This is a genomic window from Corynebacterium kozikiae (assembly GCF_024580965.1).
GTDB lineage: Bacteria > Actinomycetota > Actinomycetes > Mycobacteriales > Mycobacteriaceae > Corynebacterium > Corynebacterium kozikiae.
On record NZ_JANIKJ010000004.1, the window covers coordinates 57,672 to 115,342 of the forward strand.

Here is a 57,671-nt window from a genome sequence, read left to right on the forward strand (position 1 = left end):
GTTGCCGAGCATGTCCCCGACCCCTGGCTCATGGCGCAGGAAATGCTCCGGGTGTGCAAGCCCGGCGGCTTGGTGATCCTGAGTTACACGGTGTGGCTGGGCCCCTTTGGTGGGCACGAGACCGGCCTGTGGCAGCACTACCTTGGCGGCGAATTTGCCCGGAGGCGCTACGTTGCCCGCCACGGGCATGAGCCCAAAAACGTGTGGGGCACCTCCCTGTTTGCGGTGAGCTGCAAGGAAGGCCTGCGGTGGGCTCGGCAACACGATGCGGTTTTGTGCATCCCGCGCTACCACCCCAGGTGGGCTTGGTGGGTGGTGCGGGTGCCGCTGCTGCGTGAGTTCCTGGTGTCTAATCTGCTGATCGTGGTGCGGGCCCCAGGAAGATAGGGTGCACAAAGCGCCGAAAGCACACAAAACTGACGCCCCCAATTACCTTGAGGGCGCCAGTGAATCTTTGCTGGGCTACTTCGCTGGGCTACTTCGCGGCCGCGACGCGCTCCTTGAACGCCTCAAGCTCGCGGTGCACCTCTGCAGGGACGCGGGGGCCGAGGAACTCCAGGTATGCCTCGCCGTCTTCCAGGTCCTTTGCCCACTGCTCGGCGGGGGCGGTAAGGGCCTCGCGGACGTCCTCGATTGGCTCGGTGATGCCCTCCAGGTTGAGGTCCTCAGCGCGGGCGGTGTGGCCGATCACAGTTTCTTCCGCGCCAACCTTGCCTTCCACGCGGTTGATAATCCACTCCAGCACGCGGGAGTTCTCGCCGAAGCCTGGCCAGAGGAAACGGCCGTCATCGCCGCGGCGGAACCAGTTCACCAGGAAGATCTTTGGCATGCGCTCGCCGCCAGCCTTGCCCATTTCCACCCAGTGGTTGAGGTAGTCACCGGCGTTGTAACCGATGAACGGCAGCATAGCCATTGGGTCGTGGCGCAGGGCACCCACCTGGCCCTCAGCGGCGGCGGTCTGGCCGGAGGCGAGCAGCGCACCGATCAGGGTGCCGTGGTCCCAGCTCAGGGTTTCCGTGACCAGTGGCACCGTGTCTGGGCGGCGGCCACCGAACAGGATTGCGTCGATCTTGATGCCCTTTGGATCGTTGAACTCAGGCGCAGCGATTGGGCACTGGTCGATTGCCACGGTGTAGCGGGAGTTCGGGTGAGCGGCGTCGGTGCCGGACTCTGGGGTCCAGTCATTGCCAAGCCAGTCGATGAGGTGCTCTGGGGCGTCGCCGTCCATACCCTCCCACCAGACGTCGCCGTCATCGGTGAGTGCCACGTTAGTGAACAGGGTGTTGCCTGGTTCCATGGTGCGCATTGCCATTGGGTTGGAGGCGTAGCTGGTGCCAGGTGCAACGCCGAAGAAACCGTTTTCTGGGTTGAAGGCGTACAGGCCGTCCTCGTGGAGGCGCAGCCACGCGATGTCATCGCCCACAACCTCAGCCTTCCAGCCAGGGATGGTTGGCTCAATGAGCGCCAGGTTGGTCTTGCCACACGCAGATGGGAACGCAGCCGCAACGCCGTAAACCTTGCCCTCTGGGGAGGTGAGCTTCAGGATGAGCATGTGCTCCGCCATCCAGCCCTCCTCCCGGGCCATCACGGAAGCGATGCGCAGCGCAAAGCACTTCTTTGCCAGGATTGCGTTACCACCGTAACCGGAGCCGTAGGACCAGATCTCCTTGGTCTCTGGGAAGTGCACAATGTACTTTTCATCGTTGCAAGGCCACGCAACGTCCTGCTCACCCGGAGCAAGGGGGGCACCAACGGAGTGCAGGCAGGGCACAAATTCGCCGTTGCCAAGCTTGTCCAGCGCAGCCTGGCCCATGCGGGTCATGATGCGCATGGAAAGTACAACGTAGGGGGAGTCAGTAAGTTGCACACCAATCTTTGGATCCTCAGAATCCAGTGGGCCCATGGCGAACGGCACAACGTACATAGTGCGCCCGCGCATCGCGCCGGAGAAGTGCGCGCCGAGCTCCTCTTTCATCTTCTTTGGATCAGCCCAGTTGTTGGTTGGGCCGGCATCTTCTTCCTTCTCGGAGCAGATGAAGGTGCGCGACTCCACGCGGGCAACATCGGATGGGTTGGAACGCGCCAAGAAGCTATTCGGGCGCTTTTCCTCATTGAGGCGAATCAGGGTGCCTTGCTCCACCAATTCAGCGGTGAGGCGGTCCCACTCCTCCTGGGAACCGTCAACGAACACTACGCTTTCGGGCTGGAATAGCTCTACGTTCTCCGCAATCCAATTGAGCAGCCTTTCATTCTCAGTTGGGGCGGTACCTTCGAGGCCCTTAATGGTCACGGCGGACATCGCATCTCCTGGTTAATCAGTACGCTGGCAGTTCTACATCACACAGCGTAACCATTCGTGCAACCATTCCATGTGGAATTTTTGTAACCCACATCACCTGAACCGTTTTACCCCCGATCTCCTTGGTTTTTACCTCAATACCTACACCCCCGGCCATAAAATCGCCCCACCCTATTGGGGGTGAAAGGAGTTCCACGCTGCCCAAACTAGCCGGCACTCCCCCAACTCCTACCGCCGCGGTGAGGGGCGCGCCTGCGAGGACCGCCTGCAGTCTGCGTCGGCACCTTATCCATCGTATTGCCCCTTGGGCCTCCTTAAAGGCAAGATAAGAGGGATGTCTACTACTGATAAAACCCCACGTTTCCAATCTGATTTCAACGAAGAATTTTCTAATGATTTGGACTACCCGCGCCTAGGCACGGTGAGCTTTCGCCGCGGCACGCTCACGGACAACCAGCAGGCCCGCTGGGACGAATACTGGCCACAGCTTGGCAAGGAGCTTTCCGACGAGCCCTTGGACGTCCCGGCGTGGTTCGGCAGGACTGACGCCCCGACGATCCTGGAAATCGGCTCCGGCACCGGTACCTCCACCGCAGCGATGGCCCCCCTTGAAGCGGATACAAACATTATTGCAGTGGAACTGTACAAGCCTGGTTTGGCAAAGCTGCTCGGCGCGGTGGTGCGCGATGAGATTTCCAACATCCGCATGATCCGCGGCGACGGCGTGGAAGTACTCGGGCGAATGTTCGGCCCAGAGTCTTTGGATGGCGTGCGAATTTTCTTCCCTGACCCCTGGCCAAAGGCTCGCCACCACAAGCGGCGCATTATCCAGTCCGGCGTGCTGAACCTGATTGCCAGCCGGCTGAAGCCGGGCGGCGTGTTGCATGTAGCCACTGACCACGCCGACTACGCCGAGTGGATCAACGAGCTGGTTCATGTGGAACCACAGCTTGAGTACATGGGCTGGCCGTGGCCTGAGTGCCCTCAGCTCACGGACCGCCAAGTGATCACCAAGTTTGAGGGCAAAGGCCTGGAAAAAGACCACGTGATCACTGAGTTTTTGTGGAGGCGCATCAGTGGAGGCGCAAGTGAGTAACAACCTTTTGTTGGTGTGGGACGCCCCCAACTTGGACATGGGCCTGGGTGCCATCCTGGGCGGGCGCCCAACCACCGCCTACCGCCCACGTTTTGACGCTGTGGGTAAGTGGCTGTTGGCGCGCGCCGGCGAGCTCAGCCACCTCACGGGGGAAAAAGTGGAGGCGGAAGCAACAGTGTTCACCAACGTCACCCCAGGTGGCGCGGAACAAATCCGGCCATGGGTGGAGGCGCTGCGCAACATTGGCTACGCCGTGTTTGCCAAGCCCAAGCTCAACGAAGAATCCGACGTTGACCCAGACATGCTGGAGCACATCCGTCAGCGCTTCGCCGCAGGCAACCTCGCGGGGCTGGTGGTAGCCAGCGCGGATGGGCAGAACTTCAAGGACACCCTTGAGGAGCTCGCCAAGGACGGGGTACGCGTTACCGTCCTTGGCTTCCACGAGCACGCCTCATGGGCAGTAGCCAGCGAACAAGTGGACTTTGTGGACCTGGAAGACGTCCCAGGGGTGTTCCGCGAACCACTGCCACGTGTGAGCCTGGATCAGCTTCCGCCGGAAGGCGCATGGCTGCAGCCGCTGCGCCCACTGACCTCCCTTTTGACCGGACGCAGCAGTTAAGGTGCTTGCCTCAAAGCTCAGGGCCGGAGCGCAGGGCCGGCGCACAGGGCCGGCGCTCGGGGCCGGCGCACACACAATTGCGCCACACGATAGCGCAATGAACAGCATGAATAAGCAGGAGAAAAGCGATGTTTTCCACATGGGGTGATTTTGCCTACCGCCACCGCAAGGTGGTCCCAGTGGTTGTGGTGGCGCTCATTTTGGCGCTGCATGTGCTGTTTGGCATGCGCCTAGCGGACCGCATGAGCCAGGAAGGCTGGGACGACCCCAGCTCCTCCTCCACTCAGGCCGCACGCATTGAACAGGAGGTGTTTGGCCGCGATAATTCCGGTGACGTGATCCTGCTGTTCCGCAGCGAGGACGGCCAACCAATTGCCAACTCCCCCGAGTTCGATGACATGCGGGCGTACCTGGCAGGGCTCCAGGAGCTCTACCCCGAGCAAATCGAGTCCATCACCAGCTACTTCGACGCCCGCAACCCCCGCCTGGCCGCTGAGGAAGGTGCCGTAGTGTTTGCCGCGGTGGCACTCCAAGGCGACAACGAGCAAACACTCAAAGACTTCCGCACCATCCAACCCGCGCTCTCCCCGGAGTTCAGCGGAGTAAGCGTGGAGGTTGCTGGTGCAACCGCGGTTGCCGACGCGCTCGACGCCGGCATGGCAGGAGATATCAAGCGCGCCGAGGTCTACGCCCTCCCGGCAGTGGGCTTGCTGCTGCTGGTGGTGTTTGGCTCCGTGGTGGCGGCGTTCATGCCACTGATCGTGGGCGTGCTTTCAATCCTGGGCTCGCTGGGTGTGCTGTCCATCCTCGCGGGCTTTACTCAGGTGAATGTGTTTGCGCAGTCGGTGGTCACGCTGCTGGGTTTGGGGTTGGCCATTGACTACGGCTTGTTCATGGTGTCGCGCTTCCGCGAGGAGATGGACAACGGCCGTGAAGTACGCGAGGCCGTGCGAATCACCACCGCAACTGCCGGCAAAACAGTGGTCTTCTCCGCGGCGATGGTGGCCGTGGCACTTTCCGGGCTGTTGGTGTTCCCGCAGGCCTTCCTGAAGTCTGTGGCCTATGGTGCGATGAGCGCGGTGGGCCTGGCGGCGCTGCTTTCCGTTACCTTGCTTCCGGCAATCTTTGGCCTGCTTGGGCACAACATTGACAAGTTCTCGGTACGCCGCACCAGCCGCAAGGCACGCACGTTGCAAAGCACTTGGTGGTACCGCCTGCCACAGTGGGCAATGAAGCACGCCAAGCTGGTCACCCTGGGCCTGTGTGCCCTCCTCATTGGCCTTACGCTGCCGCTGGCTGGCGTGAAGTTCGGTGGCCTCAATGAGACGTACCTGCCGCCAAACAACGAGGTGCGCCAAACCCAAGAGGCCTTCAACCAGGCCTTCCCTGAGTACCGTACTGAGCCGATCAAGCTGGTGGTCACCGGCGCCACCAACCAGCAGCTCGGTGAGATCTTCGCCCAGGCCAACCAGGTCACCGGCCTCAGCGGCACTTTCCGCCCCTCCACCGCAACGGTGGACGGCACCACGGTGCTTTCCGCAGGCATCACGGACCGCTCACAAAACGCCAATGTCATTGAGCAACTCCGGGCGATCTCCGTGCCTGAAGGCGTAGAAGTGTACATCGGTGGCACCCCGGCCCTGGAAGTGGAATCCATCGAGGCGCTGTTTGAAAAGCTGCCAACAATGGCCATTTACATTGTGGTGGCCACCTTCCTGCTGATGGCGCTGGTGTTCGGCTCCGTGATTTTGCCTGCCAAGGCGGTAATCATGACCGTGCTGGGCATGGGTGCCACCATGGGTATCCTCACGCTCATGTTCGTAGATGGTGTGGGCGCCGATCTGTTCGGTTTCACCGCCGGTCCACTAATGAGCCCCGTATTGGTGCTCATCATGGCGATCGTTTACGGCCTCAGCACGGACTATGAAGTATTCCTGGTTTCACGCATGGTGGAGGCACGTGAAAACGGCGAATCCACAGATGAGGCCATCAAGTACGGCACCGCACACACCGGTGGCATCATCACCGCCGCGGCGCTCATCATGATTGTGGTGTGCGGCGCTTTCGGGTTCTCTGAGATCGTGATGATGAAGTACATCGCCTTCGGCATGATCTTTGCCCTATTCTTCGACGCCACCATCATCCGCATGCTCCTCGTCCCCGCAGTCATGCACCTGCTGCGCGAAGACAACTGGTGGGCGCCAGGATGGGTGAAGAGGGCGTCGGCATGGCTTGGGCACAATGACACCGGCAGCACGCCAGAGGGGATTTCGCTTGACGACGCCCGCCTGTCCGGCCCGGACGTTGCGGTACGCTCGGGGCGTACGGTGGAAGAGGATCACGACCTCGTACCATTCCAAGAACTTGTGCAACGGCTCGGGAAGGAACAGCGCTAAGACCTGATGAAGAATTGGCTTCGCTTCTTAGGCCCCCTGCTGATTCTGGCGGTGGCGGCCTTCCTCATGCGAGACAAAATGCCCTTCCTGAACGAAGGCTACATGGAGGTCCGCGAAGCCAATGCTTGGATCCTGCTGCTGGCTTTTGCCGCCATTGTCCTTTCCTTCTTCGCCATGGCGGAAGTAATGCGCATCCTGCTAGGCGCCGGTGGCGCCAAAGTGCCGCTCAAGGAGACCTCACGCCTGACGTTCATCTCCAACGCCTGGAGCTCCACCCTGCCGGGTGGGGCGGCGATTTCCACGGTGTACCAATTCCACACCATGCGAAATTGGGGTGTGAGCGTGCTGGTTTCCAGTTGGTTCATCGTGCTCTCCGGGGCCATCTCCACGCTGTGGTTGGTTGCCCTGGGCACCGCCGGCGTGCTGTTCCTCGGGGCGAGTTTTAGCATTTGGCCGCTACTCGGGACGGCCTTTTTGATGGTGGCTGTATCCATTGGCCTGTATGCGCTCACGAACAATCCCAAGGTGCTGATCAACGTGACGCACCTACTGCCGCGCTGGAAGGTGCGGCTGGATGCGTCGTTACTGCAAATGGAAGCGGTGCGCCTTACACCCAGCAGATTTGCGGTGAGCAGCGCGCTCTCCCTGGCCAACTGGCTGCTGGACATCGTGGGGCTGTGGCTGTGCATTTGGGCGGTCACCGGGATTCTCCCCTCATGGACACGCATCGGTGAAACGCCCTCATTTCTGGCGATCACGCTGGCGTTTGTGACCGCAAAGATTGTGGGAACTGCGCAGGTCACCCCGGCGGGCGTGGGGCCGGTGGAGGCCGCCATGACTGCCAGCCTGGTGGCCGCAGGGCTGCCCGCCTCCACCGCCTTCGGTGTAGTACTGGTGTACCGAGTGCTCTCCTTTGTGCTGCCCACGGTGATTGGGTGGCTGGTGTATGCCATACATGTGATGCGAGGCGGGAATCGTTTTGATATTAACGCCGCAACGCAGGCGGCGAATTCTGAATCATCCGCACCATCGCCCAGCATCACGCAAGACCATTCCAACCAGAAATCACAAACGCAGAAGGATCCTCAATGAAGCACTTTGCGATTGACTTGCTCGCCGTACTCGTGTTTGCCATCCTTGCCCGCATGGCACATGGCGGGCTGGGCGTGATGGAAGTGCTGGACACGTTCTGGCCGTTCGCGGTGGGAACCGTGCTGGCCTGGGCTGTTATCCGCAACCGGCCAGAAGTGGACCTGGGCAGTGGGGTGATCGCTTGGCTATTTACCGCCGTGACCGGCCTAGTGATTTGGGCGCTGCGCCACGCGGCAGTTCCACACTGGAGCTTCATTGTGGTTGCCACCGTGATGAGCGGACTGCTGCTGGTGGGCTGGCGAGTGATCGCGAAGGTGCTGGCGCGGGGGCGGTAGTAAGTGGGGGCGAAAGATGTGGAAGGGCCATTCCTTTCTTCCCAATATTGCGTGAAGAGAGTTTGCCAAGGACGGTAGGACCCCTCACAAGGATCAACATGGACTTGTTGCCGTATGCCACGTGCGTTTCTTTCTAAAAATGCGCGCTGCACCAAGTGCATGAAACGCTTCTCTAGGTTGTTTTGGCAAGCATATCTCACTGAAGCGACAGCGCTATTCAAACATATATTTAAGTAGATCGGCATTTAATACAGCGTAAATACCTGCACTCACGTTCGAATAAATGGAAAATTAGACCCCGCCGCAAAGGCAAAACCTGCTGGAAAACCACCAATCTCGAGCGGGAGGGAATCGAGAATACCGAATGGCATGTCGTGAGGCAGCCTTACCATGAAGCCATGCCCCTTCAACTCGCACCCAAAAATGAACCCCGCTATTGCGGGGAGCCGGATTCAACCATCAATCAGAACGGCTCACCCCCGCAGATGCAGGGAAAAAGAATCCAAATCGAGAATATCAGGCTATTTCTTCGCGAACACATCCAGAAATTGCTAAACTTCTGATTGATTGTTGCCTCGCCTTTAGGAACCGTCATGAAACCCTCCTTCTGGGATCGCGCGAACACCTGGATCCCATCCCTCCCCCAAGAATCTGCTTCACTCTGGGCAAAAACTGGCCCAGAAGGCAGCTTCTTGCCATTACCCCAACACATGCTCGACACTGCCTGCGTTGCAAATTGCCTGTGGGATGAAGTGATCGCCCCGGCGATTCGACGAAACATCGCCTCATCACTTGGACTCTCGGAAGACGAAGCGAAGGCGCTCATTATCTTCTCCGCGGGGATACACGATATTGGCAAGGCGACACCCTTTTTCATTGAGATGATCAAGGACTCGCCTAATCACAAATACCTCGTTCGCCTCGCAAAGGACGCAGGTTTTGACATGACAGTCAGAACTTCGTCACGGGGTGAAAAGGCCAAAATTTACCACAGCGTTGCCTCCGGGATCATCGTGGAATCTCACCTTCAATCAATTGGCCTTCCAAAGGTACTCGCACACGCACTCGCGAGTATTGCGGATGCGCATCATGGGCAACCGAGCGAACCAACGGAGCGAAAACAAGCACGCCTCGCAATTCGTCGGCTAGCACCGCTTTGGGGAGAGACACATGACGCACTCTTCGAGGGAATGATCAAACTCGCTAGGGCTGAGGAAGCACTACAGGCGCTTCAAACCCGAATGGACATCATTCCTGCCTACGTGATTCAAATCATCACTGGAATTGTGGTGATGGCAGACTGGATCGCTTCGAATGCCGATGCGTTTCCTTATGAAGGAATACTTCCACAATCTGAACGAACCGCACTTGGACTGGATAGCGTTGGCCTGACAAATACATGGGCACCAACGCAACTCCCTGACAATGCTCTCGCCGCATACAAGCAGAGTTTTCATTGGCCTGACAATGTTCACCTGCGCCCAACACAGGCAAAGGCTTTTTCACTCGCACAAGCTCAACATGCCCCGTGCCTCATCATTATTGAAGCACCAACTGGGGAAGGGAAGACCGAGGCTGCACTCATGGTTGCGCATTTGCTTGGTTTGCAGAGTGGCGCACAAGGGGTTTTCTTCGCAGCACCGACGATGACAACCGCCAACGGACTCTTCACACGCATGGTGGCGTGGGCAAATAACGCAACAGAACAAGGTGAAGTTTCTTCCTTGTTCCTTGCACATTCAAAGAATCAACTCTCGAAAGAATATGGAGCGCTCAAGTTTCAGGGCGTCGGAAACGACCTGCCAGACACTGGCACGGTAGTAGCAACGCAATGGCTCTCTGGACCGAAGAAGGGCATACTTGCGAACTTCGTCGTGGGAACCGTAGACCAAGTGCTGATGCTTGCACTTCAAATGCGCCACTCCATGCTGCGGCATGTTGGCCTCGCTGGAAAAACAATCATTATCGACGAAGCTCACGCATATGGCGTGTACATGAACGAGTACCTCCACACCGCAATCGCTTGGCTAGCGCGCTACGGCGCAAACGTCATCGTTCTTTCAGCGACGCTACCACCAACGCAGCGTAAAGTTTTGCTCAAAGCCTACGGCTCACAATGCGGTGTCATCCCAGAAGCTATTGAATCTGATCCGCTCGTGAACACAGAGCACTACCCGCTGATCTCCCTCATAAACAATAAAGGCGTGCAGACAGTTGACGTCGAAAAGCGAACTTCAGACGCCACCTTTGAGATCATCCATATCCAAGATGAAGCAGTTGGTTCAACGCTACAAGCGGAACTCGCTGACGGTGGCATCGCACTTGTCGTCTGCAACACCATCAAGCGTGCCCAAGAGACTTTTGCTGAACTCCACACACAGTTTCCCGAGGAAGTAGTTCTCCACCACTCTGCGTTCGTTGCATCAGAGCGCGCAAACAAGGAAGCCGCGTTGCTTAGACTCCTCGGACCGACAGCTCATCGGGGTGAAGGACGACCGCATCGCCTCATCGTGGTGGCAACGCAAGTTGTGGAACAAAGTCTCGACATCGATGCGGATCTCCTCATCTCCGATATCGCACCGATGGATCTTCTCATCCAAAGAAATGGAAGGATCCACCGGCACGACCGCCCTGACACCGATCGTCCTACACAACTAGCCAAACCAAAAACATACCTGCGGGGATTCACGCTGACCGAACATGCACCAACAATCGACCCAGGATCTATAGCGGTTTACGGGGAAAAGATGTTGCTTGCAACCATCGCAAACCTCCCAAAGACTTTCACACGGCCAGATGACATCCCTTCCCTCGTGCATCGCGTCTACAACCCCTCCATCGAAGTACCAAAATCATGGACATGCAACTGGGAACATGCGGTAGAAGAGGAACGTGTCCAAGCTGATCAAGCGAAACTACGTGCCTCAGCATTTCGAATTCCAGAACCCATGTTTGCGGATACCTTAGATCGCTTGTTTACACGAAAGCACTCGGAGGCTGGAATTGAAGCCGGCCACGCCCAGGTCCGGGATACCGAGCCAACCATCGAGGTAATCGCAATCCAACAAAGCGCCGACGCGTACGGATATGTCCCACTCGGTGTGACCGACCGCATCCCGATTCACGACGTAGCAGATATCTCGACGGAAGACGCAATTATCCTTGCGTCCAATTCCCTACGCCTGCCCGCAAGAATGACCCGATCACCAAAGGACTTCGGGGAGATCATCGAACAACTCGAACGCCAAACCCCAAACGGGTGGCATAAGCATTTTCTCCTTCGGGGCGAAGTCGCCTTGTGGTTCGACCAAGAAAACACGGCCGAAATCGGCAGATTCAAACTTCACTATGACACCGAACTTGGGCTCGAGGTAATACCAAAATGAGTTATTTCCAAATCAAGTGGCTTCAACTCCGAAGCCCACCAACGGAGCGACTCGCTCACACATCCCAACAATACGAATGAAAGGAGAAATAATGGCATATTCATTGCTTGACGAGCAATGGATTCTTTGTGCAGACAAAAACGGATCCACCGTGAAAGTAAGCCTCCGTGAAGTCTTCGACGGATCCCTCGACCTTGCCGCAGTCCGTGGCGAATCGCCGGCTCAAAGCTACGCAGTATTACGTCTGCTCCTCGCGATATTTTGGCGTGCACACCGAATCGACCCAACCGCAATACAGGGGACGTTTTCTTTTTCACAATGGTTCGAAACCATGCACCATAGCATCTCACGGAACGAACGAGACCAAAAAGTTCTCGATTACCTCACAACGTACGAGGATCGATTCGACCTTCTCCACGAAACGATGCCATTCATGCAGGTTGCCTCCCTGCAATCCACTAGCGGAGGAAGGAAACCAGTCAGCATCTTGGTCCCCGAGATCCTAGAAGGACAATTCTCCATGCGTGCTGGCGAAGAACAAGAATACCTTCACCTGGATGAGGCCGCACGGTGGCTCATTTACACCCAGGCATTCGATGTCTCTGGCATCAAGACCGGCGCCGTCGGCGATCCTCGCGTGAAAGGTGGGAGAGGCTACCCCATCGGTACCGGTTGGTCCGGCATGACCGGCGCAACAGTAGTACACGGGCAGTCGCTGACGGAGACGCTACTGTTCAACACAACGATGCAATGCATCACCACAAACGGTGACAAGCCATTCTGGGAATTACCGCCATATACCGCAGCCGAACGACAAACCCTCAAAGATGAGCACGGCCAGGCACTCCCCTCGACGCCCCAAGGAGCAGCCGATCTAGCAACCTGGCAAAGTCGCCGAATCCGCTTGTTCGGAGAAGACACCAAGGTCACGGAGGTCATCGTCTCAATTGGAGATGCCATTCCAAATGCGGGTGCAAACGCGTTCGGCGACCCAATGACCCCGTATCGCTATTCAAAGAACAAGTCCACAAAGGCAAAAGATATTTACTATCCAAAGCCGTACGATGCAGAACGAACTGTCTGGCGTTCGCTCGATGCACTGATCGTTGGAAACCATGATGTCCCAGCGGACCCAGCGAGTAAGAATCCAATCAAACCTGCGGTGCTTCAAGAACTTGCCGAAGTTGAAGCCCTCTACGAAGAACTGGTACCGCCAATTCTCGATGTAGAACTGGTGTCAATCTCGTACGGAAGCAATGCTTCAGTAATCACAACTGACATTTCCGCCCGCGTTTCTTTGCCGGTGTCCCTGCTCGCAGAAGACGCCATTGCACCTCGAGAAGCTATCCGCCAAATATCAGGAGCTACCGCGGAAGCCGGCGTGGAGCTTGGACGCTTCGCTCGAAATCTCCAATTCGCCGCTGGTGGATCACAAAGTGAAACCCCGTTCCCTACAGCCGTCACCGATGGTGTGCTCGCCGAATTGGAACCACGATTCAACGAGTGGCTGCGATCACTGGCAAGAATTGACCCATACGATCAAGAGGCGCTCGATCTCCTCACAGACAAATGGGAAAAACTCGCCCGGGCAATCATCGAATCACACGCAAAGATTGTTCTCCGCGGAGCTGGCCCGAAGGCGATGGTTGGCAAGATTCGCGATCCGGAATCAACCAAAATTATTTCTGCAGGTGACTATTTCCGATTGCTCTTGCTCAAGTTGGACAAACTCTTCCCCTCAACCGCACAACCAACAAATGAAAGGAAGGAAAGCAATGGAAACGAATGATCCAAGAGAATTCGCACCATTAAAGGACTGTGTCTCACAGACCTGCGCTCGGCTACAACGGGACTATTTCTCACCATTCGATACCCCAGCGAAGCACGCGGCAAGAGGAACTCTTGCAAACTTCCGACGGAACATTGGCGTTCCGTTGCGAGCAAATCCATTGCTGTTGGAAGAAGTGCTCCTAGAACTGGATCCTAAACTTGATCCCCCCAAGCTTGGATACTCGGACACACCAACTCCCACTGAAATCGCCGCGACCACCGCCTTGCAGTTCTTCGCATTACACATGCAATCCGCAACAAAGCCAATGCACGAGCCGATGCAGTCATTCGCGGAAGCCTGCGGAAGATTGCATGCAACCGCTGATTCCAAGTCCATCAAACCACGGCTAGACGCGATGATGCTCGCCAACAGCGAAACAAACCGCCTAATTCACCTCCGGTCAATCATCACACTCTTGCGAAGCAAAGACTTGGGCTTCAACTACGGCTGGTTTGCGTTGGATCTCGAACGGCTCCAAGATCCTAAACAACGCCCTGGAGTACAGCTTCGGTGGGGGCGCGACATCGTCCGCGGCGCTTACTACTCCTCAAAAAAAGAAAACGTATCCGAATCCTAACTTCCATCGAAAGGAAACACCATGTCTCTTGTCATTGACATCCACGCTCTTCACACGCTTCCACCAAGCCTGATCAACCGCGACGATACCGGCGCCCCGAAATCCGCCATTTTCGGGGGCGTTCCTCGGCAACGAGTCTCTTCCCAAGCATGGAAGCGAGCAATGCGGAAGTACTTCGGAGAGCATTTCGGGGAAGAACTCGTCGGCACCCGCTCAACACGAATGCCAGAGGTTATTGCGACCCGCGCAGTTGAACTCAATCCAGAACTTGACATACAAACCGCCATCGAAGGTGCAACCAGTCTTTTCAAGGCAGCAAAAATTGGGATCCAGAATCCCCAGAAGCCCAAGAAGAACGAAGAAAAGGAGGTGTACCCCTACCCGACGACCAAGTACCTGATCTTCCTCAGCCCAGCACAAATCGAGCGCGCAGCTCAGGTGATAGCCCAGGGTGAAGCTACCGCTATCAAGAAGGCAGAAGCAACGCAGATTCTGGACACGGAACATTCGGTCGACATCGCTGCATTCGGCCGCATGGTCGCGGACAACGCAATGTTCAACGTAGACGCATCCATTCAGGTGGCACATGCCCTCGGCGTACACGAGTCCAGCAGTGAATTCGACTACTTCACCGCCGTTGATGATGCAGTCGAGGCCGCCGAAGAAACCGGCGCAGCCATGCTTGGCACCGTCCAGTTCACATCTTCAACGCTCTACCGCTTTGCCACCATCAACGTTGACGGACTGGCAGAAAATCTCGGAAGCAAGGAAGCCGCCGTCACCACGGCATCACAACTTGTCGACGCCTTCATTTCCTCCATGCCTACCGGCAAGATCAACACATTTGCCAACCAGACCTTGCCAGAGTTGGTATACATAACGATTCGAAATGATCGTTCCGTTTCTCTGATCAACGCCTTCGAATCTCCCGTGGAAGCAACTGACGGCAAATCTCGCCGCCAAGTAGCAGCACAACGCTTGGCAGCAGAATCCACGGCAATCGAGGAAGCCTACGGGCTCAAGCCAACTGCAGCCTTTGCTGTAGCGCTGGGCGATCTCGTGGAACCATTCCAGGAAATTGCAACGCTCACCACGATGACCGAACTTGGCAGCCAGATTGAAAGCGCACTTCAGGGAGCGTAACAGTGGTATCCTCACTCAAACTCCTCCTGAAAGGCCCCATGCAATCATGGGGAGACAGCTCTCGATATCGAGTTCGAGGAACTGGATCAACGCCGAGTAAGTCCGCAATTGTTGGGCTGCTTGCTGCAGCCCAAGGCCGCCGGAGGACAGATCCGGTAGAAGATCTGACACGCCTCAAATTTGCGGTGCGCATTGATCAGTCAGGCACCTTGCTGCACGACTATCAAACCGCACAAGACTGGCAGCGCAATCCCGGAAGTGATGCCACGTTGATTACAAGGACGTACCTCACTGACGCAGTGTTCCTCGTAGGCATCGAAGCACCGGACCGTGCTTTGCTGGAAAGCCTTGCAGAAAACCTCAGGAATCCCATCTTCCCGTTATACCTTGGCCGCCGCTCCTGCCCGGCGCCAGTAGATCTCGTACAAGGCATCGTAGATCTCGGGGCTGCTGAGGCACTCATGGCAGAAAACAATTGGTTTGCCACTCCTGCCCACAAACGGGAGCGCTCGCAAATCGTTCGTCTGCCGATTTACCGTGACGGGGAAATCGGCGAAAAAGGAGCGGCACGCCGGGATGTACCGCTTTCCTTCGACCCGAAGCACCGCAAATACGGTTGGCGTGAAGTCATTTACGCAGGAGATAAAGAAATTGAAAACCCAACTGGGACTAACCGAGATCCATTCTTCGAGGTGGTGATCTCATCATGACCACGTTCACCCGCATCATGCTGAATCAATATCGCCGGGAAGCACGGAAGTTCCTCACAAATCCCCATGCAATGCATGCGGCTGTAGCGAAGGCGTTCCCTCCAGACATCGATGTCACGCATGGTCGAATTCTCTGGCGCTTGGATAAGAACGGTCACGAGGACACGCTGTATATTGTCGGTCCCGAGCAGCCCACTGCCGATCACATTGTTGACCAAGCAGGATGGGAAACTCGTCCTCCTCAGGTTGCGAGCTACGACGCTTTCCTCGCTCGCCTCATGAAAGGTCAGCAATGGGGATTTGAACTGGTGGCAAATCCGACGTTCTCCGAACCTCAACCCGGCGGGAAACGCGGCAAAGTTCGGGCACACGTTTCAGCAACGCATCAGTTGGATTGGCTCATCAAACGAAGCGAGTCCTGTGGTTTTTCCTTGTTGCAAGACAATGAACCCACCGCGCGTGTAATTGAACGAAAAGTGCTGTCTTTCCAACGTGACCCGAATTCAAACCGCAAGAACAATGTTCGAATCCATACCGCGAGGTTTAAGGGAACACTCACTGTGACCGATCCCGAGTTGCTTCGCAACACCTTGAAGAATGGTATTGGCCGCGGCCGCGGCTACGGGTGTGGACTCTTGACTCTGGCACCAGCACGGCAAGATGAGTATTAGTGGCACCCCGATAGACCGATTGGCACTTCCACGTCTCGAGAACCGTATCTCGTTCTTGTACGTGGAACGTGCCGTGGTCAATCGAAATGATAATGGCCTTACCATCACCGATTCCCGTGGAACGGTATTTGTTCCAGCAACCCAAATCGCTGCGCTCATGCTAGGTCCTGGAACCAAGGTAACCTACGCAGCAATGGCGCTCGTCGGCGACGCCGGCGCCAGCGTGATCTGGGTCGGAGAAATGGGAGTCCGATACTACGCACACGGGCGCCCACCAGCAAAAACCGCAAAGTTCGCCGAAGCACATGCTAGAATCTGGTCCAACCAACGAACACGTCTCCAATGTGCTCGCCAAATGTACCAAATGCGTTTCCCCGACGAAGACGTCTCACACCTCTCAATGTCGCAACTGCGTGGCCGTGAAGGGGCACGAATGAAACGCATATACGCAGCTGAAGCGCAACGAACCAAGGTCCACTGGGATCGACGGCAATACGACCCGAATAACTTCGAGTCCAGCACCCCCATCAACAAGGCGCTAACAGAAGGATCAGCAGCACTATATGGCATTGTCCATGCAGTGATTGTTGCTTTGGGTTTCATTCCCGCGCTCGGGATAATCCACTCTGGAACTGACCGTTCGTTCGTCTACGACATCGCAGACCTCTACAAAGCTGAGATTTCCATACCTGCTGCGTTTGAAGCTGTTGCTGCAGCCCCGACAGGGGAGGAATTGAACGTCCGTCTGAAAGTACGAGATAAGGTCGTCGAAAAGCGGTTAATGTCACGGATCGTAAAGGATTTGGGGATCCTCATGAATCTTTCCGAAGACGACTCTTTTTCGGATGTCGAGCTTTTCCTCTGGAGCGAATTGGAACTCGTTCGGGCTGGGCAGAACTGGCAAGAAGGTCCATTATGATGGTACTCATCGTGACAGCATGCCCTGCCGGACTCCGCGGGGATCTCACAAAATGGTTGCTCGAGATCTCTCCAGGTGTGTTTGTGGGGCGAGTCTCAGCGCGAATCCGCGAAACACTCTGGGACAGAACGACTCAGCTTGTAAAGCAAGGACGCGCACTGATGGTGTTTTCCTCAAACTGCGAGCAAGGATTGGAATTCAAGACACACCAACACGATTGGGTTCCCACCGACTTCGATGGAATAACACTCCTCATGAGACCAACCTCCCAAACCCGTGGTTTGGCACCCAAAACCGGATGGTCAAAGGCACGAGCACAACGAAAGCGACACTACGGCTAGAACAAGAAAACCACTTCTTCCGCTAGAACTCTAAGAGGATTGCGGAAACTCAAAGTTGCAACTATTTTTGGAGCAGGCTCAATATTTTCACTGCACAATAAGTGTTGTCCCCGCACCTGCGGGGATGAGCCGCATGGTGGGCATGTGTTTTGTTGGTGCCCACCGTTGTCCCCGCACCTGCGGGGATGAGCCCGCCGGGCGTGTTTTCCAAGCTGGTGACCCTGCGTTGTCCCCGCACCTGCGGGGATGAGCCCAACCACATCTACACGGTCGGCACCACGCAGGTGTTGTCCCCGCACCTGCGGGGATGAGCCGACGGGGCGCGGCATGTCGGTTGACTTGTTGTTGTTGTCCCCGCACCTGCGGGGATGAGCCCTAGCCCGCTTGTGTCCACAGACACCCCAGCCAGTTGTCCCCGCACCTGCGGGGATGAGCCCCACCAACCGGGTAGCCCGTGGGGCGGTGGTCTGTTGTCCCCGCACCTGCGGGGATGAGCCCCCCTGCGTGGTGCGCTTCACCACCGTGTTGGCGTTGTCCCCGCACCTGCGGGGATGAGCCTCAGTCATATGTTTTCCTCCCTCAATAAGGGGTGTTGTCCCCGCACCTGCGGGGATGAGCCTGAGCCGAGCGCTTCGGCAACGCTTTCACGCTCGTTGTCCCCGCACCTGCGGGGATGAGCCCTGATAGTGGACTCCCACACCGCGCCCTCGAACGTTGTCCCCGCACCTGCGGGGATGAGCCTCGCCGGCCCGCTAGGCCTGGACCCCGCTAAACGTTGTCCCCGCACCTGCGGGGATGAGCCTACAGCGAGATGATCCTCGCCGCCCGCAAAGCTGTTGTCCCCGCACCTGCGGGGATGAGCCACCGTGGGATCAGGCTCACCCAACGCGTCCAGTTGTCCCCGCACCTGCGGGGATGAGCCGCTCTACCTGATCCCCGTAGCCACTGTTGCATAGTTGTCCCCGCACCTGCGGGGATGAGCCCCGCGGTGACAGGGTTAGCCCAGCGCGCCAGTTGTTGTCCCCGCACCTGCGGGGATGAGCCGAAGCCGAAGTCACGGCCACCCATTTCCACGAGGTTGTCCCCGCACCTGCGGGGATGAGCCTTGGGGCGCTGGGGCCGCGCCGGGTGCGCAGTTGTTGTCCCCGCACCTGCGGGGATGAGCCCATAAGCGAGGCAACAATACGAACGAGCCGCAAGTTGTCCCCGCACCTGCGGGGATGAGCCCCACGAGGGCGTGCACATGAGTGCAGAAAGTGAGTTGTCCCCGCACCTGCGGGGATGAGCCGGGTCAACCCAAGCCGGAATACTGCCAGACACCGTTGTCCCCGCACCTGCGGGGATGAGCCCGGCAAGGAGGGGATTGTTTTCCCTAATGGTGCGTTGTCCCCGCACCTGCGGGGATGAGCCCCCGCCGCAGGAACTCCTGGACGAGGACGCGCTGTTGTCCCCGCACCTGCGGGGATGAGCCCAACTCCTGGTAATCCAGATCATTCAGCGCAGCGTTGTCCCCGCACCTGCGGGGATGAGCCTGAGAAATCGGCCATTGCTGCTATGGGAGGAGAGTTGTCCCCGCACCTGCGGGGATGAGCCTGGCACTGTGAGTGTTCAGGAGACGTGGGAGCGGTTGTCCCCGCACCTGCGGGGATGAGCCGTCTGGCTTTCCTACCAACGATGAAATTAAATTGTTGTCCCCGCACCTGCGGGGATGAGCCAGCGCAAGGGCCGCCGCCTCAACGGTGAGGAACCGTTGTCCCCGCACCTGCGGGGATGAGCCGGTAAGGGTGGAATTGGCCTTTTTCGAAACTGCGGTTGTCCCCGCACCTGCGGGGATGAGCCCAGGCGGCAACATCATCGAGGTGTGCAGAGATGTTGGCCCCTCCTCAGACGAGGAAGCCACCCAAGCCCCCGTAGCACTACAACCACCGCAGAAAACCCCTACATCGGCGCGATGGTGTGCTTCTTTTCTAGGTCGTGTTCTTCCTTGGTTGCCAATTGCCGCAGCGCCATGCGCAGCGCCAAGCGGGATTCGCTTGGTTGGATCATGGCGTCGATGTAGCCGCGTTCGGCGGCCACGTATGGGCTGGTCATGTTTTCGTCGTAGAAGTCCATGAAGACCTTCTTCATGTACTCCCGCTGCGTTTCGTCCTCAATGGCGGCAAGCTGTTTGCCTTGGATCATCACAGAGGCGGCTGCGGCGCCCATCACTGCGATCTGGGCGGTGGGCCATGCCAGGTTGATGTCACCGGTGAGGTTCTTTGAGCCCATCACGGCGTATGCCCCACCGTAGGCCTTGCGCACAATCAGGGAGATCTTTGGCACGGTAGCCTCAACCAGAGCAAATGCCAGCTTGGCGCCGCGGTGAATAAGGCCGGCGCGCTCTTGGTCCACCCCGGGCAGGTAGCCGGGGGTGTCTACCACGAACACCACGGGGATGTTGTAGGCGTCGCAAATGCGGATAAAGCGGGCGCCTTTGTCCGCGGCGTCGGCGTCAATGCAGCCAGCAAACTCCAGCGGCTGGTTTGCCACCACACCCACACTGCGCCCGTCCACGCGGGCGAATGCAGTAATGAGGTTAGGGGCAAACCCAGGTTGAATTTCCAGGACGTCCTCGGAATCAAAGAGCTGCCCTAGCAAGTCATGCATGTCGTAGCCCGCGTTGGTGTCGTCGGGCATGAAGCGGTCCAGGGCCTCGGCCGCTGCCTCGTCGGCGAGCACGGCTTCGTCGGAAGGCGCCCAGAACACTGGCGGCTCGTCTTTGCAGGTCAGGGGCAGGTGCTGAAGCAGGTCGTGGACGTAATTGAAGGCGTCTTCCTCGTCAACGGCCACGTAGGAGACGTTGCCGTTGAGCTCCTGCTGGCGCGCGCCGCCGAGCTCCGCGGAGGTGATTTCCTCGCCGGTGACCTCCTTGATTACGGCTGGGCCGGTCACGTACATTTCGGCCTCGCCATCCACAGCCACCACAAAGTCCGTGGTCACGGGCGCGTACACGGCGCCGCCGGCGCTCTTGCCCATCATGATGGAGATCTGCGGGCTACGTCCGGAAAGCGGGAGCTGGCGGCGGGCGATCTCCGAGTACATCGCCAGGGAGGTCACGGCGTCCTGGATACGGGCGCCACCGGAATCTTGGATACCAATCACTGGGCAGCCAATCTTGATGGCCATGTCCATGACCTCACAGACTTTGCGGCCAAAAGTCACGCCCACGGAACCGCCGTAAACCGTCTTGTCGTGCGCGTACACGGCCACCGGGCGGCCGTCGATACGCCCGTAGCCGGTAACCACACCGTCGGAGTATGGTGCGTCGGGTTCGTCGGGCGTGCGGCCCAGGGCACCGATTTCCACAAAAGAACCGGGGTCCAGGAGGCGCTGAATACGCTGGCGAGGAGTAGTCCTGCCAGCCTCATCGCGCTTAGCGCGGGCACGCTCACTGCCAGGGTCCTGCGCCTTTTCCAGGCGGGCCCGAAGGTCAGCGAGCTTTCCTGCGGTGGTATCCATAGACACGAGCATTAACTCCTGAGCTGTTCAATCCTGCGCGTAAGTGCACTGCCTACCTTAGCGATCTCTGGCTCATCAACAACCGCCAAGTGGTCACCCTTGAGGTGAACAATTTCCAAATCATCCACAATAGCGGACCAGCCGCCGTCTTCTGCAATCTCCGCGTAGGCGGGCTCTAGCTCCACGGCACCGTCGTGCATACGTTCCGCGCGGAAAAGGATCACCGGCACATCCACCTGGTCCCATCGGTGCAGGTTAAGGCGGTCCAGGATTCGGTTGTCCACAAAGCTGGCACGCTGGTGCTCCAGCACACCGGCGGAAAGGCCGTGCTCAGAGGCGTCGGTGTTGGCCAGGAACTCGCCCATCATGGCCAGCAGGGCGTCCTCTCCGGCTGTCTCCAGAAGCTCGTAAGGCACTGGGAAGTCCAAGCCGTAGGTCTTCTTGGCAAATGCCTGGTAGCGGCCCCAGCGCGCCTTGGTTTCCTCCATGGTGTCCGGTGCTGGGTGCGCGGGCTGCACAGTGTCCAACAGGGCAATGGTTGCCACCTCAACGTCGGAATCGCGCAACTGGTAGGCAACCTCGTACGCCAGGGCGCCGCCAAAGCTCCAGCCGCCCAACACAATTGGCAGCCCGTCAGAGTACTGCTTAATCTCATCCAGGTACTGCGTGGCACGATCCTCAAGCGAGCCCTCCAGGCGCTCCACGCCATACACCGGTACTTCTTCCGGCAGGCGGCGCATCAGCGGCTGGTACACCACCGAGGATCCACCGGCTGGGTGGAACATGAACACCGCCGGAGCCGTGGAGCCTTCCTTGCGGGCGCGCAGCACACGAATGTTGCCTTCAACGTCCGTCTCCAGGCCCTCGCGCACCAAGTTAGCCAGCGGCTCTAGGGTTTGCGCCTCAAGCACCTGCTGCTGGCTCACTTCAATACCCGCTCGCTCGGTGAGCCGCTGCGCAATCTCCAGCGCCTGCTGCTCGGAAATCGCGGGAAGTTCACTCGTCACACCCGCCGCCGCGGCACCGGTGATCCCAGCCCAGGTAGCAAAGACAAGGCGTTCCGACGCATCCCGGGGCGCCACTCCCACACCCACACTCGATGTCGGAGCCGGTGTCGGAGCCGGAGCCGGAGCGTCAGCGCCAGCGCCACCGCCAACAGCAGCTCCCCCTGCATCCTGCTGGGTTTCAGCCTTGGGGGCGTCGGTAGGTGCCCTCCCCACAACAAGGTCCTCGACGAGCTTGACTACGTCTGCAACGGAGGCGTCGCGCAGTGCTTGCACCTGTAGGGGTGGGATTTGGAAGTCGTGCTCAATGCGGTTTTTGATGCGCATACCCATGAGGGAATCCAGGCCGAGGTCGATGAGTGGAAGCTCGCGTGGGAGATCCTCAACGTCGTAGCCCATGGCCTCGGAGACGATGCTACGCATACGCTGCTCCACAGACTCACCACTGGCCGGGTCCCATTTCATGGACTCACCCACCACATCCACGGGATCGGCGTGTTGTTCTGCATTTGTGGCAACCACGGCGGCGGGGGCCGCTGCAACACTGGCAAAACCCTCAGCTACCTGTGTTGTTACCTCACCGAGCACCGCGAACACCTGCACCGCAACACCACCGGCAACCCGGCGCGCCACGGTGGTGAGCTCTCCAGATGGGGGCAGTGTGCCTTTGTCTTCCACGGCGATGAGCTGCGCTTCCGGTTGCACCTCGTGGACCGCGGCCTCCAGCAGAGCCACGGCAGAAGGTACTTGGTCAGCTACGGTGCCAAAGGCAATGGCGCCGTCTGGCAACACAATCTTGGTGCCCGGCAAGCCGCCGCGTGCACCTGACGACGGACGCGCGGCAGTCCAGTACCGTTGCTTCTTCCAAGGCATGCCTGGCACGGGGAGCTTGTCGCCTGGTCCGTTGAGTGCGGCGAAGTCCACGGGTGCACCGTTTGCGTAGAGCTTGGCTAGGAGGTCCACCAGCGCACCTGGCTCGTCCTCTTTGCGCTTGAGGGTAAACAGCAGTTGGGCGTCTGGCTTGCCCACGGAGAACGCGGTGTTCATCATGCCCATGAGGGCCACCGGGTTGGGAGAAACTTCCACAAAGGTGTTGTGGCCTGCGGCGAAGCCTGCCTCGATGGCATCTTGGAACCACACTGGCTGGCGGGTGCAGCGCAGGAAGTACTCCGGGGTGTGTACCTGCTGGCCTGGGGTATAGGTGATGCCGCGATCCACGGAGGAGAACAGTGGGATCGTGAGCGGGCGCGGGGTGATGTCTGCGATTTCAAAGGCCAGTTCCCCGAGCAGCGGCTCCACCGCACTGGTGTGGCCTGCGCCCTTCACGTTGAGCAGGCGGGCGAACTTCTCTTCCGCTTCCAGCGTTTCCACGAGCTTGATCACGGCCTCGCGCGGACCACCCACGGTGGTCATGCCTGGGCCCGCGTACACCGCGGGTTCAATGCCGGCGAAGTCTGGGTGCTCCTGGATGAAGGTGTCCAGGGCTTCCACGGAGAACTCCACCACGGCCATCGCACCGAGCTGGTCTTCTGGCAGTGATTGCTCTCCTTCACCCATCAGGCGGGAGCGGTGAGCGGCGATCTTCATGGCGTCTTCTGCGCTCAAGCCACCGCTGGCATAGGCTGCGGCGATTTCACCCATGGACATGCCGGCAACTGCCGCTGGCTTCACACCCAGGGCTGCGAGCAGATCCGTGAGTGCAATTTGGATCGCGGTGATGGCTACCTGTGCGGTTTCGGTGTTGTAGGTCTGTTCGTCGTCTGCAACCAAGTCCAGGATGGACCAGCCGGATTCAAATTGGACGATCTGATCCAGCTCTTCCAGCCGCGCACGGAACTGCGGCGAGCTCGCCACGAGTTGCTTCACCATCAAACGGTGCTGTGAACCAAAGCCGGAGTACACGAACACCGGGCCTTGGGCCGCCGGGGAATCCGCCACGGCAATACCCACGCCGGTCTTGCCTTCCGCGACCAGCCCCAGCCCCTTCGCAGCCTCCTCATGGGTACGCGCCACGATCGCTGCACGGGAGCGACCGTGGTTGCGCCCACCGAGAGTACGGGCCAGCGCGTGGACGTCCGTGTCTTCGTGTGCGCTGAGGTATGCCAAGATGCTGGCGGCTGCTTCCCGACGCCGCGAAGGCAGCAGCCCGGAGATGGGCAGCAATGCGGGTGCGGATTCCAGGGCAGCGGTCCGCTCTTGACCGTCGGTGCCGTTGGCTGGGTTGGCTGGAGAGGTTGAAGAGGTTGGGTAATCTGCGGCAACGAACTCGCTGAGCACCACGTGGGCGTTGGTGCCGCCAAAGCCGAAGCCGGAAACGCCAGCCACCATGCGCCCGGAGTACTGCGGCCACTCGCGTGGGTCTTCCACAACCTCTAGGCGCTCGGCGTCAAAGTCCACGTAGCGGTTTGGCCCAACGTAGTTCAGCGATGGCGGCAGGGTGCGGTTCTGCATGGACAGCACCACCTTGATGAGGCCCGCTGCGCCGGCTGCGGATTCCGTGTGGCCAAAGTTTGTCTTGGCACTACCCAGAAGCGTTGGGCGGGTGATCTCGCGGCCGCGGCCGAGCACCGCACCGATGGCGGAAGCCTCAATTGGGTCACCCAAAATGGTGCCGGTGCCGTGCGCTTCAACGTAGTCCACGGTGGTGGGGTCCACGTTGGCGTCCGCGTAGGCGCGCTGCAGCACATCTACCTGTGCGTCTGGGTTGGGTGCGGTGATGCCGTTGGAGTGGCCGTCGGAGTTCACGGCGGAGCCCTTGATCACTGCAAGGATGTTGTCCCCCGCCGCAATCGCATCATCTACACGCTTGAGTACCAGCATGCCGGCGCCGTCGGAACGCACAAAGCCGTCTGCGTCATCGGAGAATGCATGGATCTTGCCGGTGGGGCTGAGCACGCCGAGCTCCCCAAAGGAGGTGGTCACTGCCGGGGTGGCCATCACGTTCACGCCGCCGGCTAGGGCAACATCGGCCTCGCCGTCGCGCAGGGCGCGCACCGCCTGGTGCACAGAAACCAGAGACGATGAGCAAGCCGTATCCACCTGGATGCTGGGGCCACGGAAGTCAAAGGCGTAGCTCACTCGGTTGGCCACCACAGCGCTAGAGTTACCGGTCAGGGCATAGGGGTGCGCCTCGGAGGGGTCGGAGAAGATGAGCATTCCATAGTCATTGTTGGTGGAACCCACGAACACGCCCACGGACTTCCCGCGCAGCGTATTTGCCGGAATGCCAGCGTTCTCCAGCGCCTCCCAGGAAAGTTCAAGCATCAGGCGCTGCTGTGGGTCAATGTTCACGGCCTCCAATGGGGAGAGCCCAAAGAACTCGGCGTCAAAGCTGGCCAGATCCTCCAGGTAGCCACCCAGAAGCTGCTGCTCAGCCATGCGCTTGGACATCACCTCGTCGGCCGCGTATTCCGACCAACGCCCCAGCGGCGGCTCCGTGATGGCGTCGCGCCCCTCAACCAGCAGATTCCACATCTGCTCCACATTCTCCGCGCCTGGATACTTAGCGGCGATGCCCACAATGGCAACGTCGTGCGTGCCAGGGGTCGTAGAAACCGACCGCAGCGCCGGGGCACTCCCCGCAGCCAGGCGCGGCGCAGGCTCGCCCTCTACCAGGCGCTTCGCGAGCGCCGCGATGGTGGGATACTCGTAAGCAATGGTGGCGTCAAGCTGCGTATCCAGTAGGTTTTCCAACTCACCGGAGAGCAACACCACATCGCGTGAAGACAGCCCAAACGCCTGCATCGGTTGATCATCAGTGATCTCCTCCGCCGGCAGCCCGGTAGCCGCAATCACCCAGTTCCGCAGCCATTCTTGAAGCTGCTCCGTAGTCATTGCAACGGCTTTCTGGGCTTTCTGCTGGCCTGAATCCATAAACACACACCTTGCTAGAGATTTATTCATACCCCCAGGCGATTGGGAGCAATGCTCCTATCTTAATCCCCAAAGGTCACGATTTTGTTACAACGTGCCGCATGCCGCAAAGGTGCAGCAGCAGCAAAAAGCCAAAAACCCTGCTCGAAAGCAGGGTCCCTGGCAGAGCCTAAACGACGTCGCCAAGGCGCCAGGCAATCACGGTGCCTCCGCGCAGCAGGGCAGTTTCTTGCCTACGCGCGGCGGCGCAGTGCCTTACTTAGGCGCGGCGACGCAGTGCGACTGCACCCGCACCAGCGACGGTAGTCATCACCGCGATGGAAGCGAGGACAGGTGCAATAGAGTTGTCAGCCACACCGGTCTCTGCCTCAACACCACGAGGTGCAGGTGCGCTGCTGCTGGGCACGCCCACTGGGATTGGCACCGGAATGATTGGCACGCGAGGATCCTCACACTGAGCAATTTCATCCTCAGCGTAGGTGCCGGTCAGGGATGCAGAGGCGGTGTAGACCTCGGAGGTCCAACCATCCGCAGCACCGGACATGTCAATGGTGAACTGATACACGCGAGCCTCACCAGCTGGAATGGTGCCCAGGTTGACGGTCCAGGTGCCGTCACCATTGTCCACAGCGGCATCTGCAGGGGTTTCCGCCCAGGTGTACTCAGCATAGGCGCCACCCCAGGCAGGCATCCGGTCGGTGGTAGACACACCATCAAACACCACCGCTGCACCCTCTGGCAGGTTATCCGGGAGCGTCACGGTCACAACCGCATTTTCAATGGTGTGCTGAGTTGCGGTTGGGATGCGCCAGACCTGCTGCCACGTGCGAGGATCTCGGTTCCTTTGACCATTAAAGAAGTGGTTGAGCTCAAAGATTCCTGGGGAACCGTTCAGCGCGTGGGTAACCTCAGTGATGTAACCAGCATTGCTGAAGTGGGCGGGGTTTCCCGCAAGGTCAGTGCGAAGGTTCTCTGGAATCTTATTGATGTCTTCAGTCAGGATGGCGGAGCTCTTCCAGCTCACGCCACCAACCACGCACTCTCCAACCATTTGGGTTTCGTTACCGTCAGTGGTGCCAGTGTTGGTTGCCCATGCCGGGCCAGCCAAGGAGACACTGAGGGCCGCGGCGGCCGCAATGGCCGCCATGGAACGGTTCAATTTTCGCATTCGGGGACTCGCTTTCAACAAAGGGGGAAGCAGCATTGTTGCCATCGAACAACCTACCCACACCTAGAGCAACATGAGTTTCAACACGCCACAGTTGTCACAACTTTCACAAATATTTCTTTTGCCCCATTAAGGCACTGTGGCCACTTTGTTCACAAACGCAGCAATTGGAAAAGCCCCTAACCGTAAGCAACGGCAAGGGGCTTTACCCGAAGTCCCCGGAGGAACGAATTACAGAGAACGACGGCGCAGGATTACCACACCAGCACCGGCGGCCACCAGCAGTGTTGCCAGAGCTGCGACTGCAGCCATGCTAGAAACGCCAGTGTTTGCCAGCATGCCGCGCTGCACACCCTTGGTCGGCACAGCGGAAGTGGTGGTTGGCTGCGCAGTTTCCTCTTGCGCTGGGACCGGCACTGGGATTGGAATGATCGGAATACGAGGGTCCTCCACCTCCGTGGTCACAGAAACAGCAGGATTGCAACCCTCAAGCTGCATTCCGTACACAGGGTGCAGGGAGTTCACCAACTTTCCGTTGCCACCTTCACGCACCACAACATCGTAGGTTACGGTTGCGGTCCCATTGGCTGGAATAACGCCGGTGATGTTCATTTGCTCACCACGGGCCTGAACCACCGGGGTGCCCTCAAAGCCATTGGACACAATGCTGTCACCGCGAACGTGCTGTGGCGCATCGTCAAGCACGTCAGCCAGCTTATCCACAAAGTCCGCTTCTGCTGGGCGGCTGTGCGGGTTGGTGAGCGTGACGGTGTATCGCACGGTGTCGCCGTCCTTCGCAGGCCCTGAGTGAGGTTGTTCCGAAGTATCCGCAGGAATCACCTCAGCAGTCTTGCCGTACTGCACACAGTCAATTTGTGTTCCCAACGCGTGGTGGTTCACATAGATACTGTCCAGTGTCTGGTCTTTTTCGGTACGCGCATTGAGAGAGAAAGAGGACATCGCGGGCATGTACGCGATGGTCACCGTAATGGTCTTGCCATCCGGGCTGAGAACGGAAGATACGCCTTCTACAGCATTGGTGTAACCATTGCCTTGAAGCTGACCGGCTGCTGGGTTGCTCCATTTAGTATCATCATCAATGCTCTGGAAGGTCGCACCCTGCACTGCTTCGATCGTGTAGGTCACGTTCTCCAAGGCCTCGCGGGTGGCGATGTAGTGGCGCATTGTTGCAACCTCACCCTCAGTCCAGCCATCGGCGCCAACGCCCCAGCCATCAGAGTTCACTTCACCAAACATGCCACCGGTAGCGGTATCAAGCTGGCCATTCCAGTACTTATCCCGCTGGCTAATATCTCCGTCACCCTGATCCCAACGGGTCTGGCCAATAAACTCCACCTGGCACTGCGCACACTGCGCGGCGGCCGGTAGTGCTGGCGCTGGAGTTGGATTTGACTGCGCGTGTGCCGGCTGCACAAGCACCGCACTGAGCATGGTTGCGGCTGCTGCCGCGCTCAGGATTGAACGTAGGGTACGCACTTTTGAATAAACCTTTCAGGTATTTCTGAGCGAGAAGACTCCAAGAGAGAAATGAATTCAAGTTTACTTTAGATACCGCCGTGCTTGAGCGCACCCCCAACACACCACAATTTTCACAGCAATCACAAAAGTATCCCCACGGCTGCACACAACAGCCGTGGGGATTTTTCCTCAAACTCAGAGCAAGAATCAGGTTTTTAGCCCTGCTCCGCCAGGTAGTTCGCCTTGTTCACGCGGCGGGCAATCTTGCCTGCGGAGGATCGGGCAATCTGATCCGGTGCAACAATGCGAATGTCTGCAGGCACCACGCCATGAGCCTCAGACACCGCGGAGCGGATTGCCTCAATAGCGGCGGCGTCACCGGAAGGATCAGCATCGAGGTCACGCTCAGCAAAAATGATGAGCTGCTCCACGTCATCACCCTCCACAGCGAATGCAGCCACCGCGGCTGGGCGCACGTGGTCAGACGCATGGTCCACGGTGTACTCAATGTCCTGCGGGTAGTGGTTGCGGCCAGCGATAATCACCAGGTCCTTGAGACGGCCGGTGATATACACCTCATCGTCCAAGATCACACCAAGATCGCCGGTAGCCAACCAGTAGTCGTCGTCAGGCGCCCCCTCTGCACGGGATGGGCTGAGCCTCTGCCCAAGCCGGTTGCGGAAGGTGGCAGCCGTTTCTTCGTCACGATCCAGGTAACCCACGGCCATGTTTGCACCGTGGCACCAAATTTCGCCCACACTGCCGTCGGGGAGCTCGGCCTTGGTCTCTGGGTCCACGATCACCAGTTGCTGAGACTTCACCACAGCTCCCACAGAGGTCACGGACACGGCGTTGAGGGCGCCCTTTTCCACCTCAACAGCCTTGTTATTGGCCAACTCATCACGGTCAAGGTACTTGAAGGTAAGGCGCTGGGCACGCTGTGGGGTGGTCACCAGCAAGGAGGCCTCAGCCAGACCGTAGGACGGACGGATTTCACCAACGTTGAGGTTGTACTGCTCAAACGCATCAATAAAGGCCTGCACCGCCTTCTCGGTCACCGGCTCGGAACCAGACACAACACCTTGGACCTTTGAGAAGTCATAGGTCTTGCCCTCCTCCGGCTGGCCATAGCGGGCAGCGAGCTCAAATGCGAAGTTGGGCACCACTGCGTACACGTTCTGGTCACTTTCGCGGGCGGACAGCTGCTCCAACCAGCGGCTTGGGCGTTGGATGAAGTCACGCGGACTCATGATGTCAATTTCCTGACCAATGACCAGCACAAACGCAGCCAAGATGATGCCCATGTCATGGTGCATTGGCAGCCAGCTCACAATGCGCAGCGGGGTCTTCAGCTCCGCGGAGATAAAGATCTGCAGAATGTTGGTGAGGATGGAGCGGTGAGTCAGCACCACGCCCGCTGGGGTGCGGGTGGAACCGGAGGTGTACTGCAGGAACGCCACCAGATCCACCGCCGCCTTCTGTGCCTGCGCCATCAGCGCCTGCCCAGCCTCTGTAGCGAGCGGGTTTACGAATGCCTGCGCGGTGGAATCCGGCAGGGAGTCCACGGCGATCACACGAGGGCGCTGCGCACCAGGGACCTGTGCAAAGAACGCGCGTACCTGCGCCGCTGAGTTCCCATTGGTGAGCACGAACGCCGGCTTGGAGTCATTGAACACGGCCTCGAGGTGCCCGGAGTGCCCTGGCTCCGTGGGGTCATACAGCGGCACTGGGATCATTCCGGCGTACATGGACCCCAAGAAGCTGAACAGGTACTCAGGGCTGTTGTTTGCCAGGATGGCAACGCGGTCACCAATCTGGCCAACCTGCTGCAAACGAGCCGCCACCGCCTTGATGCGGGTGTTCACCTGGGTGTGGGTGTAAGTAACTTCCTTCCCCTCACGCGATTGGGTGTAATCCCAGTGGCGCAGCACCACCTTTTCTCCACCACCAGCGGCCGCGGAGGCCTGATACAGGACCTCACACAAACCAGCGAGGGTGAGCTCCGGCTTGAGTTCAATCTCTCCGCGCTCATTGATGAACTGGCTCATTGCTGTATGCAGATCCATATTTCTCCTTTGGGGATTTGCTTCAAGGGGGGAAGCTCTTTCAAAGACTAAATTACTTTTTAGCACGAAACTGTTACAGGTGTGGTGAGGCTGGCACAGAAAGTTGCAGCTAACCGATCAAATCCCGCGCCCACTGGAGCGTCCACTGATCCGCAGTGGTCCCAGGAATGACGTTTGGGTTCGAGGCATACAACGCATGCACACCATTGGCCGCCGCCAACTCCTGCGCCCGTGCGAGCGCATTGCCCACGCCCTCCGGGGCGTCACAAATGGAATCGGACACCGCGCAGATGTCATTCACCTTTTCATTGAGCACCCCAAACCCGCCAGGGCGCCCACCGCGCATGGTTGCCCCCGGAACGATCGGCTGCACCAGCAGGTTCAGCGGCTGCAGCGCCACCTCAGCGCCCACACCAGAGACGGGGTTGCCCACTACCTGCCCTACGCCGGGCTGCCTGCGGCCGTCGGCAATCACCGTCACCCCGCGCACGCGCTCCGCAGGGATCACGCCGGTGCCGTTGCCGATTGCAGAAACGACGTCACCAACAATCACCGCACCCTGACTGAACCCAGCCAAGATGAAGTCCGTGAGCGGGCACTCTGCGTGCGTGGCCCGCAGCTCCTCCTCGAGGCGGGCGGTGCCTTCATTGCGGGAGTCGTCATAGCTCATCTCCTGCTGGGCATTAATGTTGCGGAACTGCGCCGTGTAAGGCAGCGTCCACACCTTCACCCGCGCCGGATCAACCTCAGCCTGCAGCGGAGCAGTGATGGCCAACATGAAGGAGTTTGGGTTTGCACTGGGGGCAAAAGGATCGTCCGTGGCCGAAGACTCCCAGGTGCCCGGCGCGGAGATGAACTCCACGTCCGCGCAATGCTCAGGTTGGCTGAGCGTTTCCGTGGGCTCCTCTACCGGGACCCCTGGCGGGGTGCCTTCTTGGTTCTGGGTCCACTGCACCACACCTACCAGGATGACCACGATCACCAAGACCGCGGCCAGTACCGTCACGAGTTTTTTCATACCCTCTAGCAATACGTCCTGCGGGCCTCATCCGCAATAAGCGAGCTCACTTCTTCAAAGCTGCCGCTAGCCCGGTTTTGTTCAATGAGCTGGCCAGAAACCGCCTCAATTGCGGCTTGGCCAAAGTTGGATTCGCTGTCTACACACAGCCCTTTGCCCACGCCAATGAGTTCCGTTTCAATCGCCTGGGTGTCAATACCACCCTTGCCGAGGGCTTGGAGGTAGCGCTGGTCCTCAAAACTGAGCTGCACGCTCTGCGTGGGAGGGGCGCTCGCCTCGCCAGCGGAATCCACGGCCCGATCAGGGGTTTGTGGGCTTGCGCTTGTTTGGGGTTCGCGCGTGGCACGGCCGCTTGCGGTTGGTGATGCGGACTGGGTTGGGGTGGAGGTGGGGGCGTCGGAGGCTGCACTTGAGGGCGCTGCGGCGCGAGTGAGCGGGGCGATCGATGTCAGCACGCTTTCCTCAACCGCTGTGCTTGAGCAGGCACTCAGCATTACTGCCGCGCACACTGCTGCGGTCGCGGTCCCCCACCGGCGCTGCATTAGTTCCTCACCTCGCGCACCTGACCGCCAATCTGCGAGATGGAACCGCCGCGGAACTGCACCACTTCACCGCCGGCCACCTGCGCCTGGTCCTCAGTTGGGTAGCCGAATGGGCCATTCTCCCAGCCGGACTCGCCCCACTTGTCAAAGATCGGGCCGTAGTAGATCACGTGCGCGCCGGTTTGTGGGCTCCAATAGATGTTGCCGTGCTCAAAGCGTTGGAACGCGCCGCCGCGCAGTGGCATCTCATCGGAGGTTGGGTAGCCCAGCTTGGAGTTGGCAACGGACATCTCGCCGTACTTCTTGGCAATCTCACCGTGGACGATGAAGGTTTCACCACCCGGGGCTTGCGCGATGTAGCCGGTGCGGAACTGCTGGATCAGGCCCTCGCCGATGGCCACGGCCTCAGCCTGTGGGTAGCCCAACGGGCCGTTCTCCCACTGCTGGGTGCCCCACTTATCCAGCAGGGCGGTTGGCACTGCCACCGCACCGGTCTCTGGGGTCCAGTAGATGTTGCCGTGCTGGAAGCGCGCATAGGCGCCGCCCTTGATGCTGCGCTCGCCGTGCAGCGGGAAGCCCAGCCAAGAATCGGGGCCGCCGAAGCTCGCGTACAGCGCACCAATGCGACCATGCAGGCCCACCGCGCCGGTGTCCTGGTGGAAGTACGCACGGCCGTTGGCAAAGTCTGCAACCTTGCCACCTGCAACGTCGTATTCATCAGACACGCAAGCACCCAAGTTCGCCGCCGCTGCGGCATCGGAGATTGCAGTGCCGACGGCGCACGACGCACCCCAGTCTTCCGCACCCAAGCCCAGCGCCTTCTGGATCAGCGGGCTAGCGTTGTTCAGCTCGAACTGCCAGTAGGCCCAGTTGTGCACACCGGATGGACGGAATTGGGTGAACACCTCCACCCCGGCCTGCTTGGCGTACTGGACAAAGGTCTCAGAGGTGCGTCGGGAAATAATCTCCAGACCCACTCCGGCGTAGTTCGCTGGCTCAGTAGCAACAGACGTTGGCTGACCATAATCATCAGCGCCGGAGCCTGCGGAGACGTACACCGTCATGTCCTTCAGCGCGGCAATACCGAGCTTCGGGTCATTGTCGATCCACTGTTGGGACCCATCCGGACCCCACATGCGCTCCGTGGTGTAGTTGCCGGCGTCCCACTGGGCTGCGCGAATCGCGGCAGGCATGCCAGCGGAAGTAGTGTCCAGGTAGCCAGAGAAGGAGCCCACAAAGTTGAACTCCGCAGGATTGCGCTCCGCCAAGTTCATTGCAGCGGTACCACCCATGGAGAGGCCCACCACCGCGCGCTCACCATTATCGCGGAAGCCATTTGCCAGAACCGGGACGAGCTCACGCATCAGGAAGGTTTCCCACTTGTAGTGCTTACCGTTGTCCGGCTCCAGCCAGTCAGCATAGAAGGAGCTTTCGCCACCTACCGGAAGCACCACCAAGACGTTCTTATCCGCGAACTGCTGCTCAATGTTGGTGTTGATAGTCCAGCCGTTCTCATCCTCACGCGCACGCAAACCATCCAGCGCCCACAAGGATGGGAAGGTGCGGCTTGGCTGTGAATACCAATCACGAGGCAGCAGCAACTGCACCTGCACCGGCGCATCCGGCATGGCGGCCGAATTGATGAACACCGCCACGCGGCGGTTGGTCAGCCACTCCACGCGATCAATGCTCACGCCCTCCGGCAAACCCTGGATCTCCATACGCTCAGTACGAACCGGCGAGCGCTGGGTGGACGGGTTGTCCAAGTAGTCCGAGACGCCCGTGTCCGGCGCACTAAAACTTCCGAAAGAGCTCTGCGCATCAGAGATCGCAGGCACCGCCAAAGTCACACCCAACGCCACTGCGGTTGGCAGGATCCACTTCTTGGAGCGGTTGGGAGTGTTCGCGGTGGCGTTCGCGGTGGCGTTCGCGTTGGCGTTGAGGGCGCGGTTCTTTTGGGAGGGGATTCTAGAGAAACGCATCGTGATTGGTATTCCTTCGCACTGGTTGCTTGGGGCTTGCTTGGGGCTTGGGCAAACTGCGCTCAAGTTTAAGTTGAACTTTAGACTTTGGGAAGAGACACGCCCGTCACATTGGTTTCAATTACCCCAATTTTCACACCCGTTGCCCGGTTTTGGGATTCATTTCCTAGAGGATGGTGGGCAAGCTAGCCAGCAGCTCCGCCGCGTTGGTCGAAACCACGCGTAGGTCGATAGCCCAAAGTCGATAGCCCGCCGCGTTGGTCGATAGGAGCCGCGATTCCGGGGAAAATTGGATGGTATCGACCTTAAGCTATCGACCTACGCCAGCACCACCCAAACAATGACCGCTTCGGCGCCCACACTCCGTCGTGGCGGCTGTATTCGCGCCCCAAGGCCCAAGGTCCAAGGCCCAAGGTCCAAGGTTCAACGCGAGGGCTCACCCCAATATGGGCTTTGAAGTTGTGCGCCAGCACCGCCCGGACACAGCGGCACCAGCACTGCTCAGACCGCACCCCACCCCACAAATGCAAAAACCGCACCCCGCTAGGTATAAGGGGATGCGGTAAAAGCCGGGTTCAAAACTCAAGCTGAACCAGCCAAATCAGCCAAGCCAACAAAACCTGCTGAAGCAGTGGGTCAATTACCAAGCGTTCATCACGTTGAGTACGCGCTGGTGGGTCTGGCCAAGCTGGTAGTTCCACTGAACCCAGTTATGCAGGCCGCTGCCTGGGTAATTGGTGGTCACGTTGAGGCCAGCGCCGGTGGCGGCGTTTGCCCAAGTGCGGGTGGAGGCATTGGAGATCCACTCCAGGATGGCGCCGGAAATGACGTCCTGGAAGGCGTAGCCGGCGTCGCCTGGGCCCCACAGGCCGGAGGCTGCGGAAACGTAGATGTCCTGGCCTGGGTTCAGGCGGGAGATGTTGGACATTGGGTCGATCTGGTTACGCGAAGGAGTTACCGCGGTGCCGTAGAGAGAGTTGATAGACAGGCCGCCGATATCCAGCAGTGCCAAGCCGAGCATTGCGTTCATTGCGTAGCCGGAGAGGTTGAGGTAGCCCGAGTAGCTCATCGCCTGGCGGAACTGGCCTGGGTGGTTGGCAGCGAGGTTGATCGCGGCGGTGCCGCCCATGGAGAGGCCAATCACGGAGTTGTTGTTGCGTGCAACGCCAAAGTTACCCTCGAGGTATGCGGGCAGCTCCTGGGAGAGGAAGGTGTCCCACATGTAGAGGTCGCCCTGAGCGTTGATTGGCTCAGCCCAGTTTGCATAGAAGGAGCCAGCGCCGCCCACTGGCATAACCAGGGTGATGTTGTTGTTCACGTAGAGCTCGTGGGCGCGGGCGTCCACGGTCCAGGCGTTTGCAATGTTGGTGGCACGGGCACCGTCGAGGAGGTACAGGCCCGCGTTGCCGCCGTTGAGTGCTGGCTGGATCTGCACGGGGATGTTACGGCCCATGGCGTCGGACCACACGTCACAACGCTGGACCCAGTATGCAGCGGCATCCCAATCGCAGGTACCGGTTGCGTCTGGGCGCAGCCAGTCACGATTCGCGGCCGCAGCCTCACCAGTTCCGGCAACTACCAGGGCACCGGCGGTCACCACTGCTGCAGCGGTGGCAGTCACCTTCTTCCCCAGGTTCTTGAGGCTTGCTACGAAACTCATTTTTCTCCTCTATTTTCGCGAGCGTTTCCTATAGGACTTTCGCGTGATGAATCGAAAGTGTTACAGACTGGTAACAAACCCTATCAAACGTTGCCCCACAATGCAGCACGTAGATCTTCTGAAAACGCTTCTCACCACCCCCGTAGTCTAGCGAGGTGTATCCAGATGAACGTCAATAGGCCAAGCGATGGGATATACCGCGGGGTCCACGTGCGGATCGTCAAAATAGGTGGTGGGGTCGGGATCCAACTCCAGCGTGCGGCCGAGGGTCAGGGAGAACTTGATGTTGGAGAGCACTCGTTGGGGATCCAGCGGCGCGCGGTAGGTTTCAAACATCTCCACCACATCCTCGGTGTAGAGCGCATTGCGGGCCAGCACCGCTTGCTCCTGGTTGATCCAGTGAAGCGGCACGCCGAGGTTCATTGCGGAGTCCGCAATTTGCCACTCAGTGGGCAACAGCTTGTCATGCCCAATGCGCCCGCCTTCGATGCGAGGTTGGCGCGCGGCGAGCGGGTTGGCCAAGCCCATCGGGTCCAGCACGCGCACGTCCAACGGCGCATTCATACCGGTCACACCTAGATTCAGCATGCTCACCGTGAGAGGGGTGTTCGCTAGATCCGGGCCAGTGAACCCGCGCTCCACAGGCAGCCAGGTGTAGAGCACGCCGTCCAAGTCCGCGCGCTGCCCTTCCACAGGGGAAAACGTGGGCTCGGCCCGCACGGAAAGCAGCATCGCCGCGTTCTCCTCAAGGCCCACAGCGATCTGCTCCCGGTAGTCTGCCACCAGCGGCACCGCCAGGAAATCCTGTGCGAACATGGGGGCGTCGCCAGACTCGCGCCCGGTGTTCCACGTCCAGAACTCACGCTCGTCCACAACGCTCAGCTCACCGAGGTCACTCGGGGGTTCCCACTTATGGCCATGCACACCGAGCGTCACCAGCGCCGCCCAACCGGCAACAGCGCACCAGGCAAAAGCAGGAGCGTACCGACGCCACCGCGCCGGCCCCTCACCGTCCACAAGGGCCACGGGAAGCACCGCCACCGGCAACAGCAGGGTAAACAGCGGCAACAGCAGCATGCGGCCGTGCATGAAGTCTCCACCCACGCGGATCACATAGAGAAGGTGCAATAGTGCCGCGAGCTCCACCAGCAGCACCGCCACGGCTGGGCGCCGCAGCCCCGCGAGGCCTCCTTCGGTGGGGGCGGCGCTGGCGGCGTCGTCAATGCTTCTGCTCACGAGCACCCCCGCAACCAGAGCCAGGAGCAGGGGCAGCCACAGCCAGTACGGAGAGGCGAGGTCCAAGAGATATTCCCAGCCGCTGCCCCACTGGGCGCCGGAGGCTGATTTTGCCACCGCGGTGTGCGGGACGAGCAGCCCGTAGTAGCCCATGCGGAAGAGCTGGTATGCGGCGGGTAACGGCAGTGCCACCGCCAAAATTGCGGCGCGGGCGCGCCAACTGCCGGCTGCAAGCAGCAGCAAAATCCCCACCAAGCCGCCGTAAAGCGCCAACTCCGGACGGATCAGCCAGCTCATGCCCGCCCAGAACGCCAGTGGAAGCGCGCCACCAGTGCGCCGCACCCAGCGGACCAAAAGGAGCCAGAGCACCGCGATCCAGAATAAGGACAGGCCCCACTCAAGGCCAGAGGTGGCAAAGTCGCGCGCCGGCGGCAGAGCGATATAGATGAGCCCGCCGAACGGAAGCAGCAGCACTCCCTTGCGGTGGCGCCACAGGCCGGTGGTGGCCCAGGTGGCAACACCCAGCGCGGCGGTGCTAAACAGCAGAGCGAGCCACAGCGCAATGGATTCCAGGCGCACCTCCGGCAAAACCCATCCCACCAGGGCAATCAAGTACTGCCACAGGGTGGAAGTGTTGGCTTCCACTCGTTCACCGGCGTTGAACACGGGGCCGTTGCCGGCGAGGATGTTGCGGACGGTGCGCAGGACGATCAGGCCGTCGTCGCTCATCCAGCGGCGCTCCCACGCCCCCAGGAACGCCAAAAGGGCGACCGTCACCGCTGAAAGCAGTGCAGACTTTTGTGCAACAGAAGTCACGGTTCGCCCTCGCCTATGCACTTTGACCATGGGGTGTGATCTTAGCACCCACGGAGTAGAAGATCAGCTACCTACGTGTTTACATGGCAGGAACCACATACGCCGCGATGGAAATGCACAGCACCCAAGCGAGTGCCAGCAATTGCAGTGTCCGGTCGCGCAGCGCAATCTCATCCGGTGCCCCACCGGCGCCGCGGTCAATGTCTGCCGCGTAACGCAGGATGGCCACGGTGAACGGCACCATGGAAACCTGGTACCACACGCTGGCCGCGCCGGTTGCGCTGGCCGCCATTTCAAAGCCCCACAGGGAGTAGGCCATCACCACTGCAGTGGCGGAAAGGGTCCACACAAAGCGCAGGTAGGTGGGGGTGTAGCCCTCCAAGGCCTTGCGGATCTTCGCGCCAGACTTCTCCGCAAGCAAGATCTCCGCGTAGCGCTTACCAGCCGCCATGAACAGAGAGCCGAATGCAGCCACCAGGAGGAACCACTGGGAGAGGTCAATGCCAGCAGCAACGCCACCGCCCATTGCGCGGAGCATGAAGCCGGAGGAAACCAAGGCGATGTCGATCACCGGCTGATGCTTCCAGCCGAAGCAGTAGCCCAACTGCAGTGCAATGTAGACCGCCATCACGATGGCCAGCCCGTGACCCGAGGAAGCAAAGTAGCTGATTGCCAAGCAGGCTACGATCAGCGCCACCGCCATGCCGTAGGCCAAGTTCACCGGCAGCACCCCTGCCGCGATTGGGCGGAAGCGTTTAGTGGGGTGGGCTCGGTCTGCGTCTACGTCGCGGGCGTCATTGATCAAGTAGATGGATGAAGCTGCCATACAGAACACAATGAACGCAATGGCAACATCGAGCAGAGTGCGCCCGTTGAACAAAGCTTCTGGGCCGGCAGCCAGCGGTGCGGCCAGCACCAGTACGTTCTTCACCCACTGCTTGGGGCGCAGCGCCTTGATCATGCCGTCTGCCAAATTCTTGGGTGGCTGACGCTTCTTCAGGTTGTCAATACCCTCGGTGTGCGGCTCGGAGCCAATCACGGGATGCTGTTCGGTCACTTTGTTCCTCCAATGGCCGCTGCGGTTGCCGCACCCACGAGGGCTCCGGCTGCGACGTCGGTTGGATAATGCACCCCGAGCACAATACGCGAAAGCATCATCACTGGCACACCCAGCAGAGGCAGCGGATTCCGGGTGATCCTGGCCAAACACACCAGCGCGGCGGTGGTGGAGGTAGCGTGCGAGCTTGGGAAGCTCAACTTGCTTGGCGTGGACACACCGATGGCAATACGGGGATCATGTGGGCGCTTGCGGCGCACAATCCGCTTGATCACCACGCTTGCAGCATGGCTTACAAAGGCGGCGGCGATGAGCCGCACCCAGGCCTCACGGCGCTTAGCGTCCACCAATGCACCCACCGCACCGAGCGCCATCCAGCCGAGGGCGTGCTCACCGAAATGGCTGAGCCCCCGGGCTACCTTAAATACAGACTCATTGGCGCCGATGAGTTGCTGCACCCGCACAATCAGGTCTGCTTCCGCCTGAGGCTCCTGAAAGGCTCTGCGAAGGGGAGCGCCCACCTGCGCCTGTAGCTTTTTAACGTTCAAAGATCTTGCTCCAACCTTCACGGCTTGTCAGTTCACTGTGCGCCGCACGGTATTCACCGCGCAAGCGATCAAACTGTTCAGCTACCTCTTTTTGTAGCCTGCGGGACTCTTTGAGCAGCGCCTTGGCCTGCTCACGATCACGCTTGCGGTAGGTCACGCCGCGGCCATCCGCCGTGGTCACGGTGGCGCCATCAAGGCGGGACAGGCTGAACCAACGCGCCTCCACTGGGGCGAGGTTCGCCTGCGGTACCTCGTGGTGCGCCAGGTCTTCCTTGGAAAGAGAGTGCTTGATGGACTTTGCCAGCCACACGGCCTTCTTCACCGGCGCAAGGCGCCCGCCGATATCCCGGATGGGCACACCCGGAATGCCGGTTGGCTTTGGCAGCTCAGAGGCAGAGGGAAGCACCACAGCGTCCGGGTATTCCTTGCGCATGGCGTTGATACGCGGCAGGGAAGTCTCCAGGATGTCAAAGAGGTGGTCCGGGCCTGCGAGGAAGTCTTTCATGGCCTCGTTCTGGATGGCCACGGTGGAGTATTCCAAGCTAAGCAGGTGTTTGAAGGTGGCCTTCTGCATGGAGCGGATGATGCCGCCAACTGGACCATCGTGCTGCAAAGCGGCAACGATCAATCGGTTGCGCAAGTGGAAGTAGGCCTGCCAGTCAATGGCATCGTCTTTATCACTCCACGCCATGTGCCAGATCGCGATGCCTGGCCAGGTGGCGGTGGGGAAACCCTGCTGGCCTGCACGCAGGCCATATTCGGCATCATCCCACTTGATAAACAGCGGCAGTGGCTGCCCGATCTGTTCTGCCACCACGCGCGGGATCATGCACATCCACCAGCCGTTGTAATCAACGTCGATACGGCGGTGCAGGTCCACGGAGTTGGGGGTGCCAGGAAGGTCTCCTGGCTTACCTCGGTCAGACAGCGGGTGGCGGTAGAAGTCATGGTCGTAATGCACGTGCGGTGCGGAGGTCCACATGAAGTCATGGCGGCCCACAACCTCACCCATGGAGTGCAGGTGAGAGCGTTCCTGCAGGTTCAGCATCTGTCCACCGATGAGCATCGGGCTCTTCGCGTAGCGGGCAGCGGCGAGCGCGCGCAGGATGGAGTCCGGCTCGATCGCGATGTCATCATCCATGTAGAGGATGTATGGGGATTTCGCAGCACCGGCCTCGCCGTCACCGAGGGCCTCGTACATAATGCGGGAGTAGCCGCCGGAGCCACCCAGATTACCTTGGCGGAATTCAAAGAAGCGTCCCTCGAAGGCCTTCGTTGCCTCCTCATATCCGGGCAGGTCGGAGGGGTGCTGATTGCCTTGGTCGGGCATAATCACGGCATCGATGACTTCTTTAACCTCTGGATCCGAGCCCAGCGCAGTGAGCGCGGCAACGGCGTCGGCTGGGCGGTTGAACGTGGGGATACCCACGGTCACGCGCGGCTCGAAGGGGCCTACCTCGGTGCCGTCAGGCATGACCTGTGGTTTTGCGGCATGTGGGGCGAACCAACCGGTGTTGTGGATAAGGACGTCAGTCTCTGCGGTGACCTCAAACCACAGCCAGCCGCCGTCTTCAAAGGTGGAAAGTGGTAGCTCAAAGATTGCTTGCTCGTTGTCCAGCACACGGCCGGTGACGGCCAGTCGGGCACCATCGATCTTGGAGCGGTACACATCCACTCTTGCCCGGCCCTCTACCGTGACCTGTAGGTTCACTTGGTCAAGCTGGGACCAGCGGCGCCAGTAGCTGGCGGGGAAGGCGTTGAAGTAGGTTTGGAAGCTGAGCTCGTCACCCGCGTGAAGCCGCACGCTGGTTCGGTCCTCCCACGCGGGGCGGCGGTGGTTCTTTTCATTTTCCAGAAGGTACAGCGATTGCACGTCATGTGGCTCACCCGCCACTGGCATGAGGAATCGCTGGAGCTGAAGCTCGTTCATCAAAGAATGCCTTTCTATAGGAAGAAGTCCCCTACCACAGTAGTAGGGCACCCCGACACACACCCGCTGCCACACCGCTGCAACCTCGCTATGCTGGCGGGCATGAACCCGAAGGCTCCTGGAATCCAATTCGCACACAGGCTTTTGTCCCGCATGCCGCACGCGCGCGGTCTCTCCGGCATCTTCGGTGCGGCGCTCGTCGGAACGCTCGGTGCATCGCTTGGCCTCGCACTGGGCGCTACTCCCACCGCGGCAGCTCTGGTGGCGGAAGACGTGCGCATCGTGGACCCCGCCGACCTCCTGACCCCCGAACAGGAGCAAGAGCTCATCAGCACAACCGCTGAGGTGGGCCTGGATCCCAGCATCACCCACACCACTTACCTGGTGTTTCGCAGCACCGCGGAATCCCTCAACGATGCAACGGTGAACTACGCCAAAGCCAACGACCCCCAATTACTCAGCCAGGACCAGCTCACTTTCGGTGACGGCCAGCTCATCTTCTCTCTGGCCACCGAGGACCGAAACATGGGCGTCTACGCCGGCGAGGACGTCGCAAGCGCAATCTCACTCAGCGCCAACCTGGACTCCTATCTTGAAGCAATGCGCCCTGGGCTGCGGGACGGCGACTGGGCACTGGGGCTTGCCGACGGCGCCAGGGCGGTAGCAGGACAGGAGACCAGCGCGGGTTCTGGTGATGAGGAGATGAGCACTGCTACGAAGTGGACAATCGGTGGCCTGGTTGCTTCTGGCGTTGCATTAATCATTGGTGCGCTTGCTGCAATTGTGCGCAAAGAGCAGCGGACAAGTGGGGAAAAGGCCAAGAAGGAGTTTGATGTGATCTCCAAAGGCTACGGCGACCTTGCGCAACGCCTGGACCAAATTGATGTGCGTGCCAACAGCCTCCGCAGCCCCCTCGTGAATGCCCAGCTGCGTTCCGAGTGGGACACAATCCGCCAAGGATTCCTCGATGCCCACGCTGGCTTTGACAAGCTGGAAGGACTCACCCCCAACTCGGAGTTGAAAGAATTTCACAAGCGCCGTGAGGACATCAAGAACATCCACACCCGCTTTCAGAAAGTGCAGCATGCCGAAAAGAACATTGACATGCTCTTTGCCATGGAAAACGGCGACGCAAACGTGCGCGCAAGGCAGCTCAACAAGCTCGTGGATGACATCACCAAAGCCCACGCCAACGCCGAGAAATCAACACACCAACACGCACTCGCAGACCTTGCCAAACGCGGCCGCGCCCTCCAACGCAACCTCAACGATGAGCACATGCTTGAGGATTACGCCCGCTTGGTTGCCGACTATCAAATCGTGCTCAGCGAACTGAACAAAACCCAGTTCAACAAAGCTGACGCCGCCAAAGCACCGGGCCTTGGCAGCGAAAACTACCGCCCAGGCTTCAACAGCACCAGCGTGCTGCCCTTCTACCTCATGCTCTCTACCCACAACTCCGCGGTGGCCGCAGCCAATACGTCAAGCTCAACGAACACGAGCTTTTCCGGTGGGTTCAGTGGTTCCGGCGGTTCGGGGTCGTTCTAGCGCTAGGGCTGAGCGGCGGCCGTTTGGCTCCGTGCCGTTTGACTCCGCACCGTTTGACGCCGCGCCGCGCGTTGAAGGAGCTGCCACATCAACAGCGCTACCGCTGTGCCGATGCTGGCACCCACGAGGACGTCACTGAGCCAGTGCACCCCAACGTAGAGGCGGTTTATAGCAACTAGCACCGCAACGATCCAGGCTGGTACCGTCCACCAACTGCGGGTGAGCACGCTAAGGACGGTGACCAGAGCAAAGGCGGCGATGGCGTGCCCGGAGGGCATGCTTGGGTTTGTCTCCACCACGAGCCGCGCGGCCTCCAATGGGCGTTCGCGGCCAATGAGGTGCTTCAACGCTGAGGAGATGGTGATTGCCACGATCAACGTGAGCGCCGGGTACAGGATCCGCGCCCAACGCAGGGCAGAATCCAATCGGCGGGAGCGCAAGAAAATCACCAAAGTGAGCACCACCGCCATCAATGTGACCCAGCGCGGTTGGAAAGCGTCGCTGAGAAGGACTTGAGGCTCATTGAGCCAGGCCACTCGGTTGTCGATAAAAAACTGCCACACCGATTGGTCAATGCCGTTGCTGCTGTTCATGCCGTGCACCTCAACCCTCCACGCTTCTTCACTGCAAGGCTTAGAGCTTAGCGCGCCTTCGAAACGTAGCTTCATTTGGTGAATCGAGTACGCCACCGAGCAGCATCACCATCACCCACAGCCCTTAACCCCCACACAACAGCACCGGATGCGGCCTTAGGGGGCGTCGGAATGCGATCGGAATGCGATGGACACGCGCTCGGCACGCGCTCGGCGGAACAAGACACTTTGTTGGGTTTTGCCCCCAAAACAGACATTTTGCGCGCTGCCGCTGCCTGCGCGGGCTGGTTGAGTGTTTTCCAAGAAACGTTTCTTGCTCTTTGTCCAAGTTGAAAACGGCAGCGGCCATGGCCACCGTATCGCGGGCTCATGCGGCGCTCGCCCACTGTTGCAGGCGGGACATCCCCCTTGCCTGCACGTGTTTTGGAAAGGACTCCTCATGTTAGGGCTTCCGACGTTTACCGCAGCAGTGATCATTGGGATCACGCTGCTATGGATTGTGTATACCGCTGTGTTCTGGGTCGTGAGCAAGGACTGGCACTTGGCAGATGAAACTCCAGCTCAAGAGGGGGTGGCATAGCCAATGAACATCGCGTTGATTTTCCTGATTGTGTACTTTGTGGCAATGGCCGGCATTGGTGTGTGGACCATGAAGCGCAGCTCAAACAACACCGAAGGTTACCTTTTGGCAGATCGTTCTATTGGGCCGGCGGTCACGGCGCTGCGGCTGCAATCCAGTTCCATGTCTGGATACATGTTCTTGGGTGCCGGGTCACTGGCATATACCCAGGGCTACTACTCCATGTGGTACGCCTTGGGTGACATCGGTGGCGGCATCATCAACCTTTCCGTGCTTGGACGGCGCATGCGCAAACTTTCGCAAAAGTTGGGATCGCTGACATCAATTGAGTACCTGGAGCACCGCTACGAATCCAAGTGGGTGCGGTTGGTGGCAGCACCCGTGGCCCTGTTCTGCCTGTTTCTCTACGTGCTTTCCCAGTTCATCGCCGGCGGCTCCGGCCTTGCTGTGGTCACGGGCCTAAACTTCAACGTCGCGCTCCTAGTGGCCGTTGGGGTGATTGTGCTCTACACCTTCCTGGGCGGATACCTGGCCGTGGCCTATACCGACTTTGTCCAGGCAATCATCATGGTGATTGGCATGGTGTGGATCCTCGTGGCAACGCTGCAGTACCTCGGCGGGTTCAGCAGTGCCAACGAGCGCATTGGGGAAATCAACCCGAACTTGCTCACCATGTGGGGCGCCAACCTGGAGTTCCAAGGCCAGTGGGGCGTGATTATCGGCGCGCTGCTGCTGTTTTCCATCGGCTACATGGGTTGGCCGCACGTCGTGGTGAGCCACATGGCTATGAAGCAGCCCTCCGTGGCGCGTTCGGCCGGCGTGTACGCCACGCTGTTCAACCTCTTCTTCATCCCGGCGCCGTACATCATCGGCATCTTCGCGCTGCTGGTCCTCCCGCAGCTCGACGACCCCCAACAGGCCATTTTTGAAACCGCCAAGACCGTCCTGCCCTCCTTCGCCGTGGGCATCGTGATGGCGGCGGTGATGGCAGCGATCATGTCCACTGCCGACGCCCTCCTCCTCCAAGCCTCCACAATCGCTGCAAAAGACATCTTCGGCCGGTTCATCATCAAAGACATGACGGAAAAGCACATGGTGTGGATCTCCCGTTGCGCTGTACTCCTGCTGAGCTTTGGCGGCATTGTGCTGGCAATTTGGCAGCCACCAGCGGTGTTCGGTCTGGTGGTGTTTGCCACCTCCATCCTCGGCGGCGCCTTCGTGCCCGCATACGTGTGCGCTGTCTGGTGGCCAAAGGGCAACAGCGTTGGTGCCACGCTCTCCATCATCCTGGGAACGGTCGGCGTGGTGTCTTGGCAGGTCATGGACTTTGCCACCGCCACGGGCATCGATCCCCTCCTCGCCGGCCTCATCCTCTCCACCGCAGGCATGGTCTTCGGCTCCTTGGCCACGCAAAAATCGCACCCTGTCTCGCTGGAGGTGCAGCAGGCAATTTCCGACGCGGCCAGCGTCACCCCCGCCTCGCGGAAAGCAGAGCGGAGCAGCGACCCCACGCTCATCAACCAATTCCCAGGTCAAGGTGCCTAAGGTGACTAAGATGCCGGCTTTCACTCTTGCACCAGCACTGAGCGCCGAAGATGCCTTGAACCTCGCTGCGCAGCACGCACGGTATCTTCACAATGAAGCCACCCTCCAAGAGCCAAAGCTCAGCTATTACCCGCTGCTAGGCACTGCCTTTCAGGTAGTTGCCCGGCGCGGCCCGGCGCGAAAAGTGGCAGGTGCGCGCATGTTTGCCGCTGTCGATCTGGTTTCCGGCACGCCGCTTGTAATGGAGGATTGGACCAACAGCGAACAATCAACCCCGGAAGGCGCAATCCTTTTGGAGGATCTGATCTCTAAGGCGCGAGTGGGCACCACGGATGAGGCAATCAACATTGCAAGGCAAGCCCTCAGCACCAAGCTGTTGGGCAAACTGAAGCTGGCCTCTATGTTTGAGCTTTCACTGATCGCTTTGGCCGAACCACTGTGGAAGCCCAATTGGTGCGTACGCACCCACACCCATGAGTTTTTGGTGGATGCGCTGGCGGGGAATGTGGTGAGCCGCAGCTTGGTGATGGCCGAACGCTAGCTGCCTTGACCTAGCGGTTTGTTGGAGGGCTACTCCCCTTTCGGGCGGTAGGCCTTCAGCGCCAGGCTCAGCGCGAACACTTCCTCGCCGTTGCTGAGGTCTACGCCCAGCAGGCGCTCGATGGTGGCGATCCTGGTGTAGAGCGCAGTGCGGGAAAGGTGTAGACACTCGGCTGCCGCGGTGCGGGAGGTTGGGTGCGCCAGCACCGCGGTGAGGGTATCCACCAAGTCTGAATCATTCTTGGCGTCATGGCGGATCAACGCTTCAAGGGTGGTGTTCACAAACTCTTGGACGCGCACATCATTACTGAGCTGTAGGAGTAGGCCCTCCAACGGGTTGCGTGAAAGTGGGGTGGCAGTGACTTTTGCCCGCGGCATAGGTGGGGTAGCAAATCTGGAAAGGGTCCGGATGTGCCCTGCTAGCTCAAGAGTTTGGGTGGTGGCCTCAGAGAACACCACGCGAATCTTGGCGTCAAAGTTCCCTGTAATCTTCTCTCCCATGGCCACAAACTTGCCGGCCAGGAGGTGGGCATCAAATCCATCCAGCGGTACGGAGAGAGCGGCGGTCACCAGCCGTGGATCGGACTCACGCGGAACTGCAAGGAAGTCTGCCCCTGGGAACGTCTTGCGGATCTGCTTGCGGTACACCGTGGGGTCAATGTACTCCCCCGTGTGCTCGATGAGCAGCGCGATGAGCGCCCGATCCTCAATACGAAACCCCGAGGCCTGCAGCACTTCACCGGCTCCTTGAACAGTGGTGTATTTGTTTTCCACCAGGCGGTCCAGCGCGGTCTTCTCAATGAGGTCCACCCAGGAATAGGGGTTGTCTGAGCCAAGGCGTTCCATGGCCAGTGCGGTGGCTGCCTGACCCAAAATGTGGTGGCCACCGGCTTCAGATTGGGAGTGCCCGTGATACAACAGCCTGCCCCACACGATGCCACGCGCTTGGACGTCGATCATGGTCCACCTCTGGTCAGCGACAAGATCCTCCACTGTCACCGCCTGGGTGAGCTCACCGTACTGGCCCACCCTGTGTGTCCACTGGCGCGACTTCCTACTCCATCCGGCGAGCAGTTTGCTGGGCAAGGTATGCCCCTCCGCGTAGCCCACCACCTGGTGGCTGAGGTCCTCCAACACGACGGGGGCTTTGAGCAGGCGGCTGGCATGGGCGAGGATTTGCAGGGTTGGTGCCCCATTCACAATCAGCGCGTTGAAGGATTCTGTGACTTTATGAATCGCTACTACTTGGCGCACGTGCTTTTCCAGCAGCAAGGTGTGCACGTTTTCTGTTACCTGCACAAACTTCACTTCATCATGCAACACCACCAGGGGCAGACTGTGCTTTGTGCAGGCTGCAATCACGTCCTCCGGGATCGCGTGCCAGCGGGAACCAAGTTCTAACACCACGGCGGCAGCGTCGTTTCGCGCAAAAGAAGCCACCATTGCCTCGCGCTCGGCGGGTTGCTCGCTCCATGCGATGCCGGTGGTGAGCAGTATTTCGCCGCCCTTAAGCAGGTCAGCAGAACGCGTTGCGTCCGCCACGTGGATCCAGCGCACCGGGCGTTGCAGATCAGCCTGTGAACAGTACGTTTCCACATGTACAGAGGCCAATGGTTCCAGGGAGAGCACTTCACCGAGGGTGAGCTTTGGCACCATCTCACCGAGCTGCTCAGCGGTCATTTCAGCGGCCACTTCCGCCGGTGTTCCAGAATGCACCGATTTCATGAGGCCAACCACCCTTCCCTTTACAGTCTGTAATCCAGAGGTGAATTTAGTGGACATTTCTCATTACTGAGGGGCCAATTTGCCCCATTACAGTAATGAGCATTCAGCGATCTGCCACAAACACGCAGTTCAATGATGTAGCACATTCTACACATATTCTTCGGACACATTGTAAGGAGTGGAGTCTAAATGCGAGTTTCACACTTCATCAACGGGCAACTGGCCGCAGAAAACAGCGAGGACCGCACTGCCCCCGTTTTCAACCCCGCCACCGGAAAGCAAATCCGTGAGGTGGCTGTTGCCAGCACCAGCACGCTTGAGGAAGCCATCGCCGCCGCAGAGGCAGCCCTCCCCGGCTGGCGTGCAACTGGCCTACAGAAGCGCGCACAAGTGATGTTCAACCTGCGCGAAATCATCAATTCCCGCCGCAGTGAACTCGCAGCAGTGATCTCCGAGGAGCACGGCAAGGTGTTGGATGACGCCGCAGGTGAAATCGTGCGCGGCCTGGAAAACGTGGAGTTCTGCGCCGGCCTCGTGCACCACATGAAAGGTGAGCATCTGGAGCAGGCAGCCGGCGGCATTGACGTCCACCAGACCCGTCAACCGGTGGGAGTGGTTGCCTGCATCACCCCGTTCAACTTCCCCGCAATGGTGCCCCTGTGGATGGTGACCACCGCCATCGCCGCAGGCAACACGGTGATCCTCAAGCCTTCGGAGCGCGACCCTTCCGCGGCAAACTGGGTAGCCCAGGCGTTCAAGGAAGCAGGCCTGCCCGACGGCGTGCTGAACGTGGTCCACGGTGACAAGGAAGCCGTTGACTACCTCCTGCAAAGCCCACGAGTAAAGGCAATCAGCTTTGTGGGTTCCACCCCGGTGGCCAAATACATTTACGCCGAGGCCGCAGCCAACGGCAAGCGCGTGCAGGCCCTGGGCGGCGCGAAGAACCACATGATCGTGATGCCAGACGCAGACATCGACGCAGCCGCCGACGCCGCAGTGTCCGCTGGTTACGGCTCTGCGGGTGAGCGCTGCATGGCCATCTCCGTTGTGGTCGCCGTGGGCAACATTGCTGACGAGCTGGTGGAGAAAATCGCCGAGCGCACCCGCAAGCTTAAGGTTGGCCGCTACGATGACCCAACCGCGGAAATGGGCCCAGTGATCACCAAGGCCTCCCTGGACCGCATCGTTGGTTTCCTGGATTCCGCTGAGGCCAACGGCGGCAAGCTGGTGGTGGACGGCCGTGAGTACGACTTCTCCCACATTGAAGACGGCGCAGAAGGCTTCTTCATTGGCCCATCGATCATCGACCACGCGGCGCCCGGTATGCCGGCATACGATGAGGAAATCTTTGGCCCCGTACTCTGCATCGCCCGCGTTGACTCCTACGAAGAAGCGGTGCAGTTGATCAACTCCAACCAGTTTGCCAACGGCACGGCGGTGTTCACCCGCGACGGCCGCACGGCACGCCAGTTCGAGTTTGACATCGAGGTGGGCATGGTGGGCATCAACGTTCCTATCCCAGTGCCAATCGGCTCCTTCTCCTTTGGCGGCTGGAAGAACTCCCTGTTCGGCGACATCCACATGTACGGCCCCGAATCCTTCAACTTCTACACCCGACGCAAGGTAGTGACCACCCGCTGGCCGCTGCCGAGCGAATCCCAAATCAACCTGGGCTTCCCCACCAACTAATACACTAACTAACACCACCGAATGAATAAGGAGGATGTGATGGTTTCCAACGAACAGGTCTCCAACGCTGACATCGTGGCGGCAGACGCTGCCCATGTGTTTCACTCCTGGAGTGCACAGGACAAGATTGCACCCCTGCCGGTGGCGGGCGGTGAGGGCTCCACTTTCTGGGACTTCGAGGGCAACCGCTACCTGGACTTCACCTCTCAACTGGTGAACCTGAACTTGGGCCACCAGCACCCCAAGTTGGTGGAGTCCATCCAGAAGCAGGCTGGGCAGCTCGCCACGATCGCGCCCGCCTTTGCCAACGACGTCCGCAGTGAACTCGCAAAGCTCATCGTTGAGGGCGCCGGCTCGGAGCACTTTTCCCATGTGTTCTTCACCAATGGCGGTGCCGACGCCAACGAGAATGCCGTGCGCCTTGCTCGGTTGCACACGGGCCGTCGGAAGGTCATGTCCATGTACCGCTCCTACCATGGGGCTACATCCACGGCCATTAGTTTGACCGGCGACCCACGCCGCTGGCCCAATGAGCCATCCGATAATTCTGTAATTCACTTCTTTGGCCCCTACACCTACCGCTCAGTGTTCTACGCGCAGGATGAGGGCCAAGAGTGCGAGCGTGCTCTGGCCCATTTGGAACACCAGATCCAAATGGAAGGGCCAGAAACCATTGCCGCGATCATCATTGAAACGGTGGTTGGCACCAACGGCATCCTGGTCCCACCGCCGGGATACCTCCCTGGTGTGCGCGCACTGTGTGACAAGTACGGCATCCTCTATATTGCCGATGAAGTCATGGCCGGCTTCGGCCGCTGCGGCAAGCTCTTTGCTTTCCAAAACTTCAACGTGGTGCCAGACATGATCTCCTTTGCCAAGGGCGTGAACTCCGGCTATGTGCCGCTTGGTGGCGTGGTGATGAGCCATGCGATCCGCGAAACCTTCGGCGAGCGCACCTTCCCTGGCGGCCTCACCTACTCCGGCCACCCGCTGGCCTGCGCCCCAGGTGTAGCCACCTTTGAGGTGTTCGAGGAAGAAGGAATCCTTGAGCATGTGCGCCGCCTGGGTGAGCAGGTGGTCAAGCCTTGGCTCGATGAGCTCGCCTCAACACACCCCAATGTTGGCGAAGTTCGCGGCCTCGGCATGTTCTGGGCCATCGAGCTAGTCAAAGACAAGTCCACCCGCGAACCATTGGTGCCGTTCAACCCCTCTCCCGAGGAAAATGCCCCAATGGCGGCGCTCGTGGCGGCGTGCAAGAAGCGTGGATTGTGGCCATTTACCCACTTCAACCGCATGCACATTGTTCCACCACTGAACATTACGGAGGAGGAACTGCGCCGTGGGCTAGGCATCATCGAGGAGGCCATGGCCGAGGTATTCGGCTAAGCAGTGCGGTTTGCGGTTGGCGGGGCTTCCAGGTGAGGCCCGCCAACCACTTGCATTTCTGTGGATCCGAGTTTTTGCTTCATCGCAGCAGGCCTACCAGCTTGGGCACGAGAACCCTAGAGCCTCGCCTCGAGCCCGGCGCGCACCGTGGGCCATTCTTCCCGGAGGATGGAGTACACCACGGTGTCACGCCACGTTCCGTTGGGCAGCAGCATGTGGCGGCGTAGGATGCCGTCGCAGTGCGCCCCCAACTTTTCGATTGCGGCACGCGACTGGAAGTTCATGTGGTGCGCACGCAGTTCCACCCTTTGGCACTCAAGGTGCTCAAATGCGTGTTGCAGCATGAGGAGCTTGGTTTCTGCGTTGACGCGCCCACCTTGGTACTGCTTGCCAATCCAGGTTGAGCCGATTTCCACCCGCAGGTTTTGCGGGTCAGGGTGGAGGTAGGTTGTCATTCCAATGGGCCGGGAGTCTTCCGCCAGGGTGATGGCGTAGGCTGCGATTTCACCGTCACTCTGCCGTTTCAGGCGCGCGGCGATTTCTTGAGCCATTTCCTCAGGCGCAGGGATTGAGGTGTACCAGGTTTCCCACAGCCTTCCCGGTTGCACGGCCTCCACCAACGCCGGGGCGTGTTCGGGGACAAGGGGCACTACCTGCACAAAACGGCCCAGCAGCGGCGTGGGCGTACTAAAAGCCATCTCGTGTGAAATCTCCACAACGCACCCCTTCCAAAATCCCTAGTGCCAATCCCTACCAATACCCCTAGTGCCAAAACCCCTAGTGCCCGCGCTCTTGCTCGAGCGCGGCGCCCTCGGTCCAGAATGGCGCGAGTTTGTTGTCGAACAGGCTCAGTGCTGCGGCGATGGCCATGTGCATGTCCAGGTATTGGTAGGTGCCCAGGCGTCCGCCGAACAGCACCTTGTGCTCGCGCGCCTCGGTGGCGGCGAGTTTGCGGTAGGCCTCCAGCTTGGCACGGTCTTCTGGGGTGTTGATTGGGTAGTACGGCTCGTCGTTATCCTCCGCGAAGCGGCTGTATTCCTTCATGATGACCGTCTTGTCTTTGGGGTGGCGGTCTTCGCGCTCGGGGTGGAAGTGACGGAACTCGTGGATGCGGGTGTAGGGGTATTCGGCGTCGTTGTAGTTCATCACTGGGGTGCCCTGGAAGTCGCCGGTGGGGAGCACCTCGGTTTCAAAGTCGAGGGTGCGCCAACCCAGGTGCCCTTCGGCGTAGTCGAAGTAGCGGTCCAGGGGGCCGGTGTAGACCACGGGGGCGTCGGGGTTTGCTGCGCGTAGCTCTTCGCGGACCTCGAACCAGTCCGTGTCCAGGCGTACCTCAATGTTTTCGTGCGCGGCCATGTTCTCCAGCCACGCTGCGTAGCCGTCTACGGGGAGGCCTTCGTAGGTGTCGTTGAAGTAGCGGTTATCAAAGGTGTAGCGCACTGGCAGGCGGGTGATGTTGCCGGCGGGCAGCTCCTTGGGGTCGGTCTGCCACTGCTTGGCGGTGTAGTCCCTGATGAAGGCCTCGTACAGCGGGCGGCCGATCAGCGAGATTGCCTTTTCCTCCAGGTTGGTGGCGTCCTCAGAGTTGATTTCGCTGGCCTGCTCTGCGATGAGGGCGCGTGCCTCATCGGGGCTGTAGTAGCGGCCGAAGAACTGGTTGATCAGGCCCAGGCCCATGGGGAATTGGTACGCGGTACCCTTGTGCATTGCGAACACGCGGTGCTGGTAGCCGGTGAAGCTGGTGAACTGATTGACGTACTCCCACACGCGCTCATTCGAGGTGTGGAACAGGTGGGCGCCGTACTTGTGAATCTCAATGCCGGTCTCCGGCTCGGCCTCTGAGTATGCGTTTCCGCCCAGGTGGCTGCGGCGCTCCACAATGAGCACCTTTTTGCCCAGTTGGCTCGCGGCGCGCTCCGCAACGGTGAGGCCAAACAGGCCGGAACCCACAACAATCAGGTCAAAGTCAGTCATGGGATCAAGCCTAACGCAGGCATTTGCGTTGCGGGGGATTGCAGGCCGACGTCCCTAAATCCCACAAATAACATTCGCAACACTAACCACATTAGGCAACAAGGGTTTTCAAACACCTCAACTTGCACTAGAGTATCCGTGGATAAACTTTGCCCCCACTAGGCACAGTTGCAAGAAACCTTTGAGGAGACCCCGATAGTGCAGCAACGACGACGCCTCACCAGCACACCAAAGGCACCTGTCACCGCGATGATCTCCGCAGTAGCAGTGCTCGCCTCCGCAGTGGTTGGTGTTTCCACGAATAACATCCTGCGCACCGACGGCACCGCAATCGAGCCGGTGACCGCCTCCGTTGGCACCTCAAGCCTTGCCGACGGCGCCAGCGTTGTAGTAGACGACGCCGCAATCGCAGCTCAAGGCGAGGACGGCACCGGCCCCCGCACCGTTAAGGAGTTCACCAGGGATCAGCCCTTCTCCCAGTTCGCGGTGACCTGGACTGGCGACCGCGACCTCGCAGCCTTCGTCCGCGCCGAGCGCCCAGACGGCACCTGGTCCGAGTGGTATGACACTGACGCTTACAACTTCGGCGACGCCTCCGACTCCGCTGTACGTGGCACCGAGCTGATCTACATTGAGCCAACCCAGAAGGTGCAGGTTTCCATCTCTGGCGTGGATCTCACCGCAACGGCCGAGGCGACGGCGACCACGCAGGACGCTGGGCTCGTCGAAACGCCTGCTGAGGAACCTGCTGCTGAAGAACCTGCTCCTACTGAGCAACCTTCCGGCGCTACCGCCCCACTGCCTTCGAACTTCGGCGAGATTCGCCCGGTCACGGACGTGGAGGACACCGCTGGCAGTGCCGAGAACATTGATGTGGTGTTCATTGATGGCGGCACCTCTGAGCTGCCCGAAAATGGCATCCAGCTCACCAACGACGCCGCCGGCATGCCACGCGTGATTTCCCGCGCAGGCTGGGGCGCGAATGAGTCCCTGAAGTGCCGCGATAGCCAGTACTTTGACGGCGTTTCCGGCATCACCATCCACCACACCGCCGGCTCCAACAACTACTCCGAGGCCCAGGCTCCGGGCATCGTGCGCGGCATTTACCAGTACCACGCGCAGCAGCTCGGCTGGTGCGATGTGGGATACCACGTGCTTGCCGATAAGTACGGCAACCTCTACGAGGGCCGCAAGGGTGGCCTGAACAAGGACGTATGGGGCGCGCACGCAGGCGGCTTCAATGAAAACACCTGGGCCATCTCCATGCTGGGCAACTATGACACCGCCCCAACCACCCCGGAAATGATCCAGGCTGTGGGCGACATCGCTGGTTGGCGCGCGGCAGTCGCGGGCATTGATCCCACCGGCACCAGCACCCACATCTCCGAGGGCACGAGCTACTCCAAGTACGCCCGCGGCACCCGCGTGAGCTTGCCAAACATCTTCGCGCACCGCGACGTCGGCAATACCGCCTGCCCAGGCCAGTACGGCTACGCCCAGATGGGCAACATCCGCACCATCGCAAAGACAAAGTACGACGCCATCAAGTCCGGCGCCTTCGCCACGGCAACTGGCACGTCAGCTTCGGCAACGGCTTCTGCTGCGGCCACTGCGGCTCCAACCGCAACACCAAGTGCGGTTCCGACGACCACCGCCTCGGCGCCTACCACCACTCAGCGTCCCGCACCGGCTCCTGCTACACGCCCGAGTCCAGCACCAGCACCGGCACCGGCTCCAGTGGCTCCCGCTGCGATCGCTGGCGCTGGCTCCTCTGAGATCATCCCAACCCTGGGCGCACTCGTTGCCGCAGGCCTGGGCCTCGCAGCTTCCCAGGGCTTGCTGCCAGGTGGAGTGAGCAATGTTGGTGACGTGCAGGTGATGAACAACCTCAAGCTCTCCGACCTCCCAGGCGTGATCAATGAGGTTGTGGCGCTGACGGGTGACGATAACATTGCGCGCGCATGGCAGAACGTGAACCGTCAGCTTGGCCCAGTGCTCGGCAATGCCCGCTCGGGCACCCACTCCTACATCGGTGGCAATGGCTCGCCAACCAACTTTGCACTCTTTGACAACGGCATCATCGTGGAAGGCTCCACCGGCACCAACGCGTTGTGGGGCAAGATTGGCGACACCTGGGCAGCCCAAGGCTTCGACTTCGGCCCACTCGGCCTGCCACTCAACCAGGAATACCGAATCAACAACAAGCTCCGCGTGGACTTTGAAGGCGGCTACATCACCTTCGACCCAGCCACCGGCAAGGTAGACGTACAGCTCACCTAACAAGAACCGTTGTTGAACTGCGCTGAGGCGCTGGAGGCGCCCCGATCCCTGAAGTGGATTGGGGCGTTTTTTCATTTCTTCACCGGCGACGCCGAAATGATTCGGCAGGTGGGCAATCCCAGCGCAGCCGCAACCATGCGCACTACTGCCCCACACATTGACTTCAATTAATACTGTTGGTGCATTAATTTGCGCAATATATAGTGCGCTGTTCGCAGAATTCCTAGAATGAGCTGCATCACATTTTTGAACTGGAACGGACCCTAACCGTCCAGGATCAAGACCAGAATCAATCCGCACATCCAAAGGAAGAACGCACCATGACTGATAGCACCCACAGCCAGCTTGTTCAGCGCCAGGATGAGGACGGCGTAGCAGTTCTGACCATTAACCAGCCGGAAAAGCTCAATGCCGCGAGCCGACCCGTGTTGGAGACGCTCGCCGCACACCTGGATGACATTGAGGTGGACTCAAATGTGGACGCCATCATTATCACGGGCCAGGGTGATACCTCGTTTGTTGCGGGTGCGGATATTCATGAGCTGGCCAAGCGCGCGCCGCTGGACGCACTGGAGTCCTACATGCAGCGTTTGTATGACCGCATCGCGGAGTTCCCCAAGCCAACCATCGCGGCGGTCAACGGGTATGCACTCGGTGGCGGCAATGAGCTGGCCATGGCCTGCGACATCCGCATCGCCTCCCCCAACGCCATCTTTGGCCTGCCCGAGACAGGCCTAGGCATCCTCCCCGCGGCCGGTGGCACCCAGCGCCTTGCAAAGCTGGTTGGCGTTGGCGTTGCCCTGGACATCATCATTACCGGCCGCCGCCTCAACGCGGAGGAGGCGTTGCGGTGGGGCTTGGTGAACTATGTAGTGGAGCAATCCGAGCTCCTGGATGAGGCACACAAGATCGCCCAGCGCATCCGACGCAAGGGCATCACCGCCGTAGCACTCGTCCGGGAGGTCCTGCAGCGCGGCTCCAGGGTGGATCACCAAACTGGCATGCTCCTTGAACGCCTTGCCCAAGGTGTGCTGTATGCAACTGCTGAAAAGCAGGAGGGCACCAAGGCTTTTCTGGAAAAGCGCCACCCCGACTTCCGCTCCGTGCGCGGCGAGCACGGCCTCCCCCAGAACTAAACATCATTTTCATTGCGCACAATCTTTCAAACTTCAGGAGTTCTCATGACTGACATCAACAATGTTGTAGTAATTGGTTCCGGCACGATGGGTTCCCAGATCGGCATGGTTGCCGCGCTTTCTGGATACAACACCACGATCGTTGACATTTCCCAGGAAGCCCTTGATCGTGCAGAGGACATGCTGCGTTCACGGATGGCGCGTGACGTCGAAAAGCAGCGCCGCACTCAAGAAGATGTAGACGCTGCGTTTGCCCGCTTGCGCCTGCTCACCGACCAAGCTGAGGCGGTCAAGGATGCGGACATCGTGATCGAGGCCGCCATTGAGGATCTGGAAATTAAGCGCAAGATCTTCACGCAGCTCGATGAGCAAACCCCAGAACACACCATTTTGGCCACCAACTCCTCCAACATTGTGTCTTCACAGCTCGTGGAAGCCACCAAACGGCCGGACAAGGTGTGCAACATGCACTTCTTCAACCCGGTGCTCGTTCTCAAGGCCTGCGAGATCGTGTCCAACGAGCACACTTCCGCCGAGACCATGGACGCGGTGGAAACGCTTGCGCGCAAGATGAATCGTGACGTTATCCGCATGGACAAGGAGATTCCTGGGTTCGTGGCAAACCGTCTACTCAATGCACTCCGACGCGAAGCTCTGGAGCTCTACCAGGGTGGATACGCTTCCTTTGAGGATATTGACCTCGCCGCGAAGTCTGCACTCAACCACCCAATGGGCCCATTCGAGCTCATGGACCTGGTGGGCGTGGACGTGGTGTACCTGATCCGCAAGGCCGAGTTCGAGCAGACCGGCGACCCCGCCTCCCTGCCCTCCCCCGCCGTGGAAAAGCTCTACAACGAGGGGCGCTACGGCAAGAAGTCCGGCCGCGGTTGGTATGAGTACGACGCCCAGGGTCGCAAAGTCCGGGCGATCACCGACTAGCCCCAAGGCCCAAGGCCCACTCCCCAACTCTTGAAGGCTGTGACCATGAGCAACGCTTACATCGTTTCCGCACTTCGCACCCCGGTGGGTCGCTTCGGCGGGTCACTTTCCTCCGTCCGCGCCGATGATCTCATTGCGCACAACTTAAAGGCAGTAGTTGAGGCCGCAGACATCCCACCAGAGGCGATTGATGATGTGATCATTGGCAACGCAAACGGCGCTGGTGAGGACTCCCGCAACGTGGCTCGCCTGGCATGGCTGATCGCCGGGTTCCCCAACACGGTGTCCGGCATCACCGTGAACCGCCTCTGTGCCTCCGGCATGTCCAGCATTGGGCTGGCCACGGCGTTGATTCAGGCGGGCCATGCGGACCTCATTGTGGCAGGTGGCGTGGAGTCGATGTCCCGCGGGCCTTGGGTCATACCCAAGCCGGAAAAGGCATTC

At 59.6% G+C, this 57,671-nt stretch carries 42 protein-coding genes and 1 CRISPR repeat array (2 of these 43 cut by a window edge); of the genes, 24 read left to right on the plus strand and 18 right to left on the minus strand.

Going from position 1 to position 57,671, the window contains the following annotated elements; translation table 11 throughout:
* Positions 1–387, plus strand: partial view of a class I SAM-dependent methyltransferase gene (locus NQ018_RS04175; protein WP_257058735.1) — the end only. Its footprint begins 444 nt before the window's first position; the window shows 387 of its 831 coding nt (coding positions 445–831); its start codon lies beyond the left edge, outside the window; it ends in the stop codon at positions 385–387.
* 88 nt (positions 388–475) lie between these two features.
* On the opposite strand, the gene NQ018_RS04180 is transcribed toward NQ018_RS04175, so the two are convergent.
* Positions 476–2,299 carry a phosphoenolpyruvate carboxykinase (GTP) gene (locus NQ018_RS04180; RefSeq protein ID WP_257058745.1) on the minus strand — a complete coding sequence of 608 codons (1,824 nt, stop codon included), beginning with the start codon at positions 2,297–2,299 and terminating at the stop codon, positions 476–478.
* Positions 2,300–2,633: 334 nt separating this feature from the next.
* Between NQ018_RS04180 and trmB the strand changes: the two genes are divergently transcribed.
* The 13 genes from trmB to cas2e all read left to right on the plus strand — a co-directional run bounded on the left by trmB (position 2,634) and on the right by cas2e (position 17,415).
* On the plus strand, positions 2,634–3,395 hold the full coding sequence (trmB, locus tag NQ018_RS04185; RefSeq protein WP_257058747.1) for a tRNA (guanosine(46)-N7)-methyltransferase TrmB: 762 nt from the start codon (positions 2,634–2,636) through the stop codon (positions 3,393–3,395).
* Entirely contained in the window at positions 3,388–4,014 is a 627-nt protein-coding gene (locus NQ018_RS04190; protein ID WP_257038452.1) for an NYN domain-containing protein, read from the plus strand. The genes trmB and NQ018_RS04190 overlap by 8 nt, the downstream gene beginning before the upstream one ends.
* Positions 4,015–4,142: 128 nt before the next feature.
* Positions 4,143–6,410 carry an MMPL family transporter gene (locus tag NQ018_RS04195; RefSeq protein ID WP_257058750.1) on the plus strand — a complete coding sequence of 756 codons (2,268 nt, stop codon included), beginning with the start codon at positions 4,143–4,145 and terminating at the stop codon, positions 6,408–6,410.
* A gap of 6 nt (positions 6,411–6,416) precedes the next feature.
* Complete coding sequence (locus NQ018_RS04200) at positions 6,417–7,502, plus strand: lysylphosphatidylglycerol synthase transmembrane domain-containing protein (protein WP_257058751.1); 1,086 nt, start codon at positions 6,417–6,419, stop codon at positions 7,500–7,502.
* On the plus strand, positions 7,499–7,837 hold the full coding sequence (locus NQ018_RS04205; protein ID WP_257058754.1) for a DUF3054 domain-containing protein: 339 nt from the start codon (positions 7,499–7,501) through the stop codon (positions 7,835–7,837). The genes NQ018_RS04200 and NQ018_RS04205 overlap by 4 nt, the downstream gene beginning before the upstream one ends.
* Before the next feature lie 593 nt (positions 7,838–8,430).
* Complete coding sequence (gene cas3 / locus NQ018_RS04210) at positions 8,431–11,223, plus strand: CRISPR-associated helicase Cas3' (RefSeq protein ID WP_257058756.1); 2,793 nt, start codon at positions 8,431–8,433, stop codon at positions 11,221–11,223.
* A 91-nt stretch (positions 11,224–11,314) separates the two neighbouring features.
* Entirely contained in the window at positions 11,315–13,012 is a 1,698-nt protein-coding gene (gene casA / locus NQ018_RS04215) for a type I-E CRISPR-associated protein Cse1/CasA (protein WP_257058759.1), read from the plus strand.
* The gene (gene casB / locus NQ018_RS04220; protein ID WP_257058761.1) at positions 12,999–13,631 is read left to right on the plus strand and encodes a type I-E CRISPR-associated protein Cse2/CasB; all 633 of its coding nucleotides are present in this window, start codon (positions 12,999–13,001) and stop codon (positions 13,629–13,631) included. The genes casA and casB overlap by 14 nt, the downstream gene beginning before the upstream one ends.
* Positions 13,632–13,652: 21 nt before the next feature.
* Positions 13,653–14,774 carry a type I-E CRISPR-associated protein Cas7/Cse4/CasC gene (gene cas7e / locus NQ018_RS04225; RefSeq protein WP_257058763.1) on the plus strand — a complete coding sequence of 374 codons (1,122 nt, stop codon included), beginning with the start codon at positions 13,653–13,655 and terminating at the stop codon, positions 14,772–14,774.
* Between the two features lie 2 nt (positions 14,775–14,776).
* Positions 14,777–15,484, plus strand: coding sequence for a type I-E CRISPR-associated protein Cas5/CasD (gene cas5e / locus NQ018_RS04230; RefSeq protein ID WP_257058766.1), 708 nt, complete (start codon positions 14,777–14,779; stop codon positions 15,482–15,484).
* Complete coding sequence (gene cas6e / locus NQ018_RS04235) at positions 15,481–16,155, plus strand: type I-E CRISPR-associated protein Cas6/Cse3/CasE (RefSeq protein ID WP_257058769.1); 675 nt, start codon at positions 15,481–15,483, stop codon at positions 16,153–16,155. The genes cas5e and cas6e overlap by 4 nt, the downstream gene beginning before the upstream one ends.
* Positions 16,145–17,074, plus strand: a complete 930-nt coding sequence (cas1e, locus tag NQ018_RS04240) for a type I-E CRISPR-associated endonuclease Cas1e (RefSeq protein ID WP_257058772.1) — start codon at positions 16,145–16,147, stop codon at positions 17,072–17,074. The genes cas6e and cas1e overlap by 11 nt, the downstream gene beginning before the upstream one ends.
* Complete coding sequence (cas2e, locus tag NQ018_RS04245) at positions 17,071–17,415, plus strand: type I-E CRISPR-associated endoribonuclease Cas2e (protein ID WP_257058774.1); 345 nt, start codon at positions 17,071–17,073, stop codon at positions 17,413–17,415. Before cas1e ends, cas2e begins: the two co-directional genes overlap by 4 nt.
* 103 nt (positions 17,416–17,518) lie before the next feature.
* A CRISPR array of direct repeats spans positions 17,519–19,254; the repeat unit is 28 nt; unit sequence GTTGTCCCCGCACCTGCGGGGATGAGCC.
* A 99-nt stretch (positions 19,255–19,353) separates the two neighbouring features.
* Here cas2e and NQ018_RS04250 read toward each other — a convergent pair.
* From NQ018_RS04250 to NQ018_RS04310, 13 genes are all read right to left on the minus strand, one after another.
* Positions 19,354–20,913, minus strand: coding sequence for an acyl-CoA carboxylase subunit beta (locus NQ018_RS04250; RefSeq protein ID WP_257038459.1), 1,560 nt, complete (start codon positions 20,911–20,913; stop codon positions 19,354–19,356).
* Positions 20,914–20,924: 11 nt separating this feature from the next.
* Entirely contained in the window at positions 20,925–25,790 is a 4,866-nt protein-coding gene (pks13, locus tag NQ018_RS04255; protein WP_257058778.1) for a polyketide synthase Pks13, read from the minus strand.
* A 259-nt stretch (positions 25,791–26,049) separates the two neighbouring features.
* Positions 26,050–26,958 carry a hypothetical protein gene (locus tag NQ018_RS04260; RefSeq protein ID WP_257058780.1) on the minus strand — a complete coding sequence of 303 codons (909 nt, stop codon included), beginning with the start codon at positions 26,956–26,958 and terminating at the stop codon, positions 26,050–26,052.
* Positions 26,959–27,189: 231 nt separating this feature from the next.
* Positions 27,190–28,455, minus strand: coding sequence for a DUF7927 domain-containing protein (locus NQ018_RS04265; protein WP_257058782.1), 1,266 nt, complete (start codon positions 28,453–28,455; stop codon positions 27,190–27,192).
* Between the two features lie 197 nt (positions 28,456–28,652).
* Positions 28,653–30,503 carry a FadD32-like long-chain-fatty-acid--AMP ligase gene (locus NQ018_RS04270; protein WP_257058785.1) on the minus strand — a complete coding sequence of 617 codons (1,851 nt, stop codon included), beginning with the start codon at positions 30,501–30,503 and terminating at the stop codon, positions 28,653–28,655.
* 109 nt (positions 30,504–30,612) lie between these two features.
* A complete protein-coding gene (locus tag NQ018_RS04275; RefSeq protein ID WP_257058787.1) occupies positions 30,613–31,521 on the minus strand; it encodes a cutinase family protein in 909 nt (302 codons plus the stop codon).
* A gap of 5 nt (positions 31,522–31,526) precedes the next feature.
* A complete protein-coding gene (locus NQ018_RS04280) occupies positions 31,527–32,063 on the minus strand; it encodes a DUF732 domain-containing protein (protein ID WP_257058789.1) in 537 nt (178 codons plus the stop codon).
* Entirely contained in the window at positions 32,063–34,045 is a 1,983-nt protein-coding gene (locus NQ018_RS04285; protein WP_257058791.1) for an alpha/beta hydrolase-fold protein, read from the minus strand. Before NQ018_RS04285 ends, NQ018_RS04280 begins: the two co-directional genes overlap by 1 nt.
* A 640-nt stretch (positions 34,046–34,685) precedes the next feature.
* On the minus strand, positions 34,686–35,705 hold the full coding sequence (locus NQ018_RS04290; RefSeq protein ID WP_257058792.1) for an alpha/beta hydrolase: 1,020 nt from the start codon (positions 35,703–35,705) through the stop codon (positions 34,686–34,688).
* Between the two features lie 147 nt (positions 35,706–35,852).
* Positions 35,853–37,787, minus strand: a complete 1,935-nt coding sequence (locus NQ018_RS04295; RefSeq protein WP_444861398.1) for an arabinofuranosyltransferase AftB family protein — start codon at positions 37,785–37,787, stop codon at positions 35,853–35,855.
* Positions 37,788–37,836: 49 nt separating this feature from the next.
* Positions 37,837–38,814 carry a decaprenyl-phosphate phosphoribosyltransferase gene (locus tag NQ018_RS04300; RefSeq protein WP_257058796.1) on the minus strand — a complete coding sequence of 326 codons (978 nt, stop codon included), beginning with the start codon at positions 38,812–38,814 and terminating at the stop codon, positions 37,837–37,839.
* Positions 38,811–39,284 carry a phosphatase PAP2 family protein gene (locus NQ018_RS04305; protein WP_257058933.1) on the minus strand — a complete coding sequence of 158 codons (474 nt, stop codon included), beginning with the start codon at positions 39,282–39,284 and terminating at the stop codon, positions 38,811–38,813. Before NQ018_RS04305 ends, NQ018_RS04300 begins: the two co-directional genes overlap by 4 nt.
* A 67-nt stretch (positions 39,285–39,351) precedes the next feature.
* Positions 39,352–41,292, minus strand: a complete 1,941-nt coding sequence (locus tag NQ018_RS04310) for a glycosyltransferase (RefSeq protein ID WP_257058798.1) — start codon at positions 41,290–41,292, stop codon at positions 39,352–39,354.
* A 102-nt stretch (positions 41,293–41,394) separates the two neighbouring features.
* Here NQ018_RS04310 and NQ018_RS04315 point away from each other — a divergent pair, with 102 nt between their 5' ends.
* A complete protein-coding gene (locus tag NQ018_RS04315; RefSeq protein ID WP_257058800.1) occupies positions 41,395–42,840 on the plus strand; it encodes a DUF5129 domain-containing protein in 1,446 nt (481 codons plus the stop codon).
* 2 nt (positions 42,841–42,842) lie between these two features.
* Here NQ018_RS04315 and NQ018_RS04320 read toward each other — a convergent pair whose 3' ends face one another.
* Entirely contained in the window at positions 42,843–43,433 is a 591-nt protein-coding gene (locus NQ018_RS04320; RefSeq protein ID WP_257058802.1) for a phosphatase PAP2 family protein, read from the minus strand.
* Between the two features lie 439 nt (positions 43,434–43,872).
* Between NQ018_RS04320 and NQ018_RS04325 the strand changes: the two genes are divergently transcribed.
* From NQ018_RS04325 to NQ018_RS04335, 3 genes are read left to right on the plus strand one after another with little or no spacing between them, the layout of a single operon-like run.
* Complete coding sequence (locus tag NQ018_RS04325; RefSeq protein ID WP_257038473.1) at positions 43,873–44,013, plus strand: hypothetical protein; 141 nt, start codon at positions 43,873–43,875, stop codon at positions 44,011–44,013.
* A 3-nt stretch (positions 44,014–44,016) separates the two neighbouring features.
* Positions 44,017–45,558: a sodium/proline symporter gene (locus tag NQ018_RS04330; RefSeq protein WP_257058804.1), complete on the plus strand. Its 1,542-nt coding sequence runs from the start codon at positions 44,017–44,019 to the stop codon at positions 45,556–45,558.
* Position 45,559: 1 nt separating this feature from the next.
* Positions 45,560–46,099 (plus strand): hypothetical protein, encoded by a 540-nt coding sequence (locus tag NQ018_RS04335; RefSeq protein ID WP_257038475.1) that lies wholly within the window; start codon positions 45,560–45,562, stop codon positions 46,097–46,099.
* A gap of 29 nt (positions 46,100–46,128) precedes the next feature.
* Here the strand turns inward: NQ018_RS04335 and NQ018_RS04340 are convergent, their stop codons facing one another.
* Positions 46,129–47,823: a PucR family transcriptional regulator gene (locus NQ018_RS04340; protein ID WP_257058806.1), complete on the minus strand. Its 1,695-nt coding sequence runs from the start codon at positions 47,821–47,823 to the stop codon at positions 46,129–46,131.
* A gap of 189 nt (positions 47,824–48,012) precedes the next feature.
* Between NQ018_RS04340 and NQ018_RS04345 the strand changes: the two genes are divergently transcribed.
* Both NQ018_RS04345 and NQ018_RS04350 read left to right on the plus strand, forming a co-directional pair.
* Positions 48,013–49,512: a CoA-acylating methylmalonate-semialdehyde dehydrogenase gene (locus tag NQ018_RS04345; protein WP_257052952.1), complete on the plus strand. Its 1,500-nt coding sequence runs from the start codon at positions 48,013–48,015 to the stop codon at positions 49,510–49,512.
* Positions 49,513–49,551: 39 nt separating this feature from the next.
* Complete coding sequence (locus NQ018_RS04350; RefSeq protein WP_257058810.1) at positions 49,552–50,898, plus strand: aspartate aminotransferase family protein; 1,347 nt, start codon at positions 49,552–49,554, stop codon at positions 50,896–50,898.
* Between the two features lie 116 nt (positions 50,899–51,014).
* On the opposite strand, the gene NQ018_RS04355 is transcribed toward NQ018_RS04350, so the two are convergent.
* Both NQ018_RS04355 and glf read right to left on the minus strand, forming a co-directional pair.
* Positions 51,015–51,614 carry a GNAT family N-acetyltransferase gene (locus tag NQ018_RS04355; protein WP_257058813.1) on the minus strand — a complete coding sequence of 200 codons (600 nt, stop codon included), beginning with the start codon at positions 51,612–51,614 and terminating at the stop codon, positions 51,015–51,017.
* A 61-nt stretch (positions 51,615–51,675) separates the two neighbouring features.
* Positions 51,676–52,872 (minus strand): UDP-galactopyranose mutase, encoded by a 1,197-nt coding sequence (gene glf, locus NQ018_RS04360; RefSeq protein WP_257058814.1) that lies wholly within the window; start codon positions 52,870–52,872, stop codon positions 51,676–51,678.
* Between the two features lie 198 nt (positions 52,873–53,070).
* On the opposite strand from glf, the gene NQ018_RS04365 reads away from it, so the two are divergent.
* The 4 genes from NQ018_RS04365 to NQ018_RS04380 all read left to right on the plus strand — a co-directional run.
* Positions 53,071–55,152 (plus strand): N-acetylmuramoyl-L-alanine amidase, encoded by a 2,082-nt coding sequence (locus NQ018_RS04365; RefSeq protein WP_257058815.1) that lies wholly within the window; start codon positions 53,071–53,073, stop codon positions 55,150–55,152.
* A gap of 320 nt (positions 55,153–55,472) precedes the next feature.
* Positions 55,473–56,288, plus strand: coding sequence for an enoyl-CoA hydratase/isomerase family protein (locus NQ018_RS04370; RefSeq protein WP_257038484.1), 816 nt, complete (start codon positions 55,473–55,475; stop codon positions 56,286–56,288).
* Positions 56,289–56,300: 12 nt separating this feature from the next.
* The gene (locus tag NQ018_RS04375; RefSeq protein ID WP_306428918.1) at positions 56,301–57,227 is read left to right on the plus strand and encodes a 3-hydroxyacyl-CoA dehydrogenase family protein; all 927 of its coding nucleotides are present in this window, start codon (positions 56,301–56,303) and stop codon (positions 57,225–57,227) included.
* Positions 57,228–57,272: 45 nt separating this feature from the next.
* Positions 57,273–57,671: the start of a thiolase family protein gene (locus tag NQ018_RS04380; protein ID WP_257058816.1), read on the plus strand. The gene runs 795 nt beyond the window's last position; 399 of the gene's 1,194 nt are visible here — the first part of the coding sequence; it begins with the start codon at positions 57,273–57,275; its stop codon lies beyond the right edge, outside the window.

Coding starts and splice junctions, on each gene's coding strand:
- casB (WP_257058761.1), top strand. CDS start 12,999: ATGGAAACGAATGATCCAAGAGAATTCGCACCATTAAAGGACTGTGTC.
- NQ018_RS04370 (WP_257038484.1), top strand. CDS start 55,473: ATGACTGATAGCACCCACAGCCAGCTTGTTCAGCGCCAGGATGAGGAC.
- NQ018_RS04285 (WP_257058791.1), bottom strand. CDS start 34,045: ATGCGTTTCTCTAGAATCCCCTCCCAAAAGAACCGCGCCCTCAACGCC.
- NQ018_RS04275 (WP_257058787.1), bottom strand. CDS start 31,521: ATGAAAAAACTCGTGACGGTACTGGCCGCGGTCTTGGTGATCGTGGTC.
- trmB (WP_257058747.1), top strand. CDS start 2,634: ATGTCTACTACTGATAAAACCCCACGTTTCCAATCTGATTTCAACGAA.
- NQ018_RS04350 (WP_257058810.1), top strand. CDS start 49,552: ATGGTTTCCAACGAACAGGTCTCCAACGCTGACATCGTGGCGGCAGAC.
- NQ018_RS04180 (WP_257058745.1), bottom strand. CDS start 2,299: ATGTCCGCCGTGACCATTAAGGGCCTCGAAGGTACCGCCCCAACTGAG.
- NQ018_RS04195 (WP_257058750.1), top strand. CDS start 4,143: ATGTTTTCCACATGGGGTGATTTTGCCTACCGCCACCGCAAGGTGGTC.
- NQ018_RS04250 (WP_257038459.1), bottom strand. CDS start 20,913: ATGGATACCACCGCAGGAAAGCTCGCTGACCTTCGGGCCCGCCTGGAA.
- NQ018_RS04290 (WP_257058792.1), bottom strand. CDS start 35,705: ATGAGTTTCGTAGCAAGCCTCAAGAACCTGGGGAAGAAGGTGACTGCC.
- NQ018_RS04295 (WP_444861398.1), bottom strand. CDS start 37,787: ATGGTCAAAGTGCATAGGCGAGGGCGAACCGTGACTTCTGTTGCACAA.
- pks13 (WP_257058778.1), bottom strand. CDS start 25,790: ATGGATTCAGGCCAGCAGAAAGCCCAGAAAGCCGTTGCAATGACTACG.
- NQ018_RS04325 (WP_257038473.1), top strand. CDS start 43,873: ATGTTAGGGCTTCCGACGTTTACCGCAGCAGTGATCATTGGGATCACG.
- NQ018_RS04330 (WP_257058804.1), top strand. CDS start 44,017: ATGAACATCGCGTTGATTTTCCTGATTGTGTACTTTGTGGCAATGGCC.
- NQ018_RS04340 (WP_257058806.1), bottom strand. CDS start 47,823: ATGAAATCGGTGCATTCTGGAACACCGGCGGAAGTGGCCGCTGAAATG.
- NQ018_RS04205 (WP_257058754.1), top strand. CDS start 7,499: ATGAAGCACTTTGCGATTGACTTGCTCGCCGTACTCGTGTTTGCCATC.
- NQ018_RS04315 (WP_257058800.1), top strand. CDS start 41,395: ATGAACCCGAAGGCTCCTGGAATCCAATTCGCACACAGGCTTTTGTCC.
- cas1e (WP_257058772.1), top strand. CDS start 16,145: ATGAGTATTAGTGGCACCCCGATAGACCGATTGGCACTTCCACGTCTC.
- cas3 (WP_257058756.1), top strand. CDS start 8,431: ATGAAACCCTCCTTCTGGGATCGCGCGAACACCTGGATCCCATCCCTC.
- cas2e (WP_257058774.1), top strand. CDS start 17,071: ATGATGGTACTCATCGTGACAGCATGCCCTGCCGGACTCCGCGGGGAT.
- NQ018_RS04270 (WP_257058785.1), bottom strand. CDS start 30,503: ATGGATCTGCATACAGCAATGAGCCAGTTCATCAATGAGCGCGGAGAG.
- casA (WP_257058759.1), top strand. CDS start 11,315: ATGGCATATTCATTGCTTGACGAGCAATGGATTCTTTGTGCAGACAAA.
- NQ018_RS04280 (WP_257058789.1), bottom strand. CDS start 32,063: ATGCAGCGCCGGTGGGGGACCGCGACCGCAGCAGTGTGCGCGGCAGTA.
- NQ018_RS04200 (WP_257058751.1), top strand. CDS start 6,417: ATGAAGAATTGGCTTCGCTTCTTAGGCCCCCTGCTGATTCTGGCGGTG.
- glf (WP_257058814.1), bottom strand. CDS start 52,872: ATGACTGACTTTGACCTGATTGTTGTGGGTTCCGGCCTGTTTGGCCTC.
- cas7e (WP_257058763.1), top strand. CDS start 13,653: ATGTCTCTTGTCATTGACATCCACGCTCTTCACACGCTTCCACCAAGC.
- NQ018_RS04345 (WP_257052952.1), top strand. CDS start 48,013: ATGCGAGTTTCACACTTCATCAACGGGCAACTGGCCGCAGAAAACAGC.
- NQ018_RS04260 (WP_257058780.1), bottom strand. CDS start 26,958: ATGCGAAAATTGAACCGTTCCATGGCGGCCATTGCGGCCGCCGCGGCC.
- NQ018_RS04310 (WP_257058798.1), bottom strand. CDS start 41,292: ATGAACGAGCTTCAGCTCCAGCGATTCCTCATGCCAGTGGCGGGTGAG.
- NQ018_RS04320 (WP_257058802.1), bottom strand. CDS start 43,433: ATGAACAGCAGCAACGGCATTGACCAATCGGTGTGGCAGTTTTTTATC.
- cas6e (WP_257058769.1), top strand. CDS start 15,481: ATGACCACGTTCACCCGCATCATGCTGAATCAATATCGCCGGGAAGCA.